The organism is Bradyrhizobium tropiciagri (assembly GCF_001189845.1).
GTDB classification, from domain to species: Bacteria; Pseudomonadota; Alphaproteobacteria; order Rhizobiales; family Xanthobacteraceae; genus Bradyrhizobium; species Bradyrhizobium tropiciagri.
Window position 1 is genome coordinate 56,827 of sequence record NZ_LFLZ01000024.1, and the last position, 55,543, is coordinate 112,369.

General features: G+C 62.1%; 56 protein-coding genes and 4 pseudogenes (1 of these 60 cut by a window edge). 36 read left to right on the top strand and 24 right to left on the bottom strand.

What is annotated here, in order from left to right:
* The 3 genes and pseudogenes from groL to AKN84_RS20215 all read left to right on the top strand — a co-directional run.
* Positions 1–25, top strand: a pseudogene (groL, locus tag AKN84_RS20200) (chaperonin GroEL); it begins 1,600 nt to the left of the window's first position.
* A gap of 28 nt (positions 26–53) precedes the next feature.
* The gene (locus tag AKN84_RS20210; RefSeq protein WP_244485318.1) at positions 54–1,010 is read left to right on the top strand and encodes a MetQ/NlpA family ABC transporter substrate-binding protein; all 957 of its coding nucleotides are present in this window, start codon (positions 54–56) and stop codon (positions 1,008–1,010) included.
* A gap of 9 nt (positions 1,011–1,019) precedes the next feature.
* A complete protein-coding gene (locus AKN84_RS20215) occupies positions 1,020–2,615 on the top strand; it encodes an ABC transporter substrate-binding protein (RefSeq protein WP_050422403.1) in 1,596 nt (531 codons plus the stop codon).
* Here the strand turns inward: AKN84_RS20215 and AKN84_RS20220 are convergent.
* Genes AKN84_RS20220 through AKN84_RS20235 form a run of 4 tightly spaced genes read right to left on the bottom strand, consistent with a single transcriptional unit; the run spans position 2,612 to position 6,515 of the window.
* Positions 2,612–3,565, bottom strand: a complete 954-nt coding sequence (locus tag AKN84_RS20220; RefSeq protein ID WP_050422404.1) for an ABC transporter ATP-binding protein — start codon at positions 3,563–3,565, stop codon at positions 2,612–2,614. The two genes, AKN84_RS20215 and AKN84_RS20220, sit on opposite strands and share 4 nt — an antisense overlap.
* Positions 3,543–4,547 (bottom strand): ABC transporter ATP-binding protein, encoded by a 1,005-nt coding sequence (locus AKN84_RS20225; protein ID WP_050422405.1) that lies wholly within the window; start codon positions 4,545–4,547, stop codon positions 3,543–3,545. The genes AKN84_RS20220 and AKN84_RS20225 overlap by 23 nt, the downstream gene beginning before the upstream one ends.
* Before the next feature lies 1 nt (position 4,548).
* Entirely contained in the window at positions 4,549–5,526 is a 978-nt protein-coding gene (locus AKN84_RS20230) for an ABC transporter permease (protein ID WP_128971018.1), read from the bottom strand.
* A 2-nt stretch (positions 5,527–5,528) separates the two neighbouring features.
* A complete protein-coding gene (locus AKN84_RS20235; protein WP_050422407.1) occupies positions 5,529–6,515 on the bottom strand; it encodes an ABC transporter permease in 987 nt (328 codons plus the stop codon).
* Between the two features lie 211 nt (positions 6,516–6,726).
* On the opposite strand from AKN84_RS20235, the gene AKN84_RS20240 reads away from it, so the two are divergent.
* The gene (locus tag AKN84_RS20240) at positions 6,727–7,929 is read left to right on the top strand and encodes an LLM class flavin-dependent oxidoreductase (RefSeq protein ID WP_128971019.1); all 1,203 of its coding nucleotides are present in this window, start codon (positions 6,727–6,729) and stop codon (positions 7,927–7,929) included.
* Positions 7,930–7,945: 16 nt separating this feature from the next.
* Here AKN84_RS20240 and AKN84_RS20245 read toward each other — a convergent pair whose 3' ends face one another.
* From AKN84_RS20245 to AKN84_RS50725, 3 genes and pseudogenes are all read right to left on the bottom strand, one after another.
* The gene (locus AKN84_RS20245) at positions 7,946–9,343 is read right to left on the bottom strand and encodes an LLM class flavin-dependent oxidoreductase (RefSeq protein ID WP_050422408.1); all 1,398 of its coding nucleotides are present in this window, start codon (positions 9,341–9,343) and stop codon (positions 7,946–7,948) included.
* 15 nt (positions 9,344–9,358) lie between these two features.
* Positions 9,359–10,540: an acyl-CoA dehydrogenase family protein gene (locus tag AKN84_RS20250; RefSeq protein WP_050422409.1), complete on the bottom strand. Its 1,182-nt coding sequence runs from the start codon at positions 10,538–10,540 to the stop codon at positions 9,359–9,361.
* Positions 10,541–10,559: 19 nt separating this feature from the next.
* Positions 10,560–12,166 (bottom strand): annotated as a pseudogene (locus tag AKN84_RS50725) (ABC transporter substrate-binding protein).
* A gap of 340 nt (positions 12,167–12,506) precedes the next feature.
* Between AKN84_RS50725 and AKN84_RS20260 the strand changes: the two are divergent.
* The 7 genes and pseudogenes from AKN84_RS20260 to AKN84_RS20290 all read left to right on the top strand — a co-directional run bounded on the left by AKN84_RS20260 (position 12,507) and on the right by AKN84_RS20290 (position 19,957).
* A pseudogene (locus tag AKN84_RS20260) lies at positions 12,507–14,026 on the top strand (ABC transporter substrate-binding protein).
* A gap of 161 nt (positions 14,027–14,187) precedes the next feature.
* Positions 14,188–15,270 (top strand): ABC transporter substrate-binding protein, encoded by a 1,083-nt coding sequence (locus tag AKN84_RS20265; RefSeq protein ID WP_050422410.1) that lies wholly within the window; start codon positions 14,188–14,190, stop codon positions 15,268–15,270.
* Complete coding sequence (locus tag AKN84_RS20270) at positions 15,267–16,103, top strand: ABC transporter ATP-binding protein (protein ID WP_050422411.1); 837 nt, start codon at positions 15,267–15,269, stop codon at positions 16,101–16,103. Before AKN84_RS20265 ends, AKN84_RS20270 begins: the two co-directional genes overlap by 4 nt.
* A gap of 44 nt (positions 16,104–16,147) precedes the next feature.
* Positions 16,148–16,957 (top strand): ABC transporter permease, encoded by an 810-nt coding sequence (locus AKN84_RS20275; protein WP_244485320.1) that lies wholly within the window; start codon positions 16,148–16,150, stop codon positions 16,955–16,957.
* Complete coding sequence (locus AKN84_RS20280) at positions 16,947–17,726, top strand: ABC transporter permease (RefSeq protein ID WP_050422413.1); 780 nt, start codon at positions 16,947–16,949, stop codon at positions 17,724–17,726. The genes AKN84_RS20275 and AKN84_RS20280 overlap by 11 nt, the downstream gene beginning before the upstream one ends.
* A gap of 227 nt (positions 17,727–17,953) precedes the next feature.
* Complete coding sequence (locus AKN84_RS20285; protein WP_050422414.1) at positions 17,954–19,057, top strand: ABC transporter substrate-binding protein; 1,104 nt, start codon at positions 17,954–17,956, stop codon at positions 19,055–19,057.
* A gap of 24 nt (positions 19,058–19,081) precedes the next feature.
* A complete protein-coding gene (locus AKN84_RS20290) occupies positions 19,082–19,957 on the top strand; it encodes a nitroreductase family protein (protein ID WP_128971021.1) in 876 nt (291 codons plus the stop codon).
* Positions 19,958–20,002: 45 nt separating this feature from the next.
* Here the strand turns inward: AKN84_RS20290 and AKN84_RS20295 are convergent, their stop codons facing one another.
* The 3 genes from AKN84_RS20295 to AKN84_RS20305 are packed head-to-tail and all read right to left on the bottom strand — an operon-like array spanning position 20,003 to position 22,644.
* Entirely contained in the window at positions 20,003–20,827 is an 825-nt protein-coding gene (locus AKN84_RS20295) for an ABC transporter permease (RefSeq protein WP_050422415.1), read from the bottom strand.
* Positions 20,820–21,635, bottom strand: coding sequence for an ABC transporter ATP-binding protein (locus AKN84_RS20300; RefSeq protein WP_050422416.1), 816 nt, complete (start codon positions 21,633–21,635; stop codon positions 20,820–20,822). Before AKN84_RS20300 ends, AKN84_RS20295 begins: the two co-directional genes overlap by 8 nt.
* Before the next feature lies 1 nt (position 21,636).
* Positions 21,637–22,644 (bottom strand): ABC transporter substrate-binding protein, encoded by a 1,008-nt coding sequence (locus AKN84_RS20305; RefSeq protein ID WP_050422417.1) that lies wholly within the window; start codon positions 22,642–22,644, stop codon positions 21,637–21,639.
* Between the two features lie 699 nt (positions 22,645–23,343).
* Here AKN84_RS20305 and AKN84_RS20310 point away from each other — a divergent pair.
* Positions 23,344–23,967: a helix-turn-helix domain-containing protein gene (locus AKN84_RS20310; protein WP_050422418.1), complete on the top strand. Its 624-nt coding sequence runs from the start codon at positions 23,344–23,346 to the stop codon at positions 23,965–23,967.
* A 60-nt stretch (positions 23,968–24,027) separates the two neighbouring features.
* On the opposite strand, the gene AKN84_RS47430 is transcribed toward AKN84_RS20310, so the two are convergent.
* Entirely contained in the window at positions 24,028–24,333 is a 306-nt protein-coding gene (locus AKN84_RS47430; RefSeq protein WP_050422419.1) for a hypothetical protein, read from the bottom strand.
* Between the two features lie 491 nt (positions 24,334–24,824).
* On the opposite strand from AKN84_RS47430, the gene AKN84_RS20325 reads away from it, so the two are divergent.
* Together AKN84_RS20325 and AKN84_RS20330 are read left to right on the top strand one after the other, a co-directional pair.
* A complete protein-coding gene (locus tag AKN84_RS20325; RefSeq protein WP_050422421.1) occupies positions 24,825–25,817 on the top strand; it encodes an NAD(P)-dependent oxidoreductase in 993 nt (330 codons plus the stop codon).
* Positions 25,771–26,616 (top strand): class II aldolase/adducin family protein, encoded by an 846-nt coding sequence (locus AKN84_RS20330; protein ID WP_244485322.1) that lies wholly within the window; start codon positions 25,771–25,773, stop codon positions 26,614–26,616. The genes AKN84_RS20325 and AKN84_RS20330 overlap by 47 nt, the downstream gene beginning before the upstream one ends.
* A gap of 122 nt (positions 26,617–26,738) precedes the next feature.
* Here the strand turns inward: AKN84_RS20330 and AKN84_RS20335 are convergent, their stop codons facing one another.
* Positions 26,739–27,167: a hypothetical protein gene (locus AKN84_RS20335; protein WP_128971022.1), complete on the bottom strand. Its 429-nt coding sequence runs from the start codon at positions 27,165–27,167 to the stop codon at positions 26,739–26,741.
* Between AKN84_RS20335 and AKN84_RS20340 the strand changes: the two genes are divergently transcribed.
* The 12 genes from AKN84_RS20340 (at position 27,148) to AKN84_RS20395 (ending at position 38,334) form a co-directional block, all read left to right on the top strand.
* On the top strand, positions 27,148–27,741 hold the full coding sequence (locus tag AKN84_RS20340; protein ID WP_050422424.1) for a beta-class carbonic anhydrase: 594 nt from the start codon (positions 27,148–27,150) through the stop codon (positions 27,739–27,741). The two genes, AKN84_RS20335 and AKN84_RS20340, sit on opposite strands and share 20 nt — an antisense overlap.
* 21 nt (positions 27,742–27,762) lie before the next feature.
* Positions 27,763–28,077, top strand: coding sequence for a hypothetical protein (locus AKN84_RS20345; RefSeq protein ID WP_050422425.1), 315 nt, complete (start codon positions 27,763–27,765; stop codon positions 28,075–28,077).
* Between the two features lie 210 nt (positions 28,078–28,287).
* Positions 28,288–29,100, top strand: coding sequence for a CmcJ/NvfI family oxidoreductase (locus tag AKN84_RS20350; RefSeq protein WP_050422426.1), 813 nt, complete (start codon positions 28,288–28,290; stop codon positions 29,098–29,100).
* Between the two features lie 414 nt (positions 29,101–29,514).
* Positions 29,515–30,954, top strand: coding sequence for an amidase (locus tag AKN84_RS20355; protein WP_050422427.1), 1,440 nt, complete (start codon positions 29,515–29,517; stop codon positions 30,952–30,954).
* The gene (locus tag AKN84_RS20360; protein ID WP_244485324.1) at positions 30,951–32,249 is read left to right on the top strand and encodes an amidase family protein; all 1,299 of its coding nucleotides are present in this window, start codon (positions 30,951–30,953) and stop codon (positions 32,247–32,249) included. Before AKN84_RS20355 ends, AKN84_RS20360 begins: the two co-directional genes overlap by 4 nt.
* Positions 32,250–32,445: 196 nt before the next feature.
* Complete coding sequence (locus AKN84_RS20365; protein WP_050422428.1) at positions 32,446–33,372, top strand: ABC transporter substrate-binding protein; 927 nt, start codon at positions 32,446–32,448, stop codon at positions 33,370–33,372.
* Between the two features lie 14 nt (positions 33,373–33,386).
* A complete protein-coding gene (locus AKN84_RS20370; protein ID WP_128971024.1) occupies positions 33,387–34,184 on the top strand; it encodes an ABC transporter ATP-binding protein in 798 nt (265 codons plus the stop codon).
* 4 nt (positions 34,185–34,188) lie between these two features.
* Positions 34,189–35,010, top strand: a complete 822-nt coding sequence (locus tag AKN84_RS20375) for an ABC transporter permease (protein ID WP_050422429.1) — start codon at positions 34,189–34,191, stop codon at positions 35,008–35,010.
* A gap of 69 nt (positions 35,011–35,079) precedes the next feature.
* Positions 35,080–35,373 (top strand): gamma-butyrobetaine hydroxylase-like domain-containing protein, encoded by a 294-nt coding sequence (locus AKN84_RS45775; protein WP_128971025.1) that lies wholly within the window; start codon positions 35,080–35,082, stop codon positions 35,371–35,373.
* A 9-nt stretch (positions 35,374–35,382) separates the two neighbouring features.
* Entirely contained in the window at positions 35,383–37,119 is a 1,737-nt protein-coding gene (locus AKN84_RS20385; RefSeq protein WP_050422431.1) for a fumarate reductase/succinate dehydrogenase flavoprotein subunit, read from the top strand.
* 17 nt (positions 37,120–37,136) lie between these two features.
* Positions 37,137–37,370 carry a 4Fe-4S dicluster domain-containing protein gene (locus tag AKN84_RS20390; RefSeq protein ID WP_050420777.1) on the top strand — a complete coding sequence of 78 codons (234 nt, stop codon included), beginning with the start codon at positions 37,137–37,139 and terminating at the stop codon, positions 37,368–37,370.
* A 1-nt stretch (position 37,371) separates the two neighbouring features.
* Positions 37,372–38,334, top strand: coding sequence for a HEAT repeat domain-containing protein (locus AKN84_RS20395; protein WP_050422432.1), 963 nt, complete (start codon positions 37,372–37,374; stop codon positions 38,332–38,334).
* Here AKN84_RS20395 and AKN84_RS20400 read toward each other — a convergent pair whose 3' ends face one another.
* Positions 38,335–39,027, bottom strand: coding sequence for a Crp/Fnr family transcriptional regulator (locus tag AKN84_RS20400; RefSeq protein WP_244485326.1), 693 nt, complete (start codon positions 39,025–39,027; stop codon positions 38,335–38,337).
* Positions 39,028–39,512: 485 nt separating this feature from the next.
* On the opposite strand from AKN84_RS20400, the gene AKN84_RS20405 reads away from it, so the two are divergent.
* The 3 genes from AKN84_RS20405 to AKN84_RS20415 are packed head-to-tail and all read left to right on the top strand — an operon-like array spanning position 39,513 to position 42,556.
* Complete coding sequence (locus tag AKN84_RS20405) at positions 39,513–40,916, top strand: ABC transporter substrate-binding protein (protein WP_050422433.1); 1,404 nt, start codon at positions 39,513–39,515, stop codon at positions 40,914–40,916.
* A gap of 3 nt (positions 40,917–40,919) precedes the next feature.
* Positions 40,920–41,723, top strand: coding sequence for an ABC transporter permease (locus tag AKN84_RS20410; protein ID WP_050422434.1), 804 nt, complete (start codon positions 40,920–40,922; stop codon positions 41,721–41,723).
* Positions 41,720–42,556 (top strand): ABC transporter ATP-binding protein, encoded by an 837-nt coding sequence (locus tag AKN84_RS20415; protein WP_050422460.1) that lies wholly within the window; start codon positions 41,720–41,722, stop codon positions 42,554–42,556. The genes AKN84_RS20410 and AKN84_RS20415 overlap by 4 nt, the downstream gene beginning before the upstream one ends.
* Positions 42,557–42,630: 74 nt before the next feature.
* On the opposite strand, the gene AKN84_RS50430 is transcribed toward AKN84_RS20415, so the two are convergent.
* Both AKN84_RS50430 and AKN84_RS50435 read right to left on the bottom strand, forming a co-directional pair.
* On the bottom strand, positions 42,631–43,218 hold the full coding sequence (locus tag AKN84_RS50430; RefSeq protein ID WP_347337355.1) for an FAD/NAD(P)-binding protein: 588 nt from the start codon (positions 43,216–43,218) through the stop codon (positions 42,631–42,633).
* Entirely contained in the window at positions 43,215–44,021 is an 807-nt protein-coding gene (locus AKN84_RS50435) for an FAD/NAD(P)-binding protein (RefSeq protein ID WP_347337356.1), read from the bottom strand. The genes AKN84_RS50430 and AKN84_RS50435 overlap by 4 nt, the downstream gene beginning before the upstream one ends.
* A 689-nt stretch (positions 44,022–44,710) precedes the next feature.
* Here AKN84_RS50435 and AKN84_RS20425 point away from each other — a divergent pair.
* Complete coding sequence (locus tag AKN84_RS20425; protein WP_050422435.1) at positions 44,711–45,685, top strand: quinone oxidoreductase family protein; 975 nt, start codon at positions 44,711–44,713, stop codon at positions 45,683–45,685.
* Between the two features lie 29 nt (positions 45,686–45,714).
* Here the strand turns inward: AKN84_RS20425 and AKN84_RS20430 are convergent, their stop codons facing one another.
* Positions 45,715–46,269 carry an Lrp/AsnC family transcriptional regulator gene (locus AKN84_RS20430; protein WP_050422436.1) on the bottom strand — a complete coding sequence of 185 codons (555 nt, stop codon included), beginning with the start codon at positions 46,267–46,269 and terminating at the stop codon, positions 45,715–45,717.
* A gap of 463 nt (positions 46,270–46,732) precedes the next feature.
* A complete protein-coding gene (locus tag AKN84_RS20435; RefSeq protein ID WP_050422437.1) occupies positions 46,733–48,022 on the bottom strand; it encodes a tyrosine-type recombinase/integrase in 1,290 nt (429 codons plus the stop codon).
* Positions 48,023–48,428: 406 nt separating this feature from the next.
* On the opposite strand from AKN84_RS20435, the gene AKN84_RS20440 reads away from it, so the two are divergent.
* Together AKN84_RS20440 and AKN84_RS20445 are read left to right on the top strand one after the other, a co-directional pair.
* Complete coding sequence (locus AKN84_RS20440) at positions 48,429–48,722, top strand: hypothetical protein (protein WP_050422438.1); 294 nt, start codon at positions 48,429–48,431, stop codon at positions 48,720–48,722.
* A 207-nt stretch (positions 48,723–48,929) separates the two neighbouring features.
* Positions 48,930–49,256, top strand: a complete 327-nt coding sequence (locus AKN84_RS20445) for a hypothetical protein (RefSeq protein ID WP_128971026.1) — start codon at positions 48,930–48,932, stop codon at positions 49,254–49,256.
* A 12-nt stretch (positions 49,257–49,268) separates the two neighbouring features.
* Here AKN84_RS20445 and AKN84_RS50010 read toward each other — a convergent pair whose 3' ends face one another.
* On the bottom strand, positions 49,269–49,403 hold the full coding sequence (locus tag AKN84_RS50010; protein ID WP_283805529.1) for a hypothetical protein: 135 nt from the start codon (positions 49,401–49,403) through the stop codon (positions 49,269–49,271).
* A 34-nt stretch (positions 49,404–49,437) separates the two neighbouring features.
* Between AKN84_RS50010 and AKN84_RS20450 the strand changes: the two genes are divergently transcribed.
* Positions 49,438–50,118 (top strand): ParA family protein, encoded by a 681-nt coding sequence (locus AKN84_RS20450; RefSeq protein ID WP_021081815.1) that lies wholly within the window; start codon positions 49,438–49,440, stop codon positions 50,116–50,118.
* A 192-nt stretch (positions 50,119–50,310) separates the two neighbouring features.
* Here the strand turns inward: AKN84_RS20450 and AKN84_RS48095 are convergent, their stop codons facing one another.
* Entirely contained in the window at positions 50,311–50,457 is a 147-nt protein-coding gene (locus AKN84_RS48095) for a hypothetical protein (protein WP_167351861.1), read from the bottom strand.
* Between the two features lie 147 nt (positions 50,458–50,604).
* Entirely contained in the window at positions 50,605–50,901 is a 297-nt protein-coding gene (locus AKN84_RS20455) for a DUF4282 domain-containing protein (protein WP_050422462.1), read from the bottom strand.
* A gap of 321 nt (positions 50,902–51,222) precedes the next feature.
* Between AKN84_RS20455 and AKN84_RS20460 the strand changes: the two genes are divergently transcribed.
* From AKN84_RS20460 to AKN84_RS48100, 3 genes are all read left to right on the top strand, one after another.
* The gene (locus AKN84_RS20460) at positions 51,223–51,687 is read left to right on the top strand and encodes a MaoC family dehydratase (protein ID WP_050422439.1); all 465 of its coding nucleotides are present in this window, start codon (positions 51,223–51,225) and stop codon (positions 51,685–51,687) included.
* A gap of 4 nt (positions 51,688–51,691) precedes the next feature.
* Positions 51,692–52,174, top strand: coding sequence for a MaoC family dehydratase (locus tag AKN84_RS20465; RefSeq protein WP_050422440.1), 483 nt, complete (start codon positions 51,692–51,694; stop codon positions 52,172–52,174).
* 171 nt (positions 52,175–52,345) lie between these two features.
* Positions 52,346–52,489 (top strand): hypothetical protein, encoded by a 144-nt coding sequence (locus tag AKN84_RS48100; protein WP_016841369.1) that lies wholly within the window; start codon positions 52,346–52,348, stop codon positions 52,487–52,489.
* 200 nt (positions 52,490–52,689) lie between these two features.
* Here AKN84_RS48100 and AKN84_RS48105 read toward each other — a convergent pair whose 3' ends face one another.
* The 4 genes and pseudogenes from AKN84_RS48105 to AKN84_RS20485 all read right to left on the bottom strand — a co-directional run bounded on the left by AKN84_RS48105 (position 52,690) and on the right by AKN84_RS20485 (position 55,262).
* Positions 52,690–52,827, bottom strand: a complete 138-nt coding sequence (locus AKN84_RS48105; RefSeq protein ID WP_167350178.1) for a hypothetical protein — start codon at positions 52,825–52,827, stop codon at positions 52,690–52,692.
* 225 nt (positions 52,828–53,052) lie between these two features.
* Positions 53,053–53,472, bottom strand: a complete 420-nt coding sequence (locus AKN84_RS20475; protein WP_021081820.1) for a hypothetical protein — start codon at positions 53,470–53,472, stop codon at positions 53,053–53,055.
* 154 nt (positions 53,473–53,626) lie between these two features.
* Positions 53,627–54,588: pseudogene (locus tag AKN84_RS20480) on the bottom strand (hypothetical protein).
* A gap of 239 nt (positions 54,589–54,827) precedes the next feature.
* Entirely contained in the window at positions 54,828–55,262 is a 435-nt protein-coding gene (locus AKN84_RS20485; protein ID WP_050422463.1) for a nuclear transport factor 2 family protein, read from the bottom strand.
* Positions 55,263–55,543: the final 281 nt, after the last annotated feature.

Below are 55,543 nucleotides of genomic sequence, written 5' to 3' on the forward strand. Positions count from 1 at the left end.
TCCCGGGGCGGGGGGAGAGTTCTGAGCAACCGGCCGGCCGTCTCGCCGGTCGATTGATCAGAACGGGGCTGTCGCGAGGAGAAACGACCAAACGGCGGCTTTGGTCGGGTCTCCCGCGACAGTCGGCTCCACCACCAAGGGACGAGCCTTCCTCGCCGCAGCAAGAAGGGAAGACAGTGTCACAAGAGAGCCTGTATCGTCCGTCCAAACTGGGCCGGTCATGGCGATATTTCGCGATTGGCCTGGTGCTCGTTGGGTTGCTTGCCAGCGCATCGCTGGTTTCGGCCGATGAAAGGCCGCTCAGAATCGGGCTCGCGACCAGCATATCGAACCAGGCTGCCGAGATTGCGGCGCGCGAAGCCAAGGCACAGGGCCTGAACGTCGAACTGATCGAGTTCAACGACTGGAACACGCCAAATCGCGCGGTAGCCGAAAAGGAGATCGACGCGAATCTGTTCCAGCATGTCCCATTCCTTGAATTCAGCATCAAGAATGCGGGCTACAAGCTCGTTCCCGTCGCGCCGGCTTTCAGTACTCCGTTCGGACTTTATTCCAAGAAGTTTAAGTCGATACCAGATCTCCCGGACAATGCCCGGATCGCGATCTCGAGTGATGCCGTGAACACCGGTCGAGCGCTGCTGCTCCTGCAGCGAGCCGGCCTGATCGAGCTCAAGCCGGGGGCCGATCATCGTGCAAAGATCGAGGACATCGTCACATACCGCAAGCCATTGAAGCTGGTCCAACTCGAAGGTCCGCAGATTGCGCGTTCCCTTGATGACGTTGACGCCGCGGCAACCTATCCGACGTTTGCGAGGCTTGCGGGGCTCGATCCGTCCTCGGGTCTGATCTTTGAGAATGACCCGATTTATGCCTTTCAGTTCGTGACGCGGCCGGAATTGAAGGACGACGCGCGCCTGAGCCGCTTCATCGCCGTCTATCGTGACTCCGAGGCTGTGCATGCCAAGTTGCGCGAGCTTTACGGATCGCTCGTGACCTTCCCGGGGTCGTAGGCAAGCAGAATGGTCTCGATTTCCCGACGAACCTTCGTCACGGCAACCGTGGCTGCCCTCGCGGCGCCGGCTCGCGGTGCGCGGGCGCAAGAGGGCAGTCCCCGCGCCGGCGGGCGGCTATCCTTCGTGATCCAGCCCGAACCGACCACGCTGGTGTGCTTCAACACGACGGAGGGGCCGGCCATCCAGGCTAGCACCAAGGTCGTCGAGGGGCTGCTGACCTACGACTTCGAGCTCAATCCCAAACCGCAACTCGCAACGGCCTGGAGCGTCAGCGAAGACGGGTTGCAATATCGTTTCGAGTTGCGGCGGAACGTGAAATGGCATGACGGCCAGCCGTTTAGGGCAGCGGACGTTGTCTATTCCATCGGTCTTCTCAAATCCGCGCATCCACGTGGTCGTACGACCTTTGCCAACCTGCTCGAAGCCGGTGCGGTCGACGAGCATACGGTCGTGCTTAAACTGTCGAAGCCGGCGCCGTACCTGCTCTACGCGCTGGCGGCGGGCGAGTCTCCGATCGTTCCGCGTCACATTTACGACGGTAAGGGCGATCCGCTGCAAAACCCCAACAATCGTGCGCCAATTGGGACCGGGCCCTTCGTCTTCAAGGAATGGGTGCTCGGCAACTATGTCGGCTATGTCCGCAATCCGAACTACTGGGACAGCCCGAAGCCATATCTTGACGCCTTGCTGGTTCGCGTAATCCCTGACGGGGCTGCGCGCGCTGTCGCGTTTGAAACCGGTGAGCTCGACCTCGGTGGATCGACGCCCGTTTCGCCGCTGGACCTCGAGCGCTTCCGCTCCCTTCCGCATCTAGGCCAGGAGACGCGTGGTTACGAATACTCTCCGACGCTCTACGGCCTGGAGTTCAATCTGGATCATCCGATCCTGAAGAGCCCGCAAGTTCGCAAGGCGATCGCGCATGCGGTCGACCCCGCCGTGGTGCTGAACGTGGCATGGTACGGACTGGGAGAACGGACGGTCAGCATCGTCAGTCCGACCTTGAAGCGGTTCTACAACGCCAAGGTCCCGACATACTCTTATGATCCCAAGGCCGCGGCCAAGCTCCTGGACGAGGCCGGCTTCCCCTTGAGAGGCCGTTGGCGGTTTGCGCTGACGCACGACTTCCAGCCCTTTGGCGAGAACTTCAAGCGCAGTGGCGAAGCCCTGAAGAGCGCGTTGGCCGCCGTTGGCATTGACGTAACCGTTCGCGGGCAGGATTTTCCGAGCTATCTGAAGCGCGTCTATACCGACCGCGACTACGACTTCACCTTTCACCCCTTCACCAACATGTTCGATCCGACGGTCGGTCTGCAGAGGTTCTTCACCAGCGACAACTATCGCAAGGGTGTGGCCTTCACCAATGCGAGCCATTACTCCAATCCGGAGGTCGATCAGCTCTTTGCCCAGATTGCCGTCGAATCCGACGCGACCAGGCGCAGGGCGCTGATTGATCGCTTTCAGGAGGTTGTCGCGGATGAGCTTCCGGTGCTCCCCTTGATGCTGAGCAAGCCCGTGACGGTCTACAACCGGCGCGTGGTCGGGCACACCATCGATAGTGCCGGTGTGCAGGGCAATTTTGCGGAAGTCTGGCTGCGCGGCTAGGTCGGGCCTGCAGTTATCTCGGCGTGATGGCATGCGACCCGCTGGCCGGAGCGAGCGCTGCGCAGCTCAGGGGACTGCTGCGTGCAGAGCTCCGTTGCGAGCGGACAGCGCGGCTGGAAACGGCAGCCTTTGGTCGCGTTGCGCGGGTCCGGCAGGTCGCCCGGCAGGGGCGCCGCATAACGGCGCCGCGCGGGATCCGGGATGGCGTCGATCAGCGCGCGGGTGTAGGGATGCAGCGGATTCTTCCAGATTTGCTGATGGCTGCCGGTTTCGACGATGCGCCCGAGATACATCACCAGCACCCGATCCGACAGATAACGCACGACCGAGAGGTCGTGGGATATGAAGAGCAGCGACAGCTTCAAGTCACGCTTGATGTTGGCGAGCAGATTGAGGATCTGGGCCTGCACTGATAGATCTAGCGCGGACACCGGCTCGTCGCAGATGATCAGATCCGGTCCCAGGACCAGCGCTCGTGCGATTCCGATGCGCTGACGCTGGCCGCCCGAAAATTCGTGCGGATAGCGTGCAACCGTGTCCTCCGGCAAGCCGACCTGGGACAGGATTGCGCTGACCCGCTGGCGTCGGTCGGCGCGTGAGCCTACGCGATGGACGTCGAGCGGTGCCAATAGAATATCGCCGATGGTGTGGCGCGGATTGAGCGAGGCAAACGGGTCCTGGAACACCATCTGCAGCCTGCGTCGGTAGGCCCGCAGTCGCCGCTCCGGCAGCGCGGTGAGATCCACGCCGTCGAACGCGATACGGCCGGCCGACGGTTCGACGAGCCGCAGGATCGTCTTGCCGAGGGTCGACTTTCCGCAGCCGGACTCTCCAACGAGACCGACTGTCTCGCCTGGCGCGATGTCGAGCGATACGCCATCCACCGCGTAGAGCGGCGCAGTACCGACCCGATAGGTGGTCTTGAGATTAGTAACTGACAGCAGCGTCATGATGCAGACCGCGAGATGATTCGGAGATATCGACATGGCAGGCAACGCGCCGTCCAATCGCAGCGTCGCGTTCGTACGGGACATTGGTCCGGCACTGCGTCAACCGGACCGGACATCGCGGTGCAAAGGGACAACCTGCCTGGGTTGCCGCGGACGCGATGTTGCCGGGTATCTCCGACAGCCTAGCGCTTCGATAGTGCAGATTTTCGTGCAATCGCGGAGATGCCGCGAGTAGCCCCTGCGTGTAGGGATGCAAGGGATGCTCGAACAAGACGTCCGGTGGCGCCTCCTCGACCTTTCGGCCGGCATACGTGACGACGACACGGTCGGCCCATTGGCCGACCAGACCGAGATCATGGGTGATCAGCAGCAGCGACAGCGACAGTTCGCGGCGCAGGCGATCAAGCAGCTCGAGCACCTGGGCCTGGATGGTCACATCGAGCGCGGTGGTCGGCTCGTCCGCGATCAGGATCTTCGGACGGCACGCCGCCGCGATCGCGATCATGACGCGCTGGCGCATGCCACCCGACAGTCGGTGCGGATGATCATCCAGGCATCGCTCAGGGTTGGGAATGCGCACCAGATCGAGCAGCTCGGCCGCTTCGCGTCGCGCCTGTGCCTTCGACAGGCCGCGATGCACCTGGAGAACCTCCGCGATCTGTCGGCCGATGGTCAGCACCGGGTTGAGTGACGTCATCGGTTCCTGGAAGATCATTGCGATATCGCGACCCCGTCGGCGACGCATCTCGACCTCGGGAAGCGCGAGTAGATCATCGTCATCGAGGCGCACCCGACCGGAGGCAATACGCGCGGTGCTGGGGAGCAGGCGCATCAGCGCCAATGCCGTCAGCGATTTTCCGGAGCCGGATTCGCCGACGATGGCAAGCGTCTCCGCCGGCGCCAGGCTGAAGCTGAGGTTCCGCACCGGCGTTGCGCTCGGAAAGCCGATGGTGAGATCGCGGACGTCGAGCAGGGGTGCCATCCTATCGCTCCCGGCTGAGACGCGGATTGAGCACGTCCGTCAGCCCGTCGCCGATCAGGTTCAACGAGAGTACGGTCAGGACGATGACGAGGCCCGGAAGCGCGGTGAGATACCACGCCGTTCTGATCAACTCGCGTCCGGAGCCGATCATGCTGCCCCAGCTCACGACATTCGGGTCGCCAAGTCCGAGGAATGACAGCGCCGCCTCCATCAGGATCGCGGTCGCGACCATCACCGACGTGGTCACGATGATTGCCGGAAGGGCATTGGGCAGGATCTCGCGGACGACGATGCGGGTGTCGCTGAAGCCGAGACTGCGTGCCGCCATGACGAACTCCTTTTCGCGCAGCACCCGAAATTCGGCGCGGACCAGCCGTGCAATGGTCGGCCAGGTGACGAGCCCGATCGCCCAGGTCACCGTCGCAATCGAAGGTTGGGCGATCGCGACCAGCACGACGAGCAGGATAAAGCTCGGAATGGTCTGGAACAGTTCGATGACCCGGACGAGGAAGTCGTCGATGCGGCCGCCCCGATAGCCGGCGACCGCACCCACCACAGTGCCGACCGTCACGCCGATCGTCGTGGCGACAAAGCCGATCAGGAGTGAAATCCGTGCTCCATGCATCAGGCCGGCGGCGACATCGCGTCCCAGCGAGTCGGTTCCAAGGGGATAGGCGAGATCCTGTCCCGGCCACAACAGGGGACGCGCAACCATCGACAGAGGATCGCCGGGATAGAGAACCGGAGCGAACACGGCCGCCGCGATGATCACCAGCAGCAAGACGGTGCCCGCTACGAACGAGGGATTTCGTCGCAGACGGTCAGGCAACCAGGATCGCTGACGGCCAGCGTCGATCGCGATCACATGCGTGTCGGGCGCATGAATATTCGACCATTCGGGGCGGTCCGGGACAGGCCGCGGCCGATCATCAGCGGAGTGCTCGGTCGGGCGGGTGGAGTCCAACGTGGCGTCGGTCATGGTCAGCGCGTCTCGATGCGTGGGTCGAGCCAGGCCTGCACGAGATCGACCGTGACATTGGCGATGATCACGAGCAGGGAAGAAAGCAGGAGAATTCCGAGCAGCACGCTGAAGTCGCGGCTCATCACGGCCTCGAAAGCGAGGCGGCCGAGGCCGGGCCAGCTGTACACCGTCTCGACCACCACGGCGCCGCCGAGCAAACCTCCGAAATGCATGCCGGCGACCGTCGTGACCGGCAACAGGGCGTTACGCAAGACATGACGCACTGTGATCGTGAGTGGAGATAGCCCTTTCGCGGCTGCGGTACGCACATAGTCCTGTGCCTGGGCTTCGAGCATGGCGGCGCGAGCCAGTCTGGAGTAGATCGCGATGTAGAACAGCGACAGCGAGACTGCGGGCAGAACCATGTAGCGGGCACGATCGATCAGCAGATCGAAGCCGCTGATGTCAGCGCCGATCGTGGCCGCGCCGCCGCTCGGCAACCACCCCAGCTTGACGGAAAACAGCAGGATCAGCATCAGGCCGATCCAGAACCCCGGGATCGAGTAGAACAGCGTGACGACGATCGAGATCACCCGGTCGGGCCATCGGCCGGCGAACGTAGCCATCACGATGCCGAGCGCGATGCCGCCGGCGAGGGCTATGACGAGCGCCGTCGTCATCAATGCCACGGTGCCGGGCAGTCGCTGGCCGATGATGTCGGCGACCGGAAGGTTGTAGCGCGGCGAATAGCCGAGGCTCAGATGGGCGAGATTGTCGAGATACGCCACGAGTTGCAGCAAGACTGGCTGGTCGAGGCCGAAGCGGGAGCGGAGCGCGGCGACCGTTTCCATCGTCGCCGATCCGGATTCGCCGGCAAGCACGTCGGCTGCATCGCCGGGCGCGAGCTGCAGCAGAAAAAAATTGATGACGATGATTCCGATCACCGTCGGTACCGCCTGCCAGATCGTGCGGCGAAAAGTCTTTCCGATGCGCTGGATGCCTGACATGTTTGTTCTAACTTTCGCGCCGTGTCGAAAAAATACGTGTGCTCATGCGTTCGCTCGTCACGTGTCGGGAGTACCGAGATCGCGCAATGTGGAACGTGCCGCGCGGTTGACAACGGCAAAGCCCGCCGCCAACGTCGATGCATTCACGTGCGATCGTATCGATGTTGCGGATGCTCCACGGACGGCACGTATCACCACGACGGACATGACGATGACGATAGTGCACAAGCCCGGCGACATTGTTGGCTGGCCGCTGTTTCCGAGCCCGAGCCAGTTTCCGGAAAGTCCTTTGTCGAAGTCGCTGAAGCAGCCGTTGCTGCTTGGCCTGTTCCTGCCGATCCAGGCCGGTGGCTGGAGCGCGTCGACCTTGCCGCGCTCGACGACGTGGACGTTCGACTACAATCGCGATCTGACGCTCAGTGCGGAGTCCTTCGGCTTCGATCTCGTGTTCGCGCTGTCCCAATGGCTGCCGAAGGGCGGCTACGGCGGCGTCTTTACGGGCGAAGCGCTCGATTCGTTCATCACTACCGCTTCGCTTGCCGCTGTCACGTCGCGGATCATGCTGATCTCGACGATCCACGTGCTCTACGGACCGATCCATCCCCTGCATCTCGCCAAATACGGCGCCACGCTGGATCATATTTCGGGAGGGCGCTGGGGGATCAATGTCGTGACCGGGCACCGTGCGATCGAGCACGAGGCATTCGGCTGGAACCAGATCGAGCATGACCGACGCTACGAGCTGGCGGCCGAGTTCATCGAAGTGCTGCAGCGGCTGTGGGGCGACAAGGAGAACTTCTCTTTCGAGGGAGAATCTCCCTGGTGCCTGAGCAATGCGTTCGTGACTCCCAAGCCGCGTTTTGCGCGTCCGATCCTGGTCAACGCGACCGGATCGGATGCCGGCATTGCGTTCGCGGGCCGCTACTCGGACATCGTCTTTGTCACCAGTCCGGCGGGTTCGTCGTTTGCGAGCGCGATCGAGGCGCTGCCGCCGCATGTCCAGCGCGTGAAGCAATCCGCCATCGATGTCGGACGAGAGGTACGGACGCTGCTCAATCCGATGGTCGTCTGCCGGGAGAGCGAGCGTGAGACCTGGCAGTATCACGACGCTATCGTCGACCATCTCGATCCGGTCGCCAGCATGCAGAACTTCGCGAGCGATGCGCATGCCTGGAAAGGGCGCGTCGGCGTCGATGCGCCGAAGCGGCGCGCCATTGGCGGCAATATCGAGGTGATCGGCACCCCCGAGCAAGTCGTCGAGCAGTTTGTGCAGCTCAAGAAGGCCGGGATCGACGGCCTTCAGCTCAGCTTCTTCGATTTCAAGCCTGATCTCGATTTCTTCGGTCGCCGCGTCCTGCCGCTGATGGAGCAGGCCGGACTGCGCCATGCCGTGCCGAAGCTCGAGGTGGGTTGACCGGGGTTCCATGAGGTCAGGCGGATGCGGCTTCACGCGTCCGCGCCGCCGCATGGGGCCGGAAGCTTGCGGCAGGATGCGAGGACGGCAGGCGTGCCCGACCGGCGCCGAAGATTTTCTCCCGCAAGGTCCCCGGAGCATATTCGGTCTTGTAGACACCGCGGCGCTGCAATTCCGGCACGACGAGCTCGGCGAAATCCCGATACCCGCCCGGCGTCACAGCGTAGCTGAGGTTGAAGCCGTTGATATCGGTCTCATCGACCCAGGCCTGGAGCTCGTCAGCGACTTCCGCAGGCGAGCCAACAATGACGGGGCCCCGGCCGCCGATGCCATTGTGCTCGATGATCTCGCGAATGGTCCAGGGGCGCTCGCTCCTGGAGAAGGAATCGATCATCGAGGTGACCGCGTTGTCCTTCTTCGCGGTCGGAAAGGGATCATCCAGGCTGTAGCGGGAGAGATCGATTCCGGTCCAGCCGGACAGCAGCGCGAGCGAGCCCTTGGGATCGATATAGCGTTGATAGTCGCGGTATTTGGCTTCCGCCGCGGCGTGGGTCTCCGCGACGATCACGGTCGTCAGGGCATAGAAACGGATGTCGTGCTCGTCGCGGCCGAACGCCCGAGCGCGTGCCCGCGTCTCGGCGACATTGGCCGCCGTGCGTGCCTTGGAATGCTCCCCCAGGAACACCGCTTCGGCGTGCCGGGCGGCGAAATCCTTGCCGCGATTGGAGGCGCCTGCCTGGAATAGGAATGGCGTCCGTTGCGGAGAGGGATGGACGAGGTGGATGGCGTCAAGCTTGAAATGCGTGCCGTGGTGATGAACTTTGCGGATGTGCTGCGGATCCGCGATCACACCTTTGGTGGGATCGACGATAATGGCCTCGTCGTCCCAACTACCTTCCCAGAGCGCATAGACGGCATCGAGGAATTCGTCGGCAAGATCATAGCGGGGGTCGTGCGGCATGATGCTGTCGCGGCCGACCGCGCGTGACGCGGCGTTGGAATAACCGGTCACGATGTTCCAGGCGACGCGCCCCTTGGTCAGATGATCGAGGGTCGAGAAGCGGCGCGCGAGCGTGAACGGCGGCTCATACGATACGGGGGCCGTGACGCCGATGCCGAGATGCTCGGTGACATGCGCCATGGCCGAGACCAGCAGCATGGGATCGAGCTTCGGAATTTGCGCGCCGCTGCGCAGCGCCGCGTCGGCCGTTCCGGCATAAACGTCATGAATGCCGATGCCGTCGGCGATGAAGATCGAGTCGAACTTGCCGGCCTCGAGAATGCGCGCCACGTCCGTCCAGTAATCAAGCGTATCGAAGTCCAGCGAGCGGTCCTCCGGATGGCGCCATAGCCCGGGAGAAAGGTGAACCGGGCTGAAGATGGCGAAGCCGTTGACCTGGATTTGCTTGGGCACGACGGACTCTCTCGGCTACTGGAATGTGGACGGCTCGGGATGGACACCGGTGAGAAACCAGTTCCCGACATTGCGCGTCTTGTATTCGGCGGGATTGTGCAGCGTGTGGATGCGCACATTGCGCCAGAAGCGGTCATAGCCATTGGCAATGGTAGCGCAGCGTGCACCCATTACCTCGAAGATGCGGCTGGTGACATCAAGCGCAACTTCACCGGCATGGGCATTGGCGCCGGCAATCACGACCGCGGCCTCGCCGCGCTCCTGGGGCGTCAGATCGCGGCCGCGCGACCAGACCCGGTCGAGCGTCGCGGCCGCCTCATCCGCGAGCAGCGTGGCCGCTTTCACCCGCGTATAAAGCTCGCCATAGACCCGTCTGACCCAGGGATCATCGGTGTGCTTTTCAACGCCCGAATGAAGCCAGGGGCGGGACGTTTCCCGCGTATAATCGCGCGCGGTGATCAAGGCGCCCTGCGCACTGCCGATGAAGACATTCAGCAGGGTGCTCTGCTGCAGGAAGGGCGTTACGGTCTGATAGGGACGGCCGCCGTCAAGCTTGTGGTCGAGCACCTCGTTTCGATGAATCCGGACCCCGGTGTAGGTGACGCGCCCGCTTCCAGTTTGGCGCTGGCCGAAGCCGTCCCAATCATTCTCGATCCGGATGCCGTCCCGGTTTGCCGGAATGGCCGCGAAGCTCCGTGCATTGGTGTCGCGGTCTTCCCAGGCGACCTGCAGATAGTCCGCGATATGCGATCCTGATGTGAACGGACGAAACCCGTCCAATATGTAGCCATCGGCATCGCGACGGCCGAACAGGCTCTTCGAGAAACTGTTTGCGGTATTGCCCCAGAACCAGTTGCCGGCAGCGGACCGCCGGAAGATATCGGCAGCTTGCTCGGCCGTGCCGCGCAGATGGGCGGCATGCTGGGAGCCGAAATGGTAGCCGTAGAGGTGTCCCAGGGCACCGTCCACTTTGGCAAACTCACGGGCGATCTTCAGCGCGGTCGACCAGCGTTCGCCGGCGCCGCCGAATTCCGTCGGTATCAATAGGTTGAGAAGGCCGCTCTCCTTCAGCAAGGCCAACTGCTCGAGCGGTTTGCCACCGGCGCGGTCGCGCTCGGCGGCGTCGCGCGCGAAGATCTCCCGCAGCCGCACTGCCTTGGCAAAATGGGGATTTGATGTATCGAGATCGAAACTCATGAGGATATCCCGTGCGAGATCAGCTTTGCAGCCAGACGTCGGCAAAGTTGGCGGACGGCCCGTCGATCGTCGTGGTGTGATCGCGGACCTTGCGGTTGACGATGGTCAGGTTTGGTCCCGTCACCAGATTGATGTCGGGCAGGTCGGTCGCAACGATGACCTGGAAGGCGTAGAACAGCTCACGGCGCTTTGCCGGATCGCTTTCGATGGCGGCCGCTTCCAGCAGCCGGTCGACCTCAGGGTTGCTGTAGCCAGATCCGTTTGAGAAGGGCACGCCGGGTTTGAAGTTCTTCGACCAGTACAGCCGCTGCACGCCGACCGTCGGATCGAACGAATGGCTCATGCCGTTGCTCATGAAATCGAAGTCGCGGTTTGTGTAGGTGCGCTTGAACCAGGTGGGAACGTCCTGTGCGCGCAGCGTCACGCCGATGCCAATCGTGGAAAGCGCCTGGCGCGTGTAGGCGCCAAGCTGCTGATAGGTCTCGCCATAGGGCATGTAGTCATGGAAAACCTTGAATCGCGTACCGTCCGGCCCGCGCGGCAAGCCTGCGGCATCGAGCAACGCTTCGGCCTTCTTGGGCGCGAATTCGTAGTGCGGAATCCCGGGATTGTGGAATTGCTTCAGCGCCGGGCTGATCGCAGCCGGCGCACTCTGTGTCCATCCGTAGAAAACGATGCGGTTGATCGCGTCGCGGTCTACTGCATGCGCGACGGCACGCCGGACCTCCGGCTTGGCAAAGTAGGGATTGGCGAGGTTGAACTCGAGCCGGTACACGATGGCTGATAGTCATAGCCGCGTGTTTCGATCAGCAGGTTCGGGTCGGCCTTGAGCGTCTCGATCTGCCCGAGCGGCACCGGCGTATCAGGCGCGTAGTGGATCTCCCCGGTCTCGAGTGCAACCGCGCGGGCGTTGGCGTCGGCGATGAAGCGGATGACGATGCGGTCGAGATAGGGCTTGCCGGGATCCCAATAATTGGGATTGCGCTCCAGCACGATGTGGCTGCCCTGTTTCCATTCCCTGAAAACGAAGGGACCAGTTCCAATCGGCGCGCGTCCGTTGGGATTAGCCAGGGGATCGGTGCCCTCATAGATGTGCCGCGGCACGATCGGCGATTCTGAGGCCGTGAGGGCGGCGAGCAGATAGGGCGCGGGCTTGTCGAGCACGATTTCCGCAACATGCGGATCGGGCGTGCGCACCTCGCGAACCGAGGCCAGCGTGCCGCGGCCGCGTGGATGATGCTGCTTGAGAAGCTCGATGGAGTGCGCGACGTCCGCCGACGTGAAGTCGCGGCCATCGTGCCACTTTACACCGCGCCGGAGCTCGAACCGATAGCTGAGCCCGTCTTCGCTCTTCTGCCAGCTGGTCGCGAGCTGCGGGCGGGGATTGAAGTCCAGATCGAAGGCGACGAGCCCCTCGGTCACCTTTCCGCTTACGCGGGTGGTCGGGCCCGCGGTGTGCGTCAGGCTGACGAGGATGGGAGGCTCGGGCTGGATCACGACGTTCAACGTTCCGCCATGCTGGCCTTCATCGGCTGCGCGCGCTGAAGTCACCATTGGTCCGCCGACAAAGGCGCCGGAGGTCAACAGCAGAGCCTTTGTGATTTGCCGGCGCGTAAGCCAGTTCATTGCCGATCGCACGTCAGTTGTGAACACTGTGTCGCAATAATCCACCTCGAGGTCCGACAATCAATCCTGCGGCGCGCTTCCTCGCATAATGAAAATTTTGCTGCTGCATGCGTGGCACGTCGCGCTCGCGAACGCGCGCCGTTGCTGTGAACAACAAAAGCAAATTCTCTGCGAAACATGATCAAGATTGAGGCGGTACAACTTGCGCGGCGGATCCGGCGAGATAACCTCTCCGTGCGCCGCGGTCTGACGCGGGGGCGCGATGTCGCTGAATCGACGGACCTTCAATCGCGGCCTTCTGGCTTCCGGCGCCGCCGGCCTGCTCGGTCCATCACAAGCGATGGCCGCCGATGCGAAACCGGTACCCGGCGGCACCTTGAACTGGGTGTACTATCCCGACCCTTCCGCGATCATCGCGATCAACACGTCGTCGGGAACCGGGCAGACGATCGGCACCAAGATCAACGAAGGGCTCCTTGCGTACGACTACGATCTCAATCCGAGGTCGGTGCTGGCGACATCCTGGACCATCAGCGACGATGGCAGGCGCTACACGTTCCGGCTGAGACCGAACGTGAAATGGTCCGATGGACGGGAGTTCACGTCGGCCGACGTCGCATTTTCCATCGAGCGGCTGAAGATCGCTCACCCGCGCGGCGCATCACATTCGCGAATGTCGAGGCGGTCGAAACGCCGGACCGTCTGACCGCCGTGATCGTGCTGTCAAAGCCGGCCCCCTTCCTGATTTCGGCACTGGCCGGTGCCGAATCTCCCATTGTGCCCAAGCATATTTACGAAGCTCTCAAGCCCGAGGAACAGCCCCGGCTCGAGCAGACGATCGGGACCGGCCCGTTCCTTCTGCGGGAATGGGTTCCCGGCAGTCATCTTCTGTTCGTTCGCAATCCGAACTATTGGGATGCGCCGAAGCCTTATGTCGACCGTCTGGTGCTGAAGGTCGTGCTGGATCCGGCCGCGCGTGCGGCGGCGCTTGAGGCAGGCGAGGTCGATATCGGGGCGACGCCGGTGCCATATGGCGATATCGAGCGTTTCAAGGTCGACAAGCGGTTCGTGGTCGATACCACGACCTACGCCTATTCGGGGCCACAGCAGCAGCTGTTCTTCAATTTCGATACGCAGATCCTCCAGGATCGCCGTGTGCGCAAGGCGATCGCTCATGCGATCGACCATCGGGCGTTGGTCAACGTCGTGTTCTTCGGCTACGGCCTGATCTCTCCGTCCCCGGTCAGCACGGCGTTGCCCAAGTTCTACGATCCGAAGATCCAGGCGTGGCCGTTCGATCCGAAGGCGGGAGATCAATTGCTGGATGAGGCCGGCCTCAAGCGAGGTGCGGGCGGCATCAGGGCCAAGCTCAGGCTCACGCAAAATCCATTCCTGCCCGCGAGCTTCGCCGATTTCCTGCGCAACTCCCTGCGCCGGATTGGCCTGGACATCGAGATTCTGCGGTACGATCTCGCGACCTACCTGAATGTCGTCTATCGGGATCGGGCATTTGACCTGACGATCGAAAGCCTCTCCAACACGTTCGATCCGACGCTCGGCGTGCAACGCGCTTACTGGTCGAAGAATTTCCGAATCGGCCTGCCGTTCTCGAATGCGGCACATTACAGCAATCCCGAGGTCGACCAGCTGCTGGAGGCAGCTGCGATCGAGCCGGATGCCGAGAAGCGGCGCGCGATCTGGTCCAAGTTCCAATCGATCGTCCACGAGGAGGTGGCCTCCGTCGACATCGTTGCGGCGGGCGGCGTGATCATTGCCAACAAGAAGGTTCGAAACTTCGCTCCCGGCGCTGAGGGATTGAACGGGAGCTTCGCCGATCTCTGGATCGACCCGTCCGTCTAGGCCGTGACATCACATTCTTTTCCTTTCGCCTGCCTGCGCAGAAGAGAAATAGCGCATTACGCGTCAAGAATGAAAATCTGTGAGATTGCGCAGGGCGATCATGGATCGTCATACTCTGACGGCAACGCCGGGCGGGTGATGGTGCGGCGAGGAATGTGTTGATGATCGCAAAACGCAAACTCTTCAGTCTCCTGCTTGCGGGGGCCGGTCTACTGTTCGGTTTGAGGTCGGGGCTTGCCGCCGATACGCTCACGGTGCGGATCGGATTCGCTTCCGTCGGTGCCGACAATCGCCAGTTCTCCGGCGGCTCGTCCGCGGCGGTTGCCCATTCCGAGCATTATCTCGATCGGGAATTGCATGACCGGCCGGACGTGAAGGTCGAATGGTATTTCTTCAAGGGAGCAGGCCCCGCCGTCAATGAGGCCTTCGCCAACAACCAGCTCGACTTCGCGATCCAGGGCGATCTGCCCGAGATCATCGGCCGTGCGAATGGTCTAAAGACCAGGATATTGCTCGCATCCGGTGCCCATGCGCCGATCTATCTTGCGGTTCCATTCGGCTCGGCGATCCGAAAGGTTGCCGATCTCCGCGGCCGCAAGGTTTCTATTTTCCGTGGAACCAACAATCATCTCGCCGCCGTCAAGGTGTTGGCCGGCAACGGTCTCCAGGAGCGGGACGTTCAGATCATCAACATGGATACGGCCACCACGAATGCGGCGTTGACGTCAAAGGATATCGACGCTGCGTTCGGCAACTTCCCGCTGGCCAGCCTCGCCGAGAAGAATATCGCGGAGATCATCTACACCACCAAAGGCGACAATCCGGCCTATGAACGGCATTCGACGCTGATCGGGCAGGATGCCTTTATCAAGGCGCATCCCGATATCACGCAGAAGATCGTCTCGGCGATCGTCCGTGCTGCGCGCTGGGCGTCGGACGAGGCCAACCGGGAAGCGTTCTTTGAGATATCGGCCCGAACAGGCTTTCCGGCGTCAGGATATCGCTTTGACTTCTCCAACCAAGAACTGAAGTATCGCAACACCCCGATTACCGATGCATCGATCATCGAGAGCTATCGCGTGCAGGCCAAACAGGCGAAGGAGTTCGGTCTGCTTCGCCGCGACGTTGACCTCAATGGCTGGTTCGACCGTTCATTCCTGGATGTTGCGCTCAAGGAGCAGGGTCTCGTCGGTTACTGGCAGGAATATGATGCGAGCGGACGGCCGCAGGCGGCGGGACAATGAACGTCGCCGCGCAACTGCGGACAACGGCAGTCCCTGACCACGGGCAGGGGCGGCTGGAGGTGCGCAACGTCTCCAAGTCGTTTGTCGTGAATGGCGCGCCCGTTGAAGCGCTGCGGGACGTGTCGCTCGACGTCGCGGGCGGCGAGTTCGTCGTTCTCCTGGGGCCGAGCGGCTGCGGGAAGTCGACGCTGTTGCGGCTGATCGCCGGGCTCGAGCCGGAATTCCGTGGCAGCATCAGCCAGGATGGCAATGCGATCGCGGGGACGAGCCTGGATCGCGGCATCGTCTTCCAGGAGCCGCGACTGTTCCCCTGGGCAACGGTTTCCCAAAACATCGCCCTCGGTCTCAAGAATGCGCCGCTCAGCGACCGGGCCAAGCGGGAGGCCGTTGCCGCGCATATCACGTTGGTCGGACTCGATGGATTCGCGCAAGCATATCCGCACCAGCTCTCCGGTGGCATGGCCCAGCGCGCGGCGATTGCGCGCGGCCTCGTCAATCGCCCCCGGCTGCTGCTGCTGGACGAGCCCTTTGGTGCGCTCGACGCGCTGACGCGGGCGCGGCTCCAGGTCGAGCTACAGCGAATCTGGGCGCACGAGAGAATCACGATGGTCCTGGTGACCCATGATGTCGACGAAGCTGTGCTTCTCGGCGACCGCGTCATCGTGCTCGCGCCTCGGCCCGGTCGTGTGTCGCGGATTTTCGCGATTTCCGCGCCAAGGCCGAGGTCGCGAACTGACGATGATCTGGTCCGAATTCGCAACGATGTACTGCGCGCGCTCGGCGATGGTGAAGAGGACGGCTCCGGGGGCACGCCGATCAGCGGCCCGGCATGAGTGATGCAGCTCTTCGCACGACACTTGAGCCTCGGACCACCGCGGTGGCGGGTTTTCGACGTATCTCCGGTCGCGTCAGTGCAGCGGTGCTTCGTCAGCTCACGAAGCTTGGCTGGTTGCTCATCCTGCCGGCCATCATCCTTCCGATCTGGATCGTCGGCACCAACCATGGCTGGCTTCCTGAGCAGATCTTGCCTCGGCCCCAGGATGTGCTGCATACACTGCGGGACATGCTCGCGAGCGGCGAGCTTGCCCAGCATGCGGGCTACAGTTTGCGGCGCGTCGCATTTGGCTTCGGGATCGGCGCGGCCGCCGGCCTGATTACCGGCTCCGCCATGGGACTGTCGCGGCGCGTCGACGACTATGTCCGTCCGCTGTTCACAGCGATCGCCCAGGTGCCGGCACCGGCCTGGATTCCACTCGCGATGCTGCTGCTCGGCATCGGGGAGGGGCTCAAGATCGTCGTGATCGCAAAGGCGGCGTTTGTGCCAGTGGTCATGAACACCAGCGCGGGCATCGGAAACGTGCCGAGGGCGTTCATCGAGGTAGGAGAAACGTTCCGCTTCACATCCCTGCAGATGCTGCGCCACGTCGTCCTCCCGGGAGCGATACCGCCGATCTTCACAGGCCTGCGCTACGGGCTGACCCACGCCTGGATCGCGCTGGTCAGCGTCGAACTGCTGGCCTCGTCGGAGGGACTCGGCTACCTCCTGGTCTGGGGCCGTCAGATGTTCTGGCTCGATACCGTGCTGGTCGCCATGATCGTGATCGGCGTGATCGGCTTTGTGAGCGACAAGATCCTCGCCGTTATCGAAACCGGCCTGCAACGCTGGCGGATTGACGATGTCCAGTAGCGCCGCTCTCGGATCACTCGGCCGCGGGCTGGTCTTGCCGATTGGCCTGCTGCTAACCTGGGAGGTCGCCAGCCATTCGGGCCTGGTCAACCGCCAATTCCTGCCGCCGCTCGAGCATGTGGGCGCCACCGCCTGGCAGGAGTTGGCTAGCGGCGAGCTCCTTGAAGCGCTTGCCGCCAGCCTGCGCCGTGATCTCCTCGGATTTGTGTTCGGCTCCGGCGCCGGGGTGTTGATCGGGCTGTTGCTCGGCCTCTCCACAATCGCGGACCGCGTCGTCATGACCTGGTTCAATGGGCTGAAGCAGATCGCGCTCCTGGCGTGGATCCCCCTGATCTCGCTCTGGTTCGGATTCGACGAGATGGCGAAGGTTGTCTTTATCGGGCTCGCGGCGGCGATCCCCGTCATTCTCAACCTGGTCGAGGGCATTCACGCGACATCCCGCAAGCTCGTCGAAGTGGGCGAGGTGTTTCGCTTCAACCGCGTGCAATTCATCCTCTACGTCTATCTTCCAGCGGCGATGCCGTCGCTGCTGACCGGACTGCATCTTGCGCTGATCTATGCATGGCTCGCGACGATCGGTGCCGAATACTTCATGGCTGCCGGACCCGGCATCGGCGGCATCATTATTGCCGGCCGCGAACGCTTCGATATGGATCTCGTGATGCTCGGAATTCTCGTTGTCGGCTCGGTTGGATTTCTGGTCGATCGCGGCGCGAGTTGGCTGGAGCGGCGGTTGATACCTTGGAGAGCTGCGTCGGCGCTGGCCTAAGCGAAACAAGCCACATCTGTCCGCTTCAGGAGAGCTATTCCGCGGCCTGCCGAGCCGCGACACGAACTCTCTATCTTTGTCGCCAACTTTGCGATCGACGCATCCCGTCGTCCGACCTAGCATTTTGAACAACGCGTCGCGCCGTATGGGCACTTCGTCGAGTGCAACGGTTGCTTGCCCCGGTACCAGCCGGAAACGCGTCGAACGTGAAGCAGTGGAAGATGCCCATGACGACAAACCAACATGAACCGTTCTCACCGTCGCGGCGAACTCTTCTCGGATTGGCCGGTCTCGTAGGGCTTGCAGCGCCATTCGGTGCCATGCAGGCCGCGCGTGCCCTTCCGGTGTTTGGTCTCGGCCCGGCTGCTGATCCCCTGAGCGAAGCGCCGATCTGTCGGGTAGCGAATTCCGACGAGGCGCCGAAGGGGTCGACTCGTCACATCCGCTTTGCCTATAACGGCACGGGCATCTGCACGGCGGCGGTACCCGTGGCCCTGCACCGGGGCTATTTCGCACGTCACAATCTCGATGTGGAATTCCTGCAGCTTGCAGGGAGCACCGACCAGATGTTGCAGTCGCTGGCGACCGACAAGGCGGATGCCGGCTCGAGCATGCTGCTCAACTGGCTGAAGCCACTGGAACAGGGCATCGACGTCAAGCTGACCACCGGCCTGCACGGGGGGTGCACCCGGCTGTTCGTGCGCAAGGAGTCCGGCTTCAAGGATATCACCGATCTCAAGGGCAAGACGATCGGCGTCTCCAGCATTTCCGGGCCTCCGCGCAACTTCTTTGCCATCCTGCTGTCGGACAACGGGCTCGATCCACAGACCGATGTGCAATGGCGCGAATTTCCGGCCGACCTGCAGCTCACCGCCCTGCAACGCGGCGAGATACAGGCGATCGCCGACTCCGACCCGAATGCCTGGCTGACGGAGCGGCGTGCCAATGGCGATCTGGTCGAGATCGCATCAAATCTGAGCGGGGATTACGCCAACCTGTCGTGCTGCACGCTCGGCGTGCGGAGTTCGCTCTGGGCGTCGGATCCCGCCGCGGTGAAGGCGCTGACCCTCGCCGTTCGCGAAGCTGCGCACCACGTTGCCGAAAATCCCGATGATGCTGCCGAGATATTCTCCAAATACACCCCGAAGGTGGCAGTCGCCGACCTGGCCGCGATGCTGCGCAGCCATACGCATGGCCATCACCCGGCGGGCGCAGACCTGCGTCGCGAGGTCGTGAAGATCACGAGCGATCTGAAACGTGCCACGATCATCAAGCCGAATACGGACCCGGCCAAGCTTGCCAATCGCGTCGTAGTCGACATTGACGTCTAGGCGATTTACCGGAGGAGCGCGTTGATGAGCAACACGAGAAGCAAGGCCGCCTCGACTGTGGTGCCCGGCCCGTCGGGGATTGATGATGCCGCTTCGGCGGCGTTGCACTCCCGTTACGGCAAGGATTTGCCTCTGATCGGCGACGGCTGGAACGGGGTGCTGGATAATCTCCTTGCCCACCGCTCGGTGCGAGCCTATCGGCCGGACCCGGTGCCGCGCGGTACAGTGGAGACGCTCGTCGCGGCTGCGCAGTCGGCCTCATCGTCCTCCAACCTCCAGACCTGGAGTGTCGTGGCGGTCGAGGATGAGGCACGCAAGGCGCGCCTCGCCGAGTTCGCCGGCGGACAGAAGCATATCGTCGAGGCGCCGCTGTTCCTGGTTTGGCTGGCGGATTTGTCGCGGGCCGAGCGTCTGGCTAGGAGTGCGAACCATCCCAAGGATGGACTGCCTTTCCTCGAGACGTTCATCGTAGCCGTGGTCGATGCGGCATTGGCCGCCCAGAACGCGGTTTTAGCGGCCGAAGCGCTTGGTCTCGGATCGGTCTATATCGGCGCGCTCCGCAACAGGCCGCAGGCCGTGGCCGAGGAACTGCGACTGCCGCCGCAGGCCGCGGCGGTGTTCGGGCTGTGCATCGGCTATCCCGATCCGACGCGGCCCGCCCGGGTCAAGCCGCGCCTGCGCCAGGATGTCGTGATCCATCGCGAGCGCTACGCGACGGCCGGCGAGGAGGCGGGAATCGCAGCCTATGACGCCACCTTGCGCGATTTCCAGAACGCCGAGGGATTGCCCGCGACCGGGTGGACCCAAACCGTGCTCAACCGGCTTGGATCGGTCCGGTCGCTGAATGGACGGGACCGCCTCGTCGAGGAACTGCGAGGGTTAGGCTTTCCACTCAAATGAGGTGCAAGTCGCGCATGCGACCTGGAGTGCGATGAGGGTCTTGCTCTAGGTTCGCTCCTGTCCCCAGCGCTGCACGGTGATCCGTGTCAGGCTCCGGAACACAACGCTCTCCACGAGGAGGCCGATCAGGATCACTGTGAGCAGTCCGGCAAAGACGCTGGCAGTCTCCAGTTGAGCGCGGTTGGTGTAGATGAACCAGCCAATTCCACCGGAACGCGCGCTGACGCCGAACACCAGCTCGGCTGCAATCAACGTGCGCCATGCGAACGCCCAGCCGATCCGCAAGCCCGACAAGATTTGGGGAAATGCGGCCGGTACCAAAATCTCGGCAACGAAACGGCCGCCCGACAAGCCGAGGTTACGGCCGGCCATCAGCAGCGTTGGTGCGATGGCGCGAAAACCGGCATGGCAGGCCAGCGCAACCGGCCACAGGACCGAGTGGACAATCACGAAAACGAGACTCGGCGTTCCGACGCCGAACCACAGCAGCGCAATTGGAAGCAGCGCGATCGCCGGCAGCGGATTGAACATCGAAGTCAGCAGGCCAAGAGCTTCGTTGCCCCAGCGTGACAGGGTAGCAAGGGCGGTGAACACCGCGGCGATGCCGACCCCCAGCGCGTAGCCTGTGACCAGAACGCGCAACGATGTCAGCGTCCGATTTGGCAACTCGCCCGACAGGATCGCCGACCAGAGCGCCGACAGCGTCGCTCCCAGCGTCGGGAGCAGCAGCGCATTGTCGAGCCAGCGCGCATAGAGCTCCCAGGCGAGCGCAAAAGCAGCAAGAATCACAAGACGCCGCCAGAGCGTTTGCTCGAACACACGGCGCAGCGCCGGTGCGTCAGAAAGCTTCGGAGCTGTAATGTCAGCCATGATCAAGTTCCGGATCGGCAAAGACGGCTTGTTGGATCTTTTGCTCCAACTCGGCGAAAGCCGTCGTGCCGCGAGTGCGGCTTCCCGGCGGGACATCAAATGTCGCGGCCAGTCGCCCCGGATGAGGTGTCAGGGCGAGGATGCGGGTCCCGACCCGGATCGCCTCGTCGATGCCATGTGTCACAAATAATGCCGTACTGCCGGTCTCTTCGCAAAGCTTGAGCAACTCGTCCTGCATCTGACGCCGCGTCAGGGCATCCAGCGCGGCGAAGGGTTCATCCATCAGCAGCAGCGCCGGCTCCAGTGCGAAGGCGCGCGCGATTGCGACGCGCTGCTTCATTCCGCCCGACAACGTGTGAGGAAAGGCATCGACGAAGTTTTTCAATCCGACCCGCTTGAGCCAACCGCGGGCCACAGCCTCCGCCTCCCGGCGGGAAAGTGATCTGCCCCGCTCCAAAGCATAACGCACATTGCCCAGCACGGTGCGCCAAGGCAGCAACTGGTCGAATTCCTGGAACACCGTCATCCGGTCGGGACTGGGGGCTCCGATCGGTTCCCCATTTATCCGAATCTCTCCAGTGCTCGGCTTGAGAAAGCCGCCGACCGCTCGGAGTAGCGTGGACTTGCCGCAGCCCGACGGACCCAGCAGAACAAGCCGCTCGCCTGTCGAAAGCGCGAGGCTGACATCTTCGACCGCAGTCAAGGTGCCGTCGCGCGTCGGATAGCTGATGCTGACGCGATCCAGCGTGAGCAACGTCGGAGACGCGGCATCGCCGGCGAGGTCGGCCAATCGGGGAGCGACGTTCATGTCAGCTTCCCGGTTTGTCCCCGAGCCCGGACCAGAACAAGTCCCGCCACGACGCTGGCGCCTGCTTGATCAAGCCGACCTTGGCCTCGAAATCCGCGAACTTCTGGGCGGCTTCCGGAGCGGTTGTGAAATTGACGTCCTTGTCGCGAATGATGCTCTCGACGAAGTCAGGAGCGAGCTTCGAGCCCTCGGCCTTGATGTAGAGCGCGGCCGCATCTTTCGGGTTCGCCTTGATCCATTCGTTGGCACGATCGAGACCGCGAACGAAAGCCTGGATCGTCTTCGGATTGTCGTTGACGAACTTCGTGGTGGAGTAAACCACGTTGAAGGTGTGCGGACCGCCGAGGACATCGTAGCTGTTGAGGACCTGATGCACCTTGCCGCTCGCCAGCTGCTGCTGTGAGAACGGTGGTGAAGTGAAGTGCGCCGTGATCTCGGAATGTCCCGACAGGATTTGGGCGGTGGCGTCCGGATGAGGCATGCTGACGGTGAGTTCGTCGAGCTTGTCGTATTTGCCGAAGGCCTTGTCGGCCGCCATCTGGAGGATGATCGGCTGGAAGCCGACCTTGACCGATGGAAGCGCGATCCGATCCTTCTCGGTGAAATCCGCAATTGTCTTGATGTCTGGGTTGTTGGTGGTCAGGATGTTGGCCATCGATCCCAGCGCCGCCACGCCGATGATCTTGGGGGTTGTCCGCGTCTTGTCCCAGGTCAGGATCATCGGCGTGATGCCCGCCGTCGCGAAATCAAGCCCACCGGAAATAAGTGCCTCGTTCATCGCCGCTGCACCGGACAGCCGAAGCCATTCGATCTTCGGCGGCGCGACGCCGAGTGCTTTCGCTTCTTGCTCGATCAGTCCCTTTTCGCTGGCGACAATGAGCGGAAGATAGGCAATCCCGAATTGCTGCGCGATGCGAAGTTGATCGGTTTCCGCGCGGACGCCATTGGCGCCGCTTGCGAGCGCGATCAACGCGAGGGCGGCAGCACGTAGAAGCATCGATGTATTCATTCTGTGGTCTTCTGAGTTTCCGTTGGTCCAAGCGGCACGTCGCGCTTCTGCACGCCCTTTTGGCCACACTTCAGGAAATGCTGCAATTGGTCCAATGGATTGGACGAATTGCAGCGGCTCTAGGAATTTTTCGTTGAGGTGCAGTTGGCGAGATCGTTGTTCTCCAATTCGCCTGCTACGGAGAAATCAGTTCTTTGTGGGATAGCGCCCCCTTTGATGAAGGTGTCTACGTCGGGGGCGGTATGGTGGGAGCGTCGCAATCAAAGGTCTCCTACCCAATCGGCGTTCGCCGGCACAATTGCCAGTGTGCCGGTTGCGGCGCGTTTCGAGCGAAAGGAGTCGGTTGCTATTGGAAGCACGGACGTGAGAAGTCTTTGCTACCTGACCGAACTTTACAGAGCGCGTGTTGTTTTGTTTGACAACCGCTTGTCGGGAGCCGGGGTCCAACTAGGATATCAAGGACGGCAATCGAACGCGGGCAGAGCAGGTGACAGAAGCCTTGAATTCAGCGCGGATCATTGATCTGGACGCCTATCGATCAATGCGGCGGAGGCAGCAGCCTGCGACATCTGCCGGACAGTGGCAAAACGCCACCTTCAGTCCTTCCTTTGGCGCGATGCAGCTTTTTTGGCTCTGGCCGGCCTGGGTGTGGGTGCCGATGGCGGTACCGGCGACATCCGCTGTGCACTGGGATGCTTTATGAGCGACGGTAACGTCGCTTCTTCATTAGACGCCACCCCGTCACCCGGCGCGGAGCAGGATCTGCCTGTCGTCCTCGGGCGCAATCTGCGGCGCCTGCGAACGAGCCGCGGCCACTCGCTGGAGCGGCTAGCCAAGCAGTCCGGCGTCAGCCGCGCGATGCTTGGACAGATCGAAACCGGAAAGAGCGTTCCGACCATTGCGCTGCTGTGGAAGGTTGCGAACGCACTGCACGTTCCGTTCGCCAATCTGTTGCAGGCGGATGTCGCGCGAGGCCCGGTTGTGCTCCGCCAAAGCGATGCCAAGCTGCTCTCATCGAGCCAGGGACAGTTCACGTCTCGCGCGTTGTTTCCGTTCGATGGCAGCCATCAGGTCGAATTCTACGAGCTCAGAATAGGTCCGCTGCATCGTGAGAGCGCCGAAGCGCATGCGCCCGGCACCCGTGAAAACCTGTTCGTGGCGAAGGGCGTCGTGGAGATCGCTGCCGGCTCCGACAAGCCGCAGACATTGACGGAAGGCGACGCGATCGTCTTCGAGGCCGATGTTCCGCATGTCTACAAGAATCTAGTAGCCAGCGAGGCAGTGCTCTACCTCGTCATGACCTATGCCGACGACGCGATCTGAAACGAAAAAGGGCCGGCAGTGCCGGCCCTTTGGCAAACGCAGCGCAAGCCGGTCGAGGTCTCAGGCCTTCATCGGCATGCACGTCATCATCATGCCGCCGCAGCCAATCATCATGGGCATGCCCATCTGCATCATGTTCATCATGCTCTCGCAGCACTTCATGAACATGTCCTTCATGGCCGGATCCATCGGCATCATCTCGCAGGTCATGCCGGTGGGGGTCATGGTGCACTTCATCTGACAGGCCATCATCGGCATGCCCATCATGGGCATGTTCATCATCGGCATCATTCCGCCGGCCATCGTGGGGTTCATCATCCCGCCCATCATCATTGGCATGGGCATCATCTGCATCGCGGTGTTCATCGTCGTTCTCCAAGGTCAGAGCAGGGCGTGCTCAATTTCGTCACCGTTGTAGATAGAGTGCGGTGCGATATTGGAGAATAGGGAAAGTTTCATCTCATTCGCTTTCGTCTGAGAAAATGGAAGCGGAGCGAGATGCTGCGGCGAGACGTCCAATATAGCGGATTTCCATCCGACAAATTGGAGGAGCTCGGACTGAGCCGGATGCCGCGACCTGATTGGAGCCATCCACGACCAGCCTGATCCTGTCGAGAACGCTGTCGATTCGCCGCGAGGCTGCAGATGACGGCATCTGATGCTGTTCTTGTCCCGGCGTGGTTCAGAGCAGACGCCATCCACGTTGCGTGCGATTGCGGACGAGACTCAGAGAGGCGATTTCATTTGCATCGTCTCGACGCGTTACCCGGTTGTTGCAGAGGCTTAGGCATCTTTGAAAAGACTATCTTGCCGCCGGCGCCTAGCATGTCACGAGTTTGCAATCGTGAGTGCATGCCATGAACACGCCTCGTATCGACAGCGGTCGCGCGTCCACCGGCGTGCGATCGCCGATCATCATCAACCAGCTTGGAGCCGAAGTTCGCGCGTCGCTGATCGACCACTGGTCCCGCCCGCTGATCATCGACCATCCCGCCGAGCGTCCGGCCTGGGACATCGCACCGGAAGCCGACGTGTTGTTGACTCGTCCGGCCGCAGGCTGGAGCAAGGCGCCGGCGGAGAAGCCGAGGGGGTGGCCATACGGCCTGCGCTGGATCCAGACTGCGTCGACGGGCGTCGACTTCTTTCCGGAATGGCTGCTCGATGGCCCGGTGGTTACGGTTGGGCGCGGCATCTCCGCCGACGCCATTTCTGAATATGTCCTGGCGGCAATCCTCGGTTTTGCCAAGCGGCTTCATGACGTGCGTCCACGCAGTCGCGCGGAGTGGAAGATCACGCCGCTCGGTTCGCTTGCCGGCAAAACGGTTGGAATCGCGGGATTTGGTGCGATCGGACACGCTGTCGCCGAGCGTTTGAAGCCATTCGGTGTTCAGATCAGGGTGTTGCGGCGCTCATCGTGGCCGTATGCCATCCCGGGCATTCTTCCGGTCGACGATGTCGAGGCGCTGGTCGCAGCCTCCGACCATCTCGTCATCGCACTGCCGGCAACGCCGAAGACGGTGCATTTGATCAACGCCGAGGTCCTGGCGCACGCGAAGCAATCGTTGCACCTGATCAACGTGGCGCGCGGCCGGATCATCGATCAGCAAGCCCTGCTGCGTGCGCTCGACAACGGGCAACTGGCGGGCGCCACGCTCGATGTCACGGATCCAGAGCCGCCGCCGGAGGGGGATCCGATCTACCTTCACCCGAAGGTCGTCCTGACCCCGCACGTGTCCTGGACCGGCGCGGACGATATCAAGCGGCTGACCGACAAAACGCTGGTCAACCTCGATGCCTACGCGCATGGCGCGCCGCTGGCCGACGTCTTTGACAAGAAACTCGGATACTAAGCAAGGAGCCCCGAGAATGAACCAGATCGTCGAGAAACCGAAGAAGTACTCCCTGGTCGAGCGCGTGCCGGCAGCTTCGTTCGAAGAGGAAAGGCTGCATCGCAAGCAGCGTCTCGCGGCAACCTTCCGGCTGTTTTCGCGCTACGGGTTCGATCAGGGCCTCGCCGGGCACGTCACCGTGCGTGACCCCGAGTTTCCGGACCGCTTCTGGATCAATCCGCTGTCGAAACATTTCGGTCAGATCAAGGTCTCGGACCTTCAACTGGTTGATCATGACGGCAACATTCTGATTGGCGACAAGCCGATCAACCAGGCGGGTTTCGTGATTCATTCGGCGATCCACGCCGCGCATCCGGAGGTCATCGCGGCCGCTCATACGCACTCGACTTACGGCAAGGCATGGTCGGCGCTCGGCCGGTTGCTCGATCCGCTCACCCAGGACTCCTGCGCCTTCTACGAAGATCATGCGCTGTTCGATCCGTTCTCCGGTGTCGTATTGGAGGCGGAGGAAGGTCGGAAGATCGCGGAGGCGCTGGGATCCAAGAAGGCCGTGATCCTGCAGAACCACGGTCTGTTAACGGTCGGCCCCACGATCGAGGCCACCGCTTGGTGGTACATCGCGATGGATAACGCCACTCGCGCACAATTGCTCGCCGAAGCGGCCGGCACGCCGAAGCCAATCCCCCATGAGGTAGCGAAGCTGACGGCCGGTCAGGTCGGCACGCACAAAGGCGGCTACTTCAGTTTCCAGCCCCTGTGGGACTGGATCACCGAGGCCGAGCCGGATCTCTTCAACTAGGGCGTACGGTTCACGCCGGCGGGCTCGCGGCGAGTTCATCGCGGCGCCGGCTGGCGCGGAGGTTCTGATCGTCAAGGCAAGGGGGCAGCATTGGGCTCGCGACCGGAAATAGCCGCCAGAGATCAATCCCGGCTGGGCAGTGATCGCCTTTGGACGGCAGCCGAAAAATACAAGCTTAGAGGCTTGGCAAAGGCGAATATGCCCGTCGAGAAGATCGCGCGAAGCTTGAACCGAAACGTCGCGTCGACAGTTGCGGCTGCCGCGAGGCTTGGCGTCACGTTGAGCGATTGAAGCGTGGACTTCACCCCACGGCCCAGCAATCGGCCGCGCCTTGTTGACCCGATGGCTTGCCCACCAGCAGGCATGAGCTGCGCGATGATCGGTATGGTTCCGACTGAAAGCGCTTCCATTCGCGACATGACTTCGTCGTGGTCCACAAGAACTTGGAAATTCCATTTCCTTGACGGGCGAGCCTCGCGCTGATTCCATCTGGCAGGTGACCGTGCTTTCATAATCGAAGGATGTCGCGCCATGTCGACGCCCAGCGCCACGTTCCAGGAAGTCGTTTCGGCCAACGGCAAATACGCTGCCGCGTTCGGTGACAAGGAAAAGCTCGCACTGCCGCCGGCGCGACGCTTTGCGATCCTGACCTGTATGGACGCGCGGCTTGACCCGGCAAAGTATGCTGGACTTGCCGAGGGCGACGCTCATGTCATCCGCAATGCGGGAGGACGCGCATCCGATGACGCGATCCGCTCGCTCGTGATCTCGCACAAGTTGCTCGGAACGAATGAATGGTTCGTCATCCATCATAGCGATTGCGGGATGCAATTGTTCACCAACGAGGTCATCAGCGACCTCCTGGCGGATGATCTGGGCACCGCGCAGTTCGATGGCAAGAAATGGTCGAATCCAAAACACGAAGGCGGTTCGGTCGCGGGCAAGTTCGTTCACTGGCATACGTTCGAGGACAACGCCAGGAGCGTGCTCGAGGATGTGCAGCGGATCAGGAGCCATCCCCTGGTGCCGAAGCAAATTCCGATCTACGGGTTTATCTACGACGTGAAGACCGGCCGTCTCAACGAAGTCGTCGAGGCGACGGCAGCCGGTCGGCCAGCCGTTTAGGCGCAGCGAATATCTGGTGCAATGCCTGTCACCCAACGCATTTCTGTCATCGGTTTGCCGCGCCATTTTGCGCCGGACCTCGGCGTGTTCGTCATCGAGACGGAGGGGGCGCGAAGGCTGGCATTCGAGGCGGTAAGCCGTGAGGACGCGGAAGCGATAACGCGAGCAAACTGGTTCGTCTTGGCGCTTGGCAGCTTTTGCTCACGGCGACGTCATGCGGAGAGCGCCGAAAGCCGTTTGCGGGTCGCGACGGATCCGGAGATTGCAATCTTTCGTGAGAGGGCCACAGAGTTCGCCGGCGAGGCGGCCGACGTCTTCGTTGCCTGTCTTGATTGAGAGCGGCGAGATTTCGCTTCGCGGGACGTCAAGCGTGCTCCGGCTGCAAAGAGAAGCAATTGCCCTCTGCGTGTCGAGTTTTGGTGCGTCACATGCGTGGACGGGAAATCTTTGGTGAATGGTGACGCTGACGTTCGTGCGCCGGGGCGATAGTATCACAACCAGAAAGCTGTCGCGGTATCTCCCGCGAGCAAACGTGGAGTAGCGATCATGGCGCTCGACGGACCCATCTTTCCTCGCAATCTCACCGCGAAACTGCATTACCTCAAGCGCGGCCGTGAGAAGCCGACCTTTTATCGTATCGAGCCACCCCCTGGCGTACCGCAATGGAATGGTATCGACGATGAGCGTGAGGTGACGATCGAGGACGTGCGGGGGCGTGAGTCGGAATTCTCGCTCGATCGTAACGGTTTCTCGCTGGTCAACGCGCCTACCGCCGTTGCCAACTTTTACGACTCGGAAGAAATCAAGCGCGTTTACTACCCCGAAGTTGAGCAATTGCTGCGCGACGCTGTCGGCGCCAGCCGCGTATTCATCTTCGACCACAACGTGCGCAATGCGAACGTTCCTGGTCTTGCGCCGCCATCCCGGCAGGTCCACAACGATCATACCGTCAACTCTGCGCCGCGGCGGGTCCACGATCACCTCGGAGCTGAGGCGGACGAACTGCTGAAGCATCGATTTGGGATCGTCAATGTATGGCGACCGCTGCGCGGTCCGGTATTGGATTCACCGCTGGCGCTGTGCGACGCGCGATCATTCACGGATGATGATCTGATTCCCAGCGATCTCGTCTACGCTCATGTTCGTGGCGAAACGTCTCGAGTAGAATACAAACCGAACCATCGCTGGTACTATTTTTCCGAGATGCAGACCGACGAGGCGCTATTGATCCGGATTCATGACAGCGCCAATGATGGTCGTGCGCGGCTATCGTTCCACACCTCTTTCGAAAATCCGCTCGCACCCGGTGCGCCGCCGCGTGAGAGCATTGAGGTCCGCGCTTTGGTCTTTTTTGGATAGCGGTTCGAAAAAGGGATCTCGGCCGCGCAGAAAGCCGGCGTTACCTTCAAACATAGGTTCGCGTCCATCGCCGAAATCCGTTCGAGCAACGGTGAGTGGTGTCCAGCCGGCATCGTACCTGCGACGCCGGAGCTCTGCGGGAATGGGCGCAGCGACACTTTCAATTTTCGATGAGAGCCCGATTTCGGACGGGCGCCGCTGAGGATTCCTGCAACGACCGAGGCAGACTTCATCGTGGGAGCTGCGATTCCGAGATTTTAATTCCGACGCAGGATTGGTGGACGTTCGAGATGTTGCGATCTTGTCGCGCTACTCACGGTTCCGCAATTAATTGCTGATGTTCGCGGACGCGAGCGCTTAGCCATCATTCGTCCGGCAAATGATTTGCCCCGATGGATGAATGAGGTAGCGCGCATGTCCGCTCAAAATGCTCCCTTGCCAGATCGAGCTTCGCGGCCGCGCGGGGCGGATGACATCGCTCTTCTTTCTGCAGCCGATCTGATCGAGCACTATCGGGCAGGAACGCTCTCGCCGGTGGAAGCAACGCAGGCGGTACTCGATCGCATTGGGCGTCTCGATCGCCATATCAACGCTTTCGCGCTGCTGGATGCTGATGCCGCCCGTGTGTCAGCGCGTCAATCCGAAATCCGCTGGCAACGTGGCGAGCCGCTTGGTCCGATCGATGGCGTGCCGGTCGCCCTCAAGGATCTCATTCTCGCCAAGGGCTGGCCGACGCTGCGGGGCAGCCGGGCGATCGATCCGGCGCAAGACTGGAACGAGGATTCGCCTGCCACGGCCCGGCTGCGGGAGCAGGGCGCTGTGTTGCTCGGCAAGACGACAACATCGGAATTCGGTTGGAAGGGGCTCGGCGACAGTCCGTTGACCGGCGTCACGCGCAATCCCTGGAACATCGCGCACACGCCGGGCGGCAGTAGCGGCGGATCCGCGGCCGCCGCGGCGCTGAGTTTCGGGCCGCTGCATGTTGCCACGGACGGCGGCGGTTCGACCCGGCTTCCGGCCGCACATAGTGGCGTGTTCGGGTTCAAGCCGACCTTTGGTCGCGTTCCCGTCTATCCGCCGTCGCAGAATGGAACGCTCTTCCACGTTACGCCGATGACACGCTCGGTTCGGGACGCGGCGTTGCTGCTCGACGTGATCGGGCGGCCAGACCTGCGCGACTGGACCGCGCTGCCGCCAGCCGAGATCTCCTGGAGAGCTGGGCTCGATCAAGGTGTCCGAGGCCTGCGCATCGCATTCAGTCCGAGGCTCGGCTACGCACAGATCGACCCGCAGATCGAGAAGATCATCACGGAGGCGGCCAACACGCTTGCCGGGCTCGGGGCGATCGTCGAGCAGGTCGATCCCGGTATCGAAGATCCCATCGACCTCTTCCAGACCTTCTGGTTCGCGGGCGCAGCCAAGCTGCTGGCCTCGTTCGATCCGGCCCGTCGCGCCTTGGTCGAGCAGGGCTTGCAGGCTGTCGCCGAGAAGGGCCGAGCGATCGATGCCGTCACCTACCTGCAGGCAGTCGATCGCCGAGAGGCGCTCGGTCGACATTTCAATCGGTTCCATCAGGATTGGGATCTTCTGATCACACCCACCACGGCATATCCCGCTTCGGCGATCGACGCGTCGGAGGCCGATCTTGTGGAGCGGCCGATCCGCTCCCCCTTCACCTATCCATTCAACCTGACCCAGCAGCCGGCAGCCTCGGTGCCGGCGGGCCTTACCGAGGCGGGATTGCCGGTGGGTCTGCAGATCGTCGGAGCGAAATTCGCTGATACGACCGTTCTACGCGCAGCACGCGCCTTCGAGCAGGCAAGGCCATTCCCGCGCCCACAGGATCCGTCATGACCGAGCAGCCCCAAAGCCTTGACCTCGAACTGCCGCAACTGGCGATCGCCTACGCCAGCGGAGCGTTAACGCCGTCGACCGTGGTCGAGCATATCCTGGACGACATCGCCCGCCGCGGCGCGGACGGCGTCTGGATCAGTGTCGTGGCGCGCGAGAACGCGCTGGCGCGAACCACATATCTTGAGTCGTTGCCGAGGCGCGAACGGCAGGCATTGCCGCTCTGGGGCGTTCCGTTCAGCGTGAAGGACTGCATCGACACGGTTGGGCTGCCGACCACGTCGGCCTGTCCGGAATTTTCCTATCAGCCGGCGAAGAATAATCCGGCAGTCGGACGGCTGCTGGCGGCGGGCGCCATTCTGATTGGAAAGACCAATATGGACCAGTTCGCGACCGGGCTGGTCGGGGTACGCTCGCCCTATGGTATTGCGCGCAATCCGTTCGATCCCGCCTACATTCCCGGTGGATCAAGTTCGGGCGCGGCGGTCTCGGTCTCGGCAGGACTGGTCAGCTTTGCTCTCGCGACTGATACCGGTGGATCGGGACGGGTGCCGGCGGCCTTTAACAATGTTGTGGGACTGAAGCCGACGCGAGGATTGATCAGTGGTGTAGGATCGGTCGCGGCCTGCCGCTCAATCGAGACACTTTCAATCTTCGCGCTGACGGTCGGGGATGCGCAGGCGGCATTCGATGTCGCGCGGGGGTACGACGAGGAGGATCCGTTCTCGCGTACGGGGTTGCCAGCGGCAGCTCGTGCGTTACCGGCCGAATTCCGCTTTGGTATTCCCGCTTCGCCGTGGTTGGACTTCTTCGGCAATGCTGATGCGTCTGCGCTGTTCGGCGAGGCGGTCGCACGACTGGAACGTCTCGGAGGCCGCAAGGTCGAGGTTGATTACGCCCCATTCGCGGAGATCAACGATCTTCTGTTCAACGGGCCGTGGCTGGCGGATCGTTACGGCGCTCTGCGCCAGTTCGTCGACAGACAGCCAGATGCCCTGTTTCCGGTTACCCGCGACATCCTGCTTGGAGGGCGTGGCGTTTCCGGCGGAGAGGTCTTCGCAGCGCAGCAGCGGCTGAATATTCTGAAGCGCCAGATTGAGAAGCTCTGGAACGAGATCGACGTCATCGTCGTGCCGACCACCGGCACGATCTACCGCATCGATGAGGTCGCGGCCGATCCTATCACGCTCACGCCCGGCTCGGGACGTACACGAACTTCGTCAATCTGGCCGATCTTTCGGCGGTTGCCGTTCCCTCGGGGTTTCTGCCCAACGGCTTACCACAAGGCATCACGGTGATCGCCCCGGCTTTCGCCGATCATCATGCCGCTGCCCTGGCGCAGCGCTTTCACGACGCCGGCCTGCCGCTTGGTGCACGCCACGTGCGCCCGGCCGCGAGCCCGGTTCGTGCCCGCCGAGACAAGGAGACCATATCGTGACGTCTATTGCCGCCTTATTTGTCGGATCGAGCAGGCTCGCACGAGCCGCGGTTGTCGTGCTTGCGGCCGTGCTGTCGCTGGCGAGCGCGCCTTCACACGCTCAGGACATCACGATTGGTGAAGGGATTGCGCTCGGCTGGGGCCAGTTCTTCGTCGCCGACCATGACAAGACCTGGCAGAGGCAGGGGCTGGCGCCGAAGGTTTCGACGTTCGCCAGTGGCCGTCTGGTGCTGGACGCGCTGGTCGGTGGCGGCGTGGTGATCGGCACCGCGGCGGAAACGCCCGTGGTGTTCGCTACCCTGAACGGGCTACCGGTGCGCATTATCGGCACGTTGAACCGGCATGAACCCTTCGATCTCGTCGCCAGCAGGGACATCAAGACCACCAAGGATATCAAGGGTCGGCGTATCGGCTATTCGCAGGGGACGAACGCGCACTATTACCTGTCGAAACTGCTCAAGCAGGAGGGTCTGGCGTGGTCGGACATCACCGCGGTCAGCCTAAATCCGGGCGATTTCGTCAGCAGCCTGGCAGGTGGTGCGATCGATGGGTTCATCTGGACGGAGCCGCACTTGTCGCAGGCGATCGCGCAAGGCCCGGACAGGTTCCACATCATTCGCTCGGAAGGCCTCTACAACACCTATTCAACAATCATCACGTTGCAATCGACAATCGACAGCAAGCCGGACCTGCTCGTCAAGGCAGTGAAGGCGCTGCTCGAGGCGGACGACAATATCAGGAAGGACCCTGATGCCGCGGCTACGCTGACCGCTGAACGCATCAAGCTTGATCCCGCGATCGCAAAGGCGTTTTGGAAGCGGGCAAATTTCAAGCTCGAACTCGACAAGGCGTCGCTGGTGTCCCTGATGGAGGAGCAAGCGAAGTGGGCCGTCGACAGCAAGTTAGTCCGACCTGATGCCAAAATTCCGGACTTCAACACGGTGGTGGTGACATCCGTGCTGGATCGGGCGGGCCGGGAATAGGGTGGTCAATCGGAATGAATGCAAGGGTGGAGATCTCCTCGCAGACCGCCGTGGGTGAGCCGCTGATCGCCTGCGTCGAGCTGGGGCATGTCTACGATTCCGGCCGCGGCCGTACCACCGCGCTGGGCAGCATCTCGCTGACCGTCGATCGTGGCGAATTCGTTTGCGTTCTCGGGCCGAGCGGGTGCGGCAAGACCACGCTCCTCAACATCCTGGCCGGCTTTGTCGTGCCTGCGCAGGGTTTTGTTCGCGTCGGTGGCCATGCGATCAACGGGCCGAGTTCCGAACGCGGCGTCGTGTTCCAGGACTATTCCTTGTTCCCATGGCTGACGGCGCAGGCCAATGTCGAGTTCGGGCTCCGGATGGCGGGGCGCGCCGCACGCGAGCGAGCGAAGATTGCGCACGATCTGCTAGGGCTCGTCGGCCTGCCCGATGCAGGTGCGAAGTATCCTTTCGAACTGTCCGGCGGAATGAAACAGCGCATCGCCATCGCACGTGCGCTTGCGCCCCGTCCGTCGCTTCTGCTGATGGACGAGCCATTCGCGGCGCTGGATGCGATGACGCGCAGCTCCCTGCAAGCCAAGCTGGTCGAAATTCACCGGCAGGAGCGGCCAACCATCCTGTTCGTGACCCACAACATCGCCGAAGCGCTCGTGCTTGCGAGCCGGCTGATCGTGATGTCGCCGAACCCGGGACGGATCGTGGAGGACATCCGGATCGATCTGCCGCGTCCGCGCCGTCGTACGGCGCCGCGCTTCAATGAGCTCTACGAGCACGTCGCACGGGCGATCGGCCTGGAAACGGCGGAGTAAGAGCATGGCTTTCGGCGTCAGCCGCCACAGCGTCGCTGGCATCATCGGTACGCTCGCCTTCTTTGGCGCGTGGGAGGCGCTCAGCCGGAGCGGCCTCGTCAACAATGTGATGCTGCCCGCGCCGACCACGATCGTCCAGTCCGCATGGGAGTTGCTCATGACGGGCGAATTGCCGCGGCATCTCGGTGCCAGCTTGCTGCGGGCCGCGATCGGGTTCCTCGGCGGGTCGGTGCTTGGCGTGGCACTTGGTGTCGCGATGGCGCAATCGCCGCTGTTACACGGTACGATTAATCCCCTCGTGCAGATGTTTCGCGCGGTCCCGTCGCTTGCCTTCGTTCCGCTGGCGATTTTCTGGTTCGGCATTGGTGAGACGTCCAAGATATTCCTGATCGCGTGGGGCGTCTTTTTCCCGGTCTGGGTCAACACCTATATCGGCGTGCGCGACGTGAGCCCGCTGCTCGGACGGGCGGCAGCGAGTCTCGGCGCACGCGGTTGGCGCAACTTCGTCTACGTCGTCATACCCGGCGCGCTGCCGTTCATCATAGCCGGGCTTCGCGTCAGCCTGTCGGTTGCGCTGGTCGTTCTCGTGGCGGCGGAATTGGCCGGCGCAGCGTTCGGCGTAGGCTACCTGATCCAGATGTCGCAACAGGTATTTCGAGTCGATCAGATGTTCGTCGGGCTGATCGTGCTCGGCGGGATGGGTTTTGCGGCCGACCTCCTGTTTGAACGCGCGATCCGCAGGTTGCTGCCTTGGTACGGCGCCGAGCAGGTAGGACAGAGAGGCTCACAAATCGAGCAAGCCTCTGGTCGTCTGGTCACAAAATAGCGAAAGCAATTTATTGCGCGCCAGAGGCGACGGCGCGGCCTACAAGCCGTGGCAAGAAGGAGAGGCGACGTGCAACCATCCCAGGTAGAGCTATGCGAAGACGCAACGGCATTGGCGTTGACCTGGCCGGATTGCGGGATCCGGCAGGTTGATGCGGCGGCCTTGCGCCGAGCGAGCCGTGCGGCCAGCGAAATCCGTCGGCAGATCGAGGGCATCGAACTGGCGCTCCCCCCGGATCTTCACATCGCGGCGATCGAACCAATTGGGAATTACGCGCTGCGGCTCCATTTTTCGGATGGCCATGACCGTGGAATCTACCCGTGGTCCTATTTGCGCGAGCTCGCCGGACAGCAGCCAGCTTGAGGGTACAGTATGGATGAGATCAAAAGTGGCCTGACGGAGGTCGTCTGCGACATCCTGGTGATCGGCGGGGGGACCGCCGGACCGATGGCGGCCTACAAGGCAAAGCGCCATAGTCCGGGGGCGCGTGTCGTTCTGCTCGAGAAGGCCAACGTCAAGCGCTCTGGTGCGATCGCGATGGGCATGGACGGGCTGAATAACGCGGTCGTCCCGGGCTACGCGACGCCGGAGCAGTACACCAAGGAGATTACGATCGCTAATGACGGCATCTGCGATCAGGCACCGGTGTACAAATATGCGTCACGCTGCTTTGAAATCATCCAGGAACTCGATGGCTTTGGCATCAAGTTCCAGAAGAATGAGAACGGCGATTTCGACGTCAAGAAAGTTCACCATCTCGGCTCTTACGTGCTGCCGATGCCGAACGGCGATACCGTCAAGAAGGCGCTTTATCGCCAGTTGCGCCGCGAGAAGGTGCTGATCTCGAACCGCTACATGGCGACACGGCTGTTGACTGGACGTGACGGACAGATCGCCGGTGCAATCGCCGTCAACACCCGCAGTGCCGAGTTTCTGGTGTTGCGTGCGAAGACCGTCATCCTGTGCGCCGGTGCCGCGGGCCGGTTGGGCTTGCCGCAATCGGGCTATCTCTGGGGCACTTACGAGAACGCTACGAATTCCGGCGACGGCTATGCCATGGCCTACCATGCCGGCGCCGCTCTCGCGAACCTTGAATGCTATCAGATCAATCCGTTGATCAAGGATTACAACGGCCCCGCCTGTGCATACGTGGCCGGTCCATTCGGAGCCTACACTACCAACAGCGAAGGCAACCGCTTCATCGAGTGCGACTACTGGTCGGGACAGATGATGCAGGAGTTCTATAACGAGCTGCAGTCCGGCAAGGGACCCGTATTCCTTAAACTCAATCACCTGCACAGCGATACGATCGGCAAGATCGAGGCGGTCTTGCATCAGGTCGAGCGACCGTCACGGGGACGGTTCCACGAGAATCGAGGGACAAATTACCGCGAACGCATGATCGAGATGCATATTTCCGAGATCGGCTTCTGCTCTGGGCACAGTGCTTCGGGGGTCTACGTCGACGAATTTGCGCATACCACGGTGCCGGGTCTCTATGCCGCCGGCGACATGGCAAGCGTCCCGCATAATTACATGCTCGGCGCCTTCACCAACGGGGCGGTGGCGGGCGAGCACGCGGCGGAAGTTGCAGCCAACATCGACCTCGCTGACTATGACGCCGCCGATGTCGATCGCGAGCAGCAACGCGTGCTGGCCGCGACACGACGGGAGGATGGCATTCCGCCAAACCAGCTCGAATACAAGACGCGACGCTTCGTGAATGACTATCTTCAGCCGCCGAAGGTGACCGCGAAAATGAAACTGGGGCAGGCCCGTTTCGCCGAAATCCGCGAGGATATGGAGAGCGCGATGGTGGTGCGTGACGCGCACGAACTGATGCGTTCACTGGAAGCGGCGTCGATCCTGGATTGTGCCGAAATGGCGGCGTTTGCATCGCTGTTTCGTACCGAGAGCCGTTGGGGGCTCTATCATCACCGCGTCGAATATCCCGAGAAGAATGATGACGACTGGTTCTGCCACAGCGTCCTGCGCAAGCGGGACGGACGGATGACCGCGGAGAAGCGACCGGTCGCGCCTTATATTGTGCCAATCGACGAATCCGAGCGCGCGGCATACGACCGCCAGCGCATCCGGCAGCACGCCTAGGGAGAAGCGGACGTCTCATGCCAATTGCTCATACGCCAACCGCTGTTCCAGTTGTCGTCGACGAGGCCAAATGCATTGCGGACAAGGGGTGCACGGTCTGCGTCGACGTCTGTCCGCTGGATGTGCTCCGGATCAGCGATCTCACCGGCAAGGCCTATATGAAATACGACGAGTGCTGGTACTGCATGCCCTGCGAGACTGATTGCCCGACCGGCGCCGTGACGGTCAACATTCCCTATCTGTTGCGCTGACATGACCTTGTTCGAGCCATTCGAAGCGTTCGGCGATCTCGAAGAGATTGCTGAGCGGCTAGCCAGTGAAGATCCATCGGTGCGCCGACTGGCGGTGCTTGATCTCGTGGAGACGTCGAGTGGCGAGGCGGTTCCGTTGCTGGCGGGTGCCATCCTCGACGCTGAACCGGTGGTGCGCCAGCAGGCCGCGCAGGCGCTTGGCGAGTTTGATGGCATCGACGTTGCCAAGGCCCTGATCGGCGCCGTACCTGACCCCGTGGCGGAGGTCGCCCGGGCGGCCGCCGACAGCCTTGCCGAACTCCGCGATCCCGAGGCGAGTGGCGTCCTCCTGCCACTAGTTACTCATCCGGCCGCTTTTGTGCGTGCGGCGGTTTTTCGGGCACTGAAGGCACTCCAGGTCGATGCATCGCTCGGTCCCGCGATCACAGGAATTGGTGACGACGATCCCGGCGTGCGTGTGCAGGCCGTCGGAGTAATCGGCTATCTCAAGAAGACTGAAACCCTGCCATCCTTGATCAGCGCAACGCGGGACAAATCGGCGGATGTCCGGCTTGCGGCCGTCAACGCGCTGTCGTTTGCTCGCAATGAGGTCGCGGCTCAGGCCGCAGCCGCCGCGCTTTCGGATTCGGAGTGGCAGGTCCGGGCTGCTGCGGCGGAAGCGATTGGGCGGATCGGTCAGGCTTCAGCGGCGGGCGCGCTGATTGCTTCGCTCGCCGACAACTACTGGCAAGTCCGTCAGAAGGCGTTGCAAAATCTTGGCCGGCTGCGCGTTCGGGACGGGATCGAAGCTATTGTTGCCTTCCTTGACGACGAGCTGCCTTCGTTGCGCAAGGATGCCGCCGCGGCGCTCGGTGATATCGCCGACCCACGCTCGCGCGACGCCCTCACGCGGCATACTGGCGACGCGGATCCTGATGTTCGAAAGACGGTGATCTGGGCGCTTGGCCAGATTGGCGGCGGCTGACTATTCCTTGAACAGGATGTCCTCGAGCAGATCGAGCCGCCTGATCCTTATCACGCCGTCCTCGATCGCGATAATGCGCTTGGTCTGGAACCGTTTCAGCATCATGGTGATCCACTGCCGGGTCGAGCCAACCATCGCAGCGATCTGGTCATGTGTCACCTTTCGGTTGATGATGACTGTGCCGCCGTCGGCGATTCCATAAAGCTCGGCGAGATTCAAAAGATACTGGGCGAGCCGTTCGATCACCGAGCGGGTTCCGAGCATCTGCGCCATCGACGAATAGCACTTGCCCTTGGCGATGAGCCCATCGATCAAGGCCAGTGCGAAAGCCGGCATCTGGACCAGCAATCGTTGCAGCGCGGGGCTGGACAAGGCCGTGATCTCGCAGTCCTCCATTGCGACGCCGGACCACATGTGGGGTCCTCCGCCGGAGATCTCGGGGCCGCCGATGAAGTGGCCAGCCGTCCAGTAGGCGAGGGTGATCTCCCGGCCGGATGGCGCAGTGTAGTAGACGCGGACCTGTCCTCTTCTGATGATGAAGATGCCGTTGTGGTGCTCCCCCTGGCTGAACACCATTTCGCCCTGCGCGGTGAAAACGGCGCGACCGGCGGCCAGGACCTGGGCCTTTTGTTCGGCGGACAAGCGATCCAGGAACTGCGCGCCGACGTTGAGGCCGTCGATGCTCTCGCTCATGAAAAATGCGGAGTCTCTGGCCGTTGCGCTCGGTCCGCTGGAGACCGCAAGGCTATCCCTTGTTCGATAGCTACCGTCCACGGAGAGGCCTGTCTGCGCCATCGGAGTGCGTGAGTAGGCTTCGGAAGCTTCCTTGATTGTGGTCATTGCGGCCCGGATGTCCTGCGCTGTCGTCCCCTAGCTAAGTGTGAGGAGATGGCGAAGTCCACTTCTTTGAATGTCCGTCAACGCACTTAGCAAAGCTGACGCGAGAACGACATTCCGCTGGAATGGATTTGCTGCCGACCCGCCTGGCGTGAGAAAATCATTTGAAGCGCTCGCTGCGTGCCGCGATTGGAATCCGCCAGCGAATGACTTCTCCGACGCGATGCAAGTAATTGCTTCTGTTGCCGTGGTGCCGGCTCGATAGTCCGGTCCTGCGTTTTGCGGTGGCTGCTGGCCGCCGATCGATCGTTGGAGATGGGCCGATGCGTTCGTTTTACTTTATGAAGACAGCAGCCGCCGCCGTGCTTGCTCTATTTGGCCTGGCCGCGATAGCGCAGGCCGAAACCATCCGGGTTGCCGTCGGAACACAGGACACCACAATCAACTGCGCGACGGGCGGCCTATTGATTCGCGAGCTCAAGCTGCTGGAGAAATTCCTGCCGCATGACGGCAAGTACAAGGATGTCACTTACGACATCCAATGGAAGAACTTCACCAGCGGCGCCCCGCTGACCAACGAAATGGTGGCCGGTAAGCTGGACTTTGGCGCGATGGCGGATTTTCCGGGTTCGCTCAACGGAGTGGCGTTCCAGAAGGCAGGCCGCCGCAGCCTCTTCATCAGTGTCCTGTCCGGCAGCACGAAGGGCAGCGGCAACGGCATCGTAGTGCCCTCGAACTCTCCGGTTCAGTCGATCAAGGATCTCAAGGGCAAGACGATTTCCGTGCCCTTCGCGTCGACCTCGCACGGCATGTTGCTGCGTGCGATCGAAGCCGAGGGCTGGAACCCGGAGACCGATGTCAACATCATCACCCAGGCGCCCGAAGTCGCGGGTCCTGCGCTTCAGGCCAACAAGATCGAGGCGCACGCCGATTTCGTTCCGTTTGCCGAGTTGTTTCCCTGGCGTGGGTTTGCCCGAAAGATATTTGATGGTTCGCAAGCCAATGCGCCGACGTTTCACGGAGCGTTGGTCGATGCCGACTACGCGGAAAAGTATCCAGAGATCGTCGTTGCCTATCTCCGCGCCGCACTTGAGGCGGATCGCCTGATCGCGAACGAACCCGAGAAATACAGCGATCTGATCGCCAAGGTGACCGGTATCGAGGCGGAGGTCGTCTATCTGTTCCATGGACCGCTCGGCCTGCAGACGCGCGACGTGACCTGGAAGCCCGAATATCGCCAGGCCGTGGCCACCTCGATCAAGACACTGAAGCTGTTGAAGCGCGCCGATAGCGACCTCGACATCAATCAGTTCGTGACCGACAAATACATCCGGGCGGCAGTTGCGGAAGCCGGCGGTGAGTACGAAACACAGTTGAAGAGCTACGACCAGCTTGGGCTGAAGGCCCAGGATGCGACGACCGGCGCCAAGATCACGGATTTCAGTCGTGTCGCTCAGATTTGGATCAAGGACGAGCCACTCGTTCAGCACTTCAGTTCACCGGAAGGCGCTTTGACGGCTCTTGCTGGCCTGGAGAAGCAAGGCAAGACAATTCGCGTGATCTACGCCCAGGATCGCGAAACCGGCATCAAGCTGTTCGCCAATCAGGCGTGGTTTGTGCGGTCGCCTAAGGGGGAGCTCAGTGCGTTCCTGCTCAAGGATGGGGCGGAAAGGTGGTCGACGGCGCATGGTGGCGTGGTGTTGGACTATGCCGGCGCACGGGAATCGCTTGTAGCGAGCCGTTGAGCAATGACGACCACTCGCACCGCTGTCCAGGTGCCGTGGGCGCGCTGGCTCGTTCGGGGTTTCTCGATAGTCGCTTGCATCGTGCTGTGGCACCTCGCCTCAGTTCTGCACCTGAGCCTGGGTTTCGTCACATTCCGCAATGTGCCGCCGCCGACTGAAGTTCTGCAATCCGCAATCATACTGCTCAAGTCGCCCAAGTTACTGGCTCATGTCGGCAGCAGCCTGTGGAGGGTATTTGCGGGGTACGGCGCAGCGGTCTTGTTGGGAATTGGCTTCGGCTTTGCGATCGGCCGCTCGCGCGCCGCGAGCGACCTGTTGCTGCCGCCGCTCGAGCTGCTGCGGCCGATCCCGGCGGTCGCCTGGATACCTCTCTCGATCCTGATCTTTCCGTCGTCGGAAATGTCGATGATCTTCATCACCTTCATCGGTGCGTTGTTTCCTATCATTCTCAACACCGTGCATGGTGTTGCGAATATCGACCGCCGGCTGGTTGCCTCCGCGCGCAGTCTTGGCGGTACGCCTGCCGCCATTCTGCGTGAGATCGTCTTGCCGGGCGCTGCACCGAGCATCGTTACCGGGCTCGCCATCGGCATGGGTACATCGTGGTTTTGCCTGGTCACAGCCGAGATGATCTCCGGTCAATTCGGCATCGGCTACTACACGTGGGAGGCTTATACGCTGCAGAATTATGCCGATATCATCGTCGGCATGCTCATCATCGGCCTGCTTGGCATGGGCAGTAGCTGGCTCTTGACGACATTGGGGCATTATCTGATGCCATGGCGGCAGCCAGCGGTCGCACGATGAATATTCGTATATCTGATGTTTCGACGAGATCCGTCGGACGTATCGGCATCGAGCGCATATCGATCTCGCTCGGGGATGGCGCTGACGCCTTTGAGGCTGTCCGTGATCTCGATTTCGCGATCGCGCCGGGTGAACTGGTTTGCGTGCTCGGCCCATCCGGTTGCGGTAAATCCACCTTGCTCGGTGCTTTGGCAGGCCACCTGCCGGTAACACAAGGGCGCTTGACCGTGGATGACCAGGCGGTTCTTGGCCCGAGTCCGGATCGGGGAATCGTATTTCAGCAACATACGCTGTTTCCGTGGAAGCGCGTTCGCGACAATGTCGCCTTCGGCCCGAAGATGCGCGGCGTGGGCAGGAGCGAGCGATATCAGGCCGCTGACGAGATTCTGCGGTTGGTCGGCCTTGAGGGCTTCGAGCGCTTCTATCCTTCGCAACTCTCAGGCGGGATGCAGCAGCGTGTCGAGATCGCGCGTGTTCTGATCAACCGGCCACGTGTGCTGTTGATGGACGAACCGTTCGGCGCACTGGATGCGCAGACTCGCAGCATGATGCAGGAGGTTCTGCTCGACATCTGGACGAGAATCCCGACAACGACCATCTTCGTGACGCATGATATCGAGGAAGCGCTGTTTCTTGCGGACCGCGTCATTGTCATGAGCGCCAGACCGGGGCGGGTCATCGAGGACATCCGCCTCCCGTTCGGCCGGCCGCGCCGGGCCGAGCTTGTGACCGAGCCGGATTTTGTGCGTCTGAAGCGCCGGATTCTCGATCTCCTCAGACAGCCGGATAGCCCGGAGCCGCTTGCGCGGTTGAGTCCGCTCGGGATCAGGTAGGGATGCGTGAGAGATTCCGTTAGCGTCGCTACCTGGCTCGCGTGGCCGCCATTCACTCTGACGGGCGCCAGCAGCTAGGGTCGGACCCGCTCCAGCTCTGCTCGACGAGAGCCGGCCGGCTCGGTGAGCCTGGCGGCGAGAGCGGCACACTGGTTGCGGATATCGGGAATCGCGATGATCTCCCAGAACGCTGCCCGCGTCAGCGGGCCCACGGCAAAGAGCCGTTGCGAGACCTCGCCATCGCGGCCGATGATGGCACAGTTGCGATCTGTCTCAATACCGATGCAGAGCGGGTCGACGCGCGCCAGGCCGCGTTCGAACAGGCCGCGTATTGCCGGGTTTGGCGTGGCGCGCGGATCCTTGACGATGCCGGTGCAATCGACGACGGCGCCCACTTGCATGTTGAGGATCCTGGTATCACCGCGCCGGCGATAGTGGATGCGGGCTCCGTCGTCGGTCGGCGCGACGCTGATGACCTTGGCTGCCAACAGGCTGAGCTGCCCCGCATAGATTGCTTGAGACACGCGGGCCTCGACTTCCGGCGCCATCCGGTGCCGATGCACATCCCACCAGGCGCGAGCGTGTTCGAGGAAGCGGCGTTTGGACGCCTGCGGAAGCTCGTGCCACAGCCGCTGGGTGTAGGGCCGCAGGCCGTCGATCACGCCACGCCAGTCACCCCCTTCGATCGCATTCCGCGCGATGCGGCTGCGGAGCCAGTGAAGCAGCTTGCTGATGCTGGCGCCAAATGGCACATCGCTTCGTCGATGCGCTGGGCATCGACACGCCGATGCGGCTTTGCCAGCAGGCCGCGCCGCGACATCGCGATGATCGGCCCTCGATGGCCGTCGCGCAACAGCGACAGCACGTAGTCGACCATCGTCAGTCCGGTGCCAAGGAGCAGGACTGCCGCATCTGCATCAACCGGCGCGGCCGACGGCGGCGCCCACGGATCGGCATAACCCGCGCGGCTGGCGCGCATGTCATGTCCGGTCGCAAGAACAGCCGCATCGCCGGCCAGCGATTGACCATCGTCGAGCGTGACCGTCACCCCGGCTTGGCCTTCGTTGAAATCGACACAAGTCCCACGAACGATGGAAAGGCGCTCCACGTCTGCCGGATCGGACGTATGCTGTTCGAGCAAGCTCGCGATGTAGTCGCCATAGATGCGTCGCGGCACGAAACAATAGGGATCCGGACAGAGGGGAACATCGAGCTCGCGCGAGCTAAGCCAGCCCCAGAAATGATCAGGCTGGTCCGGCAGCGCGCTCATGTTCGCGACGCGTACATTGAGCAGGTGATCGGGATTGCCGGTGTGATAGGCGATGCCGCGGCCGATATCCGGGCGCTGCTCGATCAGGGTGATGCGGAGATCGCGGGCAGGTTGATGTAACAGCTGATAGGCTAGCAGCACGCCGCTGGCGCCACCACCGATGATGATCACGTGCCGCCTACGGAGGCCCATCATGCTGCCACTCCACTGGTCGGCCGGCCGCACCAGGCGTGCGACGCCGGCAATTCATGCCTTTGACTGCAAGTCGATACGCGACGTCAGAGGCAGGGATGGAGTGCTGACGCCCAAGCCTCAGGAAAGCCGTCCGCTTTACTCAGCGGGGTCGATACGGGGAGAGAGTCTCTAGCCGTGAGGGCCGAAAAAGAAGAACTCGTACGGGTCTTCGCGCCCGTCGGTTCGGTCAGGTCGCGCAAGCTCGCGACATTTTGCCTGGAACCGTTGAACCGTTCCACTGAGGGAATGAAGCCAGGAAGATATCCGACGCATAGATCCTCCTTCGCACCAGGAATTCGTTTCTCACGATATCATGCCTTCGCCCCGCTTGCGTTTGAATGTCGACGGTGAGCGCAAGTTTGAAAACGATGCGCTGTTCTGCGGCGCTTCTGAAGAGAGTAATTGTCTTGATGAGGTCGTGGTTGAAATCTCATTCCCCGTGCATCGGCCGCAATCACCGCGAATTCGAGGGTTCCTCTGCTTCGCGGCGATGAAGCGTTGGCTAGTGGCTCTGGCAGTGTCTGAGCTGCATGCGCTCACGGCAAGATGACCAAGCGGTCGATTGCCGGATCGTGTCACGCTGATATCGTCAGCGCGGGCGGGCGGATCGCTATGCTTCGCCGCAACTCGTTGTCCGCAGGAGCCGGTTCATGACCCATGCCTTTCGCTTCTATCAGCCCGGTGGCCCCGAAGTTCTGAAATGGGAAGAGATCAAGCTCGGCAAGCCCGGCCCTGGTGAGGCGCGGATTCGCCACACCGCCGTTGGCCTCAACTTCGTCGATATCTATAATCGCGCTGGCGTCTACAATGTGCCGCTTCCCAGTGGTCTTGGAAGCGAAGGAGCCGGGATCGTCGAAGAGGTCGGCCCGGGAGTGACGGATTTGAAGTCGGGCGATCGCGTCGCCTATGGCAGTTCACCGCTGGGTGCCTATGCCGAGGAGCGCCTGATACCCGCGGATCGCTTGCTCAAGCTCCCGGACGGCATCGACGACAAGACTGCGGCGGCCATGATGCTCAAGGGCCTCACCGTGCAGTATCTCATCCGGCAGACATACCGCGTCAAGAGCGGCGACACTATTCTACTGCATGCGGCGGCCGGCGGAGTTGGTCTGATCCTGGGCCAATGGGCGAAGCATCTTGGTGCGACCGTGATCGGCACCGTCAGCACCGACGAGAAAGCTACGCTCGCCAAGCAACACGGGATCACACACGCTATTGTCTATTCCCGCGAAGATTTCGTCGCGCGCGTCAAGGAACTCACCGCGGGCCAGCTGGTGCCGGTGGTTTACGACTCGGTGGGCAAGGATACGTTCCTGAAATCGCTGGATTGCCTCGCGCCGCTCGGCTTTGCGGTGCTGTTCGGGCAATCCTCGGGAGCCATTGACCCACTCAATCTCGGTCTCCTGGCGCAGAAGGGCTCGCTCTATGTGACCCGACCGACACTCAATACCTATGGGGCAAAGCGCGAGAATTTGGTCGCCATGGCGAACGAATTGTTTGAGGTCGTAAGGTCGGGCGCAGTCAAGATCGAGATCAATCAGACCTATCCGCTCAAGGACGCAGCCAAGGCTCATGCCGATCTCGCCGCGCGCAAAACGACGGGATCGACGGTGCTTCTCGTTTAGTCGATTTTGGCACTAGGCTCGATTGCCCGCTAAACTCTCGTTTCAGCGGGAGATCGAGTTGGGAGGGCGTGCGGCTTCGGAAGCTCAAGTGGTGGTACGGGCAGGGCCGTAACGGACTTGATCTTCTCCATTGCGAACCGTGAGGTCACGTTCTTCAGCGCGATCGCGCCGATCAACTTCTTGTAGAACAGATCGTAGCTTTGCATATCGGCGACGACGACGCGCAGCACGTAGTCGACATCACCTGCCATGCGATAGAATTCGAGGACTTCAGGCATCGCGCTGACGACAGTCGCGAATTGTCTCAGCCACGCGTCCGAGTGATCGTCGCTCTCGACCGAAACGAATACCGACAGACCCAAGCCAATCTTGTTCTGGTCGACGATCGCCACCTTGCCGGTGATGATGCCCTCGGTCTCCAGGCGTTGAACGCGTTTCCAGCAAGGCGTTGACGACAGCCCGACACGTTCGCCGATCTCGGCGACCGACAATGATGCGTCCTCCTGGAGCACCCTCAAGATCTTGCGATCGATGGCATCGAGGCGACGGGACGGCGCTGCCGAAGACGTTTGGATGTCGGTCATATGCAGAAATTTCTTCCAAATGAACTGTTGTAGACAATGTTAATTGAAAGGTTATTCTCCGCAAGCCGATGATATTTCGAAAAAGGCGATTGCCGGAGCAATGCTTTCTACAATCGTGGCCCCGCGTAGTGCATCGGTCCGCTCAACGAAGAAGAAGTCCCGTCGAGTAAAGCGCTGCTGTTGCGCAGGCATGGTCGACAACACGCACGGGTCGCGCGAAACGACCTCAGGACGAGAAGGATCAATACCTTGGGACATGCGCGGGCTAGGTGGCGGGCGGGGGATCAAATCGCAACCCGAACTGAATGTCGGTATCGGCGGTGCGCCTCCCTGATTCAAACCCGCCGTTCGACAGAGTAGGCGGCTCTCCCCGATAGCCTGCAAGCCAGTTCCTTAATCTGGAGACGGACCCCGAGTGTCCTTTGGCGCCTGGATTAGGGGAGCCGAGGCACGCTCACGGATCTCACCTTGTAAGCTCTCGCCGGGTGGTCGCGACCCTTGCTTGCGTTGCCAAGTTCGGTCCGGTTGGTTCGCGAAGTCGGTCTGCCTTGGGCTTTTGGTCTACCAGGGTCGCAACGTGTCTTGCCCAGCGTTCGAGCGCCTCGCGCATCTCGGCCGCATACCGAGCACGGTTGTACACGCCGGCAACGCCAGCCCGGTGGCCGCTGACGTGGTTTAGAATCACCTCCACGATGTGTGGAAACACGCCAAGCTGATCGGCCATCACCGTGGATGCCGATCTCCGAAGATCATGAACTGTCCAATTGGGCAGGGGTTCGCCTAGGGACTCCGCGATCCGCGCATCAAGCGCTGCCTTCGACTTTGACCAGCCGGAGAACCCGCGATGCGGGTCATCGCTGCGTCGGGGTCCGTCACCAAAGAGGAAGTCTCGGCCTTTTCGAGGGGGCGGGAGTAGGGCCAAGGCGGCGGGCACCAATGGCAGCAAGTGCTCGCGATGGTTCTTGGTCCGGGCGCCTGGCAGCGTCCAGAGCCCCGAAGCAGTATCGAGTTCGGCCCATTGCATGCTGCCTACTTCATCGCGGCGTTGGGCTGTGAGCAGCAACAAACGCACAATGCGCCCGTAATCGTCATCACCACAGGCATGCCAGACCGCCGATAGCTCTGTGTCGGTGAGGACCCGTTCGCGGCCTCCCGGCTGGGCGGGTCGATTGGTGCCGAGAACCGGGTTAGCGGGAATGTCGAGGCCCTCGCGAATAGCCCAGTTGAACATTGAGGACAGTGCCGTACGGGCGCGGGCGGCTGACACCGTCCCATGCGCTGATGCGATGTCAGCAACACGAGTTGAGATATGGCGGCGGGTGATCTGGAAAACCGAGACCGGATGCAGGGGTTTCCAACTGATCATCAAGTAGCGTTCTATCTCCGAATAGCTCCGGGGTTTCAGCCTTTGCTTGGCGTTCCTGAGATATTGATCCGCGATTGCCCGGAGTGTGTCAGCCGCCTGGAGGCGGGCTTTGGCTTTCTCATCCGCTGGGTCTTTGCCGCTGGCGACCAGGCCCAAAAGCCGCTTGGCCTCCCTGCGCGCAAGGTCGGGTGTCCAAGGAGCACCGTGAGGACCGATCGTCACAAAGCGCTGTCGACCGAACACCCGGTACTTGAGGACGTAAGTGGCTTGGTCGCGTTGACGCCGAACACCAAAACCCCGCACCGCTTCGCGGTGGTCGGCGTCCCAGATAGCTTCGCCCGGCTGGAGCGCTTGCACTGCGCGGATCGTGACATTCGAAACAGCCATCTATCGCCTCCGTAGCTACCACGTAGCTACCACAATAGCGCCAATTGTAGCGTAGCCAAGGCGAGGGACGGCGGCATTAGCTATTGATAATAAAGTAATTTTCGTACAGTGGGCAGGAGAAGCGTAGCCTCTTCGGCGGCCACATTCTATCTGTGGAACAGGAGGTCGGTGGTTCGAGCCCACCCAACTGTACCATCCACAATCATCACCCAGTAGGACGTCGCCAGCTGAGGCTATCGCGAGATCGCTCGCAGCTTCCTTGATCGCCGCCAGCGTGTCGTCTCGTCCGCTTGCACTTCTTCGTCGCATCACCCACACTCCGCGAAACGACGCCTTAACGATGCCTTAGTGCCACCTTGGGGGACGCATGGGGACCGCCGGTTCAAGGAGTTTTTTGTTTGCGTTGATGTCAGCCGCGCTTGCGGCGCTGTTGCTGCCCGGCCGGGGTGAGGCCTACACGCCCGACCAGCAGCAGGCCTGCACGCCGGATGCGTTCCGGCTCTGCGGTCCCGAGATTCCCGACGTCGATCGTATCACGGCCTGCATGATCAGGAACAAGGCGCAGCTGTCGCCGGCCTGCCGCGTGTTCTTCCGCGGCGGCCCCGAGCCGCGTGAGGCGAGCGAGCGCGAGGAGCAGCGGCCGGTCGCAGTCAAGCGGAAGGTCCACAAATCGCACAAGGCGAAGAAGTCCACGCACTGACCCGGTTCCGATTGCGCGCACGCAAGTATCGCTCGCTTGCTGCGTTGTCTTCACGCGAACCGACGTCACTTCTCGCGCAGGATCGTTTGGCCGCGATTTCAAGGCTGCGATGCGCGACAGACTGACGCCTTGTGACGCTGTCACGCAGCATCATCTCTTGGGCTTGTGTTGTTTGCCAAATCCGTTCCCGCCTGTGGAACGGACGGAGTGGGACGCGTGAGCGAATTCTACCAGCAAGAGATCGATCGGCACTTCGCCTGGTTCGAGGCCAAGCTTCCGGACAAGCCGGCGCGCTTCGTCGCGTGGCTGCGCAAGCCGTCGTCGCGCTATGTGCGGATTCCGCTCGCGATCCTCCTGATCATCGGCGGCATCTTCAGCTTCCTGCCGGTGCTCGGACTCTGGATGCTGCCGCTCGGACTCCTTTTGTTCGCGCAGGATGTGCCGTTCTTGCAGAAACCGACGGCGCAATTGCTCGGCTGGATCGAGCGCAAATGGATCGCGCGTGAGCGCGCCAAAACTGCCGAAAAGCGCTAGGCGTGAGTCATATCAAACGCTTAGCGCTTCCATTTGCGGTTGCGTCATCAGTATGGTGTGACTCAAAAAGCAAAATGCGCCGGTAATCTTGGCCACTTTGCGGATTGCAAGAAATTTTTTCTTTCGCGAATCAGCGTGCTGATTCATTTTCGCCTCCTGGGGTCAATCTGGAGGCCAACGTATGAACGTGATTGTTTTCGCTTCGCGTAAGGGGGGCTCGGGAAAAAGTACCCTGGCAGCTCACCTCGCCGCGCAAGTGCACAAGGCAACGAAGCCCTGTCTGCTGATCGATGCCGATCCGCAGGGCTCGCTGACGCTCTGGCACAAGCTGCGCGGCACCAACGAGCCGGCGATCAAGACCGCGGTGAACTCGGTCAGCGGGATCATTGCGCAAGCCAAGCGCGACGGCATCGAGTGGGTGTTCATCGACACGCCGCCGAACCTGTCGGCCGTGGTCGACGACTCCATCAAGAACGCCACCATGGTGATCATTCCGGCGCGGCCCGGCGTGTTCGACGTCAACGCGGTGCAGGAAACGATTCAGACCTGCCGCTCGATGCGCAAGCCCTATGCCGTCGTGATCAACGGCGCGCCCGCGCAGCGTGACGGCGCCGAAAGCCGCATCGTCGCGATCGCGCGCGAGGCGCTGGCGAAATTCCGCGCACCGGTGTGGAGCGGCCAGATCACCAACCGCGCCGATCTTCTGATGGCGCTCGGCCAGGGTGAAGGCGCCCGCGAATATTACGCGGAAGGCCGCGCCGCGGCCGAGATCAATCGGCTGTGGGCCGCGATCGAACGTTCGATCAAGGCGATCCGCGGCACGGCGTCGGCGTCCGGCGCGATGCACAAGCAGGCGGCGTAACAACGCCGCCTTGGTTCGGACTGGAAAGAACGCGCGGGTCCCGCGCGTTTTTTATCGTCGTCGTCATTGCGAGGAGCGAAGCGACGAAGCAATCCATGTCTCCGCAAGAGCCAGCGTGGATTGCTTCGTGGAGCCTGCCATCGGGCGCGCGTTCGCGCGACCCGTTGGCTCGCAATGACGGAGCAGGTGGCGTTACGCCACCATCAGCAGATAGAACACGATCACCGGCGCCAGGGTCAGGATCACCGACCAGATGCCGACAGCCCATAGAATATCCTCGGTCGTGAAGCCCGGCGCGGTGCCCGGCCTCACGGCAATAAAACCATTCCTGGAAGTCACGACGCCCCCGCGTTGGTCTTGGCAATGCAGGGGGTGATACGCGAGCGGATTTAAGATCCCGGCTGGAATTTCGCTGGCATTTGCGCGCGGGGACTACTTCGGATTAACCACGGCATGGGCGGCAGGCCTCCGGCTGGAGGCTGAGCCTCAGTGCATTCCCGCATCGCGATCGCGGATCGCGCCGAGATGCTCGTTGATCCGGAACACGATCAGGATGAACTCGGCGATGATGCGCGAGAACACGATGCCGACGAAGACGCTGGCGATCGACGCAAGCAACTGGATGAAGCCGACGAACGGGCTGATCGCCATCGCCGTGAGGCTCCACAGGATGCCGGAGATCCCGAACAGCACGATGACCGCGATCACCAGCCAGTAGAACGTCTTGATGATCGTGGGCGTGATGAAGCGGTCCCACTGAAACAGATCCTGGAAATCGAACATCATGGTTCTCCCGGCCAGCCGAAATATGATTCGCGTCTCGTTCATCCTACTGCGTCACCCCCGGCGTGATCACTTCGTCCCGGGAGCCTGCGGGGAGGCGTCCATCGGGACGAGGCGTTTCGCCGGGCCAATGGGTACGGGACGGCGCCAAAGCGCCTCCGCGACCTGTGGGATCGATACCGCAGGAGCCCAATCGGTCCCGCCAAAGGCGCGCCCAGGACCGGGCGCCGGCAGTCCAGGGGCGAGCTATGCGAGTGGGCCGGTTGTGATTGCTGCAAATAACGGCCACAATCGGGCTTCCCTCCGGCATATCCTCACCCAATGACCACGCTGACCTTCGAAGACTTCAAGCCCGGCCGTTTCGGCACGTTCGGCCCGCGCCATGTTTCACGCGAGGAAATCCTCGCCTTTGCCGCTGAGTTCGACCCGCAGCCGATGCATCTCGACGAGGAGGCGGCGAAGAAATCCATGCTGCGCGGCCTGTCGGGCTCCGGCTGGCATCTCGGCTCGCTGATGATGCGAATGCTGTTCGACGGTTTCATCGGCCGCACCGCCTCGCTCGGCTCGCCCGGGGTCAACGAGATGCGCTGGGTGGCGCCGCTGCGTCCGGGCGACGATTTGACGCTGGACGTCGACGTGGTCGAGGCGCGCGTCTCGAAGAGCCGGCCGGAGACCGGCATCGTCACCTTCAAGGGCACGATCCGCAACGCGCGCGGCGAGATGCTGTGCGAGATGGAGTCGCCGATCATCGTCAGCCGCCGGGACGGCGCAGGCGCAGGTAACTAATAAGATGCGTTTCTTTGAAGATATCGAGATCGGGGCGCGGCGCGAGTTCGGCGCCTTCACCTTCACCGCCGAGGACATCAAGCGCTTCGCCGCGCAGTTCGATCCGCAGCGCTTCCATCTCGACGAGGAGGAGGGGCGCAACTCGCTGTTCGGCGGGCTCGCCGCGTCAGGCTGGCATGTCGCCAGCGTCTGCATGAAGCTCCTGGTAGCCGACGGCAAGCGGCTCGCCGCCGAAGCCGCCGCGCGCGGTGAGGAGGTCGCGGTCTGGGGACCCTCGCCGGGCTTCCGCGAGCTGCGCTGGATCCGCCCGGTGCTGGCCGGCGATACCATCAGCTTCGCCAACCAGGTCGAGACCAAGCGCACGTCCGAGAAGCGGCCCGAATGGGGCATCCTTCAGGCGCGCAACACTGGCGTCAATCAGCGCAATGAGGTGGTGTTCTCGTTCCTCGCGACCGCCTTCGTGCCGCGCCGGAATCCCGGTTCCTGATGTTGCCCCCACGCCTCTGATGTTGCACGGACGCCATGGTGGCAGACTAAGTCTGCCGCCGACGCAGTTGTGCGTTGCGTGGAACTCATTTTTTGCTAACGCATTTTGAACCTTTGTCCCTGCCTTATGTTTGAGGGCACGGACATCCGGGCAAGCACCACTGGGGATACCATGGCAGATCGCAGCGCGCTGAAACTCGTCGGAATTATCTTCGCGACGGTAACGGTTGTCGTGATGCTGGCAACCGGAATGGTCGTGAAGGGTTTTGCCGACGGCAATTATTCCTTCGAGACCACCGCGAGCATCGATCGCTGATCGACCGTCTGTAACTCCGGGCGCTGCCGGCAGCGCCCAATGCGCGCATTTGCGCTTATCAATGTGACCCCTCGGCAGGCCGCGTCACACTTCTTTCAGAAGCTTCTTGATTGGGCATCATCTCTTCATTGGGCATCATCTCTTCGGAAGGCGGCTTCGCACTTTGCGATAACGCGGCCCTTCGGGCTTGGGGCATGCCCTTAGCGATTCCAGATCAGCACCATCACCACGGTCGCCGCGGCCAGGATGCCTATGAACCGGATCATGATCGTGCCGATGCCCTGCTGCGGCTGGCGCAGCGGAATGGGATCGGCGTTATCCGGCCGGACGCTCTGCATGAATTCTCTCCAAATGGATGCCGCGCCAGGCGCGGTCCGGACACGAATTCCGGATTGGACGCGGGCTCGGCACCGAAAGTTCAAATCGGCTTCTGCAAGAATTGACGCCGCGGAGTTTACACCGCGCTGAATAACGAAACGTTCCGCGTTGAATCCGCCACGCAAAATGAAGCCGCCGCCTCCTGGTCGGGAGGCGGCGGCGCCGGATTGTTGAATTGATCAGTATCAGCTGTTGCGCAGGCCGTCGGCGGCGCGCTTCCACTGCGAGACGTTGTCGGCGATCATCCGCGTCGACTTCATCGCGGCCTGGCTGAGCTGGGCATAGCCGGAGATCTCGCGCTGGACGCGCTGGCCCTCGGCATGCAGCAGGTCTCGCAGGCTCTCGAGCTCGCCGATCAGCTTCTCGATCTCGGCGAGCGAGGTGCCGGCGACGCGCTGGATCAGCGAGTTGACGTTGCTGACGGTGGCATCGGTGTTGGTGTCGGTCGGCGCGGTCTCCGGGCTCGCCACCGGCCGGCGCAGATAGGCAATATCGTTGCGCACGAAATCGCGGATGCCGGCTTCGACTTCCGAGACCGCAGCGAGGTTGGTGTCGACCTCGGACGTCGCCTCTGTGGCTTCCTCGGTACGGTTGGTGGCGTTCATCGGCTTTCCCCTGGTTCGCAATAGCGAAGCGCGGCTTGTCCCCCGCACGACGAATTGATGAAGTTACGGACCTATCAGTGCCGCCGAATTTGACCGCATCTGGGCCAAGTTGGGGCAATGCCTGATCATTAGCGCGACAGGGCTAACAGATCGTTCACCATGAGTGCTTGTAGCCGGCGCCGATGCTCTTGTTGATCGTGCCCTGGGCGGTCTCGCCGACCGAGCCCGAGACGGTGACGCCGTCGAACAGCTTCTGCTCGGCGCCGATCCGGCGCAGCCACCGGTCGTCGGAGGTCGACGACAGCGTCTGGCCTGCGGTGATGCTGGTGCCGGTGTCGGTAACGGACAGCCGTGCTGACTGATCGGTGTCGTAGCTGTGCGAGGGGGTGCCGATGATGCCGGGCACCGGGACCACGCCCTGCTGGATCAAATTATAGCCGCCCTGCAGCGTCAGCGAATATTGCTCCGACAGCGGGACCGACTTGCTCAGGGAGGTGCCGACCTTGCTCTGGTCGCGCCGGGATCGACCCGCGCCTCGACCGAGGTCTTGTCCCAGATCGACGCCACGCCGGGCGCGGACATCGAAGCCCAGGCCGAGCCGCCGGATTGCGGCGGGCTGCCGCCATTGGCGAGCCGCTCCGACAATTGCTCCGACGCCGTCGTCGCACCCGGTTTGGCGACCGTCATGTCGGCGCCGACGCGAGTGTCGAGGAACGGCGAGATCGACTGCTTGACCGACACCGCCGCCGAGCCGTTGGCGTTGTTGTTGGTGGTCCAGGACGGATCGTTGCCGGCGACGCTGCCGCGCTTGGCCGCGCTCTTCGGCGCCAGCGTGGGCAGGCTGGTGGAATCGGTGTCGAGCTGGCTCCAGTCGAGCTTGCTCTGGTCGATGTCCTTCAGGATGTCGGCGTCATTGGCGTCGGCCGCCGGCGGCGCCTCTTCGGCCTCGGCGCTGTCGGCCGGAGTGTCCTTTGCGGCGTCTTTCGCAGTCTCCTGGACGGCGGGAGCGATCTGCCATGGTGAGCTCTGGGCGCCGGCCGAAAACGTGATCGCCACGCTGAAGCCGGCCGCCAGCACCGGCAGCCTCGCCCAGCTAAATCGCAATGTGGAAGTCATTCCCAGTCCGCAAATTCCAAAGCGGCAGCATGCATTTGCCGTAGCGCAAAATTGCGGCAGCGGCATCGCGAAAGCAAGTGATAGACACGTGATCGTCATGTCCGGGACCAGCGCGCGCGTTGGCGCGTCGCGCCGCCCGGGCGCGACCGTTCGGGGCTGGCAAAACAGGCCGCGGCTGCCGGGGCGCCTTGACGAAGGCGCCGCCCCGGACATGACGAAGGCGTGAAATCAGGAAGCCGTCAGACCGCGATGCGCGGCAGATGGATCGGGTAGCCGACGGTCTGCTCGACCAGGTCGAAGCTGTCGACCAGCACGCGGAAGCTCGTCAGCTTGCCGGCCTTGAACCGCGCGAAATGCGCGATCCTGAGCGAGATCGGCTTGTTGGAGTCGAGCGCCGTCAGCGAGTAGCGCAGCATCGAGGCCGCGGAATCCACGCCAAGCATGATCGACTCCCGGTCGAAGCGGTGCACCCGCAGGTTCTCGCCGATCTGCCTGATCACCTCGAGCACGGCGGCCTTGCCGCGGCGCGAGCCGAAGAAGGAAAACAGGTCGATCGGCCCGTAGATGGCCCATTCGACCTCGTCATCGAGCATGAGCTCGATGTCTGCAAGCTGGCGTTCGTTGATCGCGCGATGCAATGCGCGCGAAAAACGCCAGAGGCTATGCTCTGTCATTTTGGTCTCGTCCTGAAACTGGATTTTCAAAGCAAACGAATGGCAGGCGGTCAGCGCCGACGCCTTGCCAGGTTGCTGCACATCGCTATTGCCGGCTGAAATAGTGCGGAACGGCCAAAACGCAAATGACTTTTTTGCAATGCACAATTGCGCCGGATCTGACCGGAATGTGACCGCCCGCACGCAGAACCCGGTCCCGGTGGAATCGGAACGGGGGTTCTAGATCCCAGTTTGACGCGTTTTCTCGACGCGAACCGGCATCCACGTCGTCCGAAGACGCT

What these genes read in the sequence shown, in the direction of transcription:
- AKN84_RS20240 (WP_128971019.1), top strand. Translation starts at nt 6,727, where the DNA reads ATGACGATAGTGCACAAGCCCGGCGACATTGTTGGCTGGCCGCTGTTT.
- AKN84_RS20390 (WP_050420777.1), top strand. Translation starts at nt 37,137, where the DNA reads ATGCCAATTGCTCATACGCCAACCGCTGTTCCAGTTGTCGTCGACGAG.
- AKN84_RS20265 (WP_050422410.1), top strand. Translation starts at nt 14,188, where the DNA reads ATGATCGCAAAACGCAAACTCTTCAGTCTCCTGCTTGCGGGGGCCGGT.
- AKN84_RS20350 (WP_050422426.1), top strand. Translation starts at nt 28,288, where the DNA reads ATGGCGCTCGACGGACCCATCTTTCCTCGCAATCTCACCGCGAAACTG.
- AKN84_RS20460 (WP_050422439.1), top strand. Translation starts at nt 51,223, where the DNA reads ATGACCACGCTGACCTTCGAAGACTTCAAGCCCGGCCGTTTCGGCACG.
- AKN84_RS48100 (WP_016841369.1), top strand. Translation starts at nt 52,346, where the DNA reads ATGGCAGATCGCAGCGCGCTGAAACTCGTCGGAATTATCTTCGCGACG.
- AKN84_RS20225 (WP_050422405.1), bottom strand. Translation starts at nt 4,547, where the DNA reads ATGGCACCCCTGCTCGACGTCCGCGATCTCACCATCGGCTTTCCGAGC.
- AKN84_RS50435 (WP_347337356.1), bottom strand. Translation starts at nt 44,021, where the DNA reads ATGATGGGCCTCCGTAGGCGGCACGTGATCATCATCGGTGGTGGCGCC.
- AKN84_RS20455 (WP_050422462.1), bottom strand. Translation starts at nt 50,901, where the DNA reads ATGTTCGATTTCCAGGATCTGTTTCAGTGGGACCGCTTCATCACGCCC.
- AKN84_RS20215 (WP_050422403.1), top strand. Translation starts at nt 1,020, where the DNA reads ATGGTCTCGATTTCCCGACGAACCTTCGTCACGGCAACCGTGGCTGCC.
- AKN84_RS20230 (WP_128971018.1), bottom strand. Translation starts at nt 5,526, where the DNA reads ATGACCGACGCCACGTTGGACTCCACCCGCCCGACCGAGCACTCCGCT.
- AKN84_RS20340 (WP_050422424.1), top strand. Translation starts at nt 27,148, where the DNA reads ATGTCGACGCCCAGCGCCACGTTCCAGGAAGTCGTTTCGGCCAACGGC.
- AKN84_RS20465 (WP_050422440.1), top strand. Translation starts at nt 51,692, where the DNA reads ATGCGTTTCTTTGAAGATATCGAGATCGGGGCGCGGCGCGAGTTCGGC.
- AKN84_RS20285 (WP_050422414.1), top strand. Translation starts at nt 17,954, where the DNA reads ATGACGACAAACCAACATGAACCGTTCTCACCGTCGCGGCGAACTCTT.
- AKN84_RS20290 (WP_128971021.1), top strand. Translation starts at nt 19,082, where the DNA reads ATGAGCAACACGAGAAGCAAGGCCGCCTCGACTGTGGTGCCCGGCCCG.
- AKN84_RS20395 (WP_050422432.1), top strand. Translation starts at nt 37,372, where the DNA reads ATGACCTTGTTCGAGCCATTCGAAGCGTTCGGCGATCTCGAAGAGATT.
- AKN84_RS20325 (WP_050422421.1), top strand. Translation starts at nt 24,825, where the DNA reads ATGAACACGCCTCGTATCGACAGCGGTCGCGCGTCCACCGGCGTGCGA.
- AKN84_RS20280 (WP_050422413.1), top strand. Translation starts at nt 16,947, where the DNA reads ATGTCCAGTAGCGCCGCTCTCGGATCACTCGGCCGCGGGCTGGTCTTG.
- AKN84_RS20360 (WP_244485324.1), top strand. Translation starts at nt 30,951, where the DNA reads ATGACCGAGCAGCCCCAAAGCCTTGACCTCGAACTGCCGCAACTGGCG.
- AKN84_RS20330 (WP_244485322.1), top strand. Translation starts at nt 25,771, where the DNA reads ATGGCGCGCCGCTGGCCGACGTCTTTGACAAGAAACTCGGATACTAAG.
- AKN84_RS48105 (WP_167350178.1), bottom strand. Translation starts at nt 52,827, where the DNA reads ATGCAGAGCGTCCGGCCGGATAACGCCGATCCCATTCCGCTGCGCCAG.
- AKN84_RS20300 (WP_050422416.1), bottom strand. Translation starts at nt 21,635, where the DNA reads ATGAACGTCGCTCCCCGATTGGCCGACCTCGCCGGCGATGCCGCGTCT.
- AKN84_RS20415 (WP_050422460.1), top strand. Translation starts at nt 41,720, where the DNA reads ATGAATATTCGTATATCTGATGTTTCGACGAGATCCGTCGGACGTATC.
- AKN84_RS20270 (WP_050422411.1), top strand. Translation starts at nt 15,267, where the DNA reads ATGAACGTCGCCGCGCAACTGCGGACAACGGCAGTCCCTGACCACGGG.
- AKN84_RS20345 (WP_050422425.1), top strand. Translation starts at nt 27,763, where the DNA reads ATGCCTGTCACCCAACGCATTTCTGTCATCGGTTTGCCGCGCCATTTT.
- AKN84_RS20375 (WP_050422429.1), top strand. Translation starts at nt 34,189, where the DNA reads ATGGCTTTCGGCGTCAGCCGCCACAGCGTCGCTGGCATCATCGGTACG.
- AKN84_RS20475 (WP_021081820.1), bottom strand. Translation starts at nt 53,472, where the DNA reads ATGAACGCCACCAACCGTACCGAGGAAGCCACAGAGGCGACGTCCGAG.
- AKN84_RS20425 (WP_050422435.1), top strand. Translation starts at nt 44,711, where the DNA reads ATGACCCATGCCTTTCGCTTCTATCAGCCCGGTGGCCCCGAAGTTCTG.
- AKN84_RS20220 (WP_050422404.1), bottom strand. Translation starts at nt 3,565, where the DNA reads ATGACGCTGCTGTCAGTTACTAATCTCAAGACCACCTATCGGGTCGGT.
- AKN84_RS20435 (WP_050422437.1), bottom strand. Translation starts at nt 48,022, where the DNA reads ATGGCTGTTTCGAATGTCACGATCCGCGCAGTGCAAGCGCTCCAGCCG.
- AKN84_RS20385 (WP_050422431.1), top strand. Translation starts at nt 35,383, where the DNA reads ATGGATGAGATCAAAAGTGGCCTGACGGAGGTCGTCTGCGACATCCTG.
- AKN84_RS20410 (WP_050422434.1), top strand. Translation starts at nt 40,920, where the DNA reads ATGACGACCACTCGCACCGCTGTCCAGGTGCCGTGGGCGCGCTGGCTC.
- AKN84_RS20450 (WP_021081815.1), top strand. Translation starts at nt 49,438, where the DNA reads ATGAACGTGATTGTTTTCGCTTCGCGTAAGGGGGGCTCGGGAAAAAGT.
- AKN84_RS47430 (WP_050422419.1), bottom strand. Translation starts at nt 24,333, where the DNA reads ATGAACACCGCGATGCAGATGATGCCCATGCCAATGATGATGGGCGGG.
- AKN84_RS20235 (WP_050422407.1), bottom strand. Translation starts at nt 6,515, where the DNA reads ATGTCAGGCATCCAGCGCATCGGAAAGACTTTTCGCCGCACGATCTGG.
- AKN84_RS20370 (WP_128971024.1), top strand. Translation starts at nt 33,387, where the DNA reads ATGAATGCAAGGGTGGAGATCTCCTCGCAGACCGCCGTGGGTGAGCCG.
- AKN84_RS20310 (WP_050422418.1), top strand. Translation starts at nt 23,344, where the DNA reads ATGAGCGACGGTAACGTCGCTTCTTCATTAGACGCCACCCCGTCACCC.
- AKN84_RS20295 (WP_050422415.1), bottom strand. Translation starts at nt 20,827, where the DNA reads ATGGCTGACATTACAGCTCCGAAGCTTTCTGACGCACCGGCGCTGCGC.
- AKN84_RS20430 (WP_050422436.1), bottom strand. Translation starts at nt 46,269, where the DNA reads ATGACCGACATCCAAACGTCTTCGGCAGCGCCGTCCCGTCGCCTCGAT.
- AKN84_RS50010 (WP_283805529.1), bottom strand. Translation starts at nt 49,403, where the DNA reads ATGAATCAGCACGCTGATTCGCGAAAGAAAAAATTTCTTGCAATCCGC.
- AKN84_RS20440 (WP_050422438.1), top strand. Translation starts at nt 48,429, where the DNA reads ATGTCAGCCGCGCTTGCGGCGCTGTTGCTGCCCGGCCGGGGTGAGGCC.
- AKN84_RS20250 (WP_050422409.1), bottom strand. Translation starts at nt 10,540, where the DNA reads ATGAGTTTCGATCTCGATACATCAAATCCCCATTTTGCCAAGGCAGTG.
- AKN84_RS20405 (WP_050422433.1), top strand. Translation starts at nt 39,513, where the DNA reads ATGAAGACAGCAGCCGCCGCCGTGCTTGCTCTATTTGGCCTGGCCGCG.
- AKN84_RS20485 (WP_050422463.1), bottom strand. Translation starts at nt 55,262, where the DNA reads ATGACAGAGCATAGCCTCTGGCGTTTTTCGCGCGCATTGCATCGCGCG.
- AKN84_RS20400 (WP_244485326.1), bottom strand. Translation starts at nt 39,027, where the DNA reads ATGAGCGAGAGCATCGACGGCCTCAACGTCGGCGCGCAGTTCCTGGAT.
- AKN84_RS20305 (WP_050422417.1), bottom strand. Translation starts at nt 22,644, where the DNA reads ATGAATACATCGATGCTTCTACGTGCTGCCGCCCTCGCGTTGATCGCG.
- AKN84_RS20355 (WP_050422427.1), top strand. Translation starts at nt 29,515, where the DNA reads ATGTCCGCTCAAAATGCTCCCTTGCCAGATCGAGCTTCGCGGCCGCGC.